The 57,671-nt window shown below is 37.8% G+C and carries 44 protein-coding genes and 1 pseudogene (2 of these 45 only partly in view); 17 read left to right on the top strand and 28 right to left on the bottom strand.

The features are described from left to right. The 3 genes from rpsL to QF042_RS05415 all read right to left on the bottom strand — a co-directional run. Positions 1-377, bottom strand: the 5' portion of a protein-coding gene (rpsL, locus tag QF042_RS05425) for a 30S ribosomal protein S12 (RefSeq protein ID WP_029278631.1). Its footprint begins 37 nt before the window's first position; only the first 377 of its 414 coding nucleotides appear in the window; the start codon lies at positions 375-377; its stop codon lies off the left edge, out of view. Positions 378-1,011: 634 nt separating this feature from the next. Continuing rightward, entirely contained in the window at positions 1,012-1,371 is a 360-nt protein-coding gene (locus tag QF042_RS05420) for a type II toxin-antitoxin system HigA family antitoxin (RefSeq protein ID WP_307526103.1), read from the bottom strand. After that, entirely contained in the window at positions 1,355-1,666 is a 312-nt protein-coding gene (locus QF042_RS05415) for a type II toxin-antitoxin system HigB family toxin (protein WP_307526102.1), read from the bottom strand. Before QF042_RS05415 ends, QF042_RS05420 begins: the two co-directional genes overlap by 17 nt. Positions 1,667-1,843: 177 nt before the next feature. On the opposite strand from QF042_RS05415, the gene QF042_RS05410 reads away from it, so the two are divergent. Next, the gene (locus tag QF042_RS05410) at positions 1,844-2,749 is read left to right on the top strand and encodes a prohibitin family protein (RefSeq protein ID WP_307526100.1); all 906 of its coding nucleotides are present in this window, start codon (positions 1,844-1,846) and stop codon (positions 2,747-2,749) included. 19 nt (positions 2,750-2,768) lie between these two features. Further along, positions 2,769-3,341 (top strand): rhodanese-like domain-containing protein, encoded by a 573-nt coding sequence (locus tag QF042_RS05405; protein ID WP_307526098.1) that lies wholly within the window; start codon positions 2,769-2,771, stop codon positions 3,339-3,341. A gap of 12 nt (positions 3,342-3,353) precedes the next feature. On the opposite strand, the gene QF042_RS05400 is transcribed toward QF042_RS05405, so the two are convergent. The 17 genes from QF042_RS05400 to QF042_RS05320 all read right to left on the bottom strand — a co-directional run bounded on the left by QF042_RS05400 (position 3,354) and on the right by QF042_RS05320 (position 24,160). Continuing rightward, the gene (locus QF042_RS05400; RefSeq protein WP_307526096.1) at positions 3,354-3,812 is read right to left on the bottom strand and encodes a hypothetical protein; all 459 of its coding nucleotides are present in this window, start codon (positions 3,810-3,812) and stop codon (positions 3,354-3,356) included. A 4-nt stretch (positions 3,813-3,816) separates the two neighbouring features. After that, positions 3,817-5,217 carry an aryl-sulfate sulfotransferase gene (locus QF042_RS05395; RefSeq protein WP_307526095.1) on the bottom strand — a complete coding sequence of 467 codons (1,401 nt, stop codon included), beginning with the start codon at positions 5,215-5,217 and terminating at the stop codon, positions 3,817-3,819. A 97-nt stretch (positions 5,218-5,314) separates the two neighbouring features. Continuing rightward, entirely contained in the window at positions 5,315-6,832 is a 1,518-nt protein-coding gene (locus tag QF042_RS05390; RefSeq protein WP_307526093.1) for a RagB/SusD family nutrient uptake outer membrane protein, read from the bottom strand. 40 nt (positions 6,833-6,872) lie between these two features. After that, positions 6,873-9,968 carry a TonB-dependent receptor gene (locus QF042_RS05385; RefSeq protein WP_307526091.1) on the bottom strand — a complete coding sequence of 1,032 codons (3,096 nt, stop codon included), beginning with the start codon at positions 9,966-9,968 and terminating at the stop codon, positions 6,873-6,875. Positions 9,969-10,168: 200 nt separating this feature from the next. Then, on the bottom strand, positions 10,169-10,744 hold the full coding sequence (gene cysC / locus QF042_RS05380; protein ID WP_307526089.1) for an adenylyl-sulfate kinase: 576 nt from the start codon (positions 10,742-10,744) through the stop codon (positions 10,169-10,171). Positions 10,745-10,766: 22 nt separating this feature from the next. Then, positions 10,767-11,528 (bottom strand): 3'(2'),5'-bisphosphate nucleotidase CysQ, encoded by a 762-nt coding sequence (gene cysQ, locus QF042_RS05375; RefSeq protein ID WP_307526087.1) that lies wholly within the window; start codon positions 11,526-11,528, stop codon positions 10,767-10,769. A 6-nt stretch (positions 11,529-11,534) separates the two neighbouring features. Further along, positions 11,535-12,563 (bottom strand): sulfotransferase, encoded by a 1,029-nt coding sequence (locus QF042_RS05370; RefSeq protein WP_307526085.1) that lies wholly within the window; start codon positions 12,561-12,563, stop codon positions 11,535-11,537. Next, a complete protein-coding gene (chrA, locus tag QF042_RS05365; RefSeq protein WP_307526082.1) occupies positions 12,563-13,792 on the bottom strand; it encodes a chromate efflux transporter in 1,230 nt (409 codons plus the stop codon). Before chrA ends, QF042_RS05370 begins: the two co-directional genes overlap by 1 nt. A gap of 429 nt (positions 13,793-14,221) precedes the next feature. Next, a complete protein-coding gene (locus QF042_RS05360; RefSeq protein ID WP_307526080.1) occupies positions 14,222-17,038 on the bottom strand; it encodes a TonB-dependent receptor in 2,817 nt (938 codons plus the stop codon). A gap of 117 nt (positions 17,039-17,155) precedes the next feature. After that, positions 17,156-17,554 carry a hypothetical protein gene (locus QF042_RS05355; RefSeq protein ID WP_307526079.1) on the bottom strand — a complete coding sequence of 133 codons (399 nt, stop codon included), beginning with the start codon at positions 17,552-17,554 and terminating at the stop codon, positions 17,156-17,158. A gap of 208 nt (positions 17,555-17,762) precedes the next feature. Next, positions 17,763-17,984, bottom strand: a complete 222-nt coding sequence (locus QF042_RS05350; RefSeq protein ID WP_230144600.1) for a VF530 family DNA-binding protein — start codon at positions 17,982-17,984, stop codon at positions 17,763-17,765. 23 nt (positions 17,985-18,007) lie between these two features. Continuing rightward, entirely contained in the window at positions 18,008-18,616 is a 609-nt protein-coding gene (locus QF042_RS05345) for a trans-aconitate 2-methyltransferase (RefSeq protein ID WP_307526076.1), read from the bottom strand. Between the two features lie 384 nt (positions 18,617-19,000). After that, positions 19,001-20,077, bottom strand: a complete 1,077-nt coding sequence (locus QF042_RS05340) for an IS110 family transposase (protein WP_307525919.1) — start codon at positions 20,075-20,077, stop codon at positions 19,001-19,003. Between the two features lie 292 nt (positions 20,078-20,369). Beyond that, positions 20,370-20,777, bottom strand: coding sequence for a RidA family protein (locus QF042_RS05335; protein ID WP_307526074.1), 408 nt, complete (start codon positions 20,775-20,777; stop codon positions 20,370-20,372). Between the two features lie 123 nt (positions 20,778-20,900). Beyond that, a complete protein-coding gene (locus QF042_RS05330) occupies positions 20,901-22,886 on the bottom strand; it encodes a M1 family metallopeptidase (RefSeq protein ID WP_307526072.1) in 1,986 nt (661 codons plus the stop codon). 117 nt (positions 22,887-23,003) lie between these two features. Beyond that, positions 23,004-23,744, bottom strand: a complete 741-nt coding sequence (locus QF042_RS05325) for a carboxypeptidase-like regulatory domain-containing protein (RefSeq protein WP_307526069.1) — start codon at positions 23,742-23,744, stop codon at positions 23,004-23,006. Between the two features lie 68 nt (positions 23,745-23,812). Further along, positions 23,813-24,160 (bottom strand): Spx/MgsR family RNA polymerase-binding regulatory protein, encoded by a 348-nt coding sequence (locus tag QF042_RS05320; RefSeq protein WP_307526067.1) that lies wholly within the window; start codon positions 24,158-24,160, stop codon positions 23,813-23,815. 356 nt (positions 24,161-24,516) lie between these two features. Between QF042_RS05320 and QF042_RS05315 the strand changes: the two genes are divergently transcribed. Both QF042_RS05315 and QF042_RS05310 read left to right on the top strand, forming a co-directional pair. Beyond that, on the top strand, positions 24,517-26,055 hold the full coding sequence (locus QF042_RS05315) for a sensor histidine kinase (RefSeq protein WP_307526066.1): 1,539 nt from the start codon (positions 24,517-24,519) through the stop codon (positions 26,053-26,055). A gap of 185 nt (positions 26,056-26,240) precedes the next feature. After that, entirely contained in the window at positions 26,241-26,954 is a 714-nt protein-coding gene (locus tag QF042_RS05310; RefSeq protein ID WP_307526064.1) for a LytTR family DNA-binding domain-containing protein, read from the top strand. A 260-nt stretch (positions 26,955-27,214) separates the two neighbouring features. Here the strand turns inward: QF042_RS05310 and QF042_RS05305 are convergent, their stop codons facing one another. Next, a complete protein-coding gene (locus QF042_RS05305; protein ID WP_307526062.1) occupies positions 27,215-30,073 on the bottom strand; it encodes an alpha-2-macroglobulin family protein in 2,859 nt (952 codons plus the stop codon). Between the two features lie 61 nt (positions 30,074-30,134). Continuing rightward, positions 30,135-33,533, bottom strand: coding sequence for an MG2 domain-containing protein (locus QF042_RS05300; RefSeq protein WP_307526061.1), 3,399 nt, complete (start codon positions 33,531-33,533; stop codon positions 30,135-30,137). A 165-nt stretch (positions 33,534-33,698) separates the two neighbouring features. On the opposite strand from QF042_RS05300, the gene ribH reads away from it, so the two are divergent. Both ribH and ytxJ read left to right on the top strand, forming a co-directional pair. Next, complete coding sequence (gene ribH, locus QF042_RS05295) at positions 33,699-34,190, top strand: 6,7-dimethyl-8-ribityllumazine synthase (protein ID WP_307526059.1); 492 nt, start codon at positions 33,699-33,701, stop codon at positions 34,188-34,190. Positions 34,191-34,518: 328 nt separating this feature from the next. Then, a complete protein-coding gene (gene ytxJ / locus QF042_RS05290) occupies positions 34,519-34,851 on the top strand; it encodes a bacillithiol system redox-active protein YtxJ (protein WP_307526056.1) in 333 nt (110 codons plus the stop codon). Positions 34,852-36,157: 1,306 nt separating this feature from the next. Here ytxJ and QF042_RS05285 read toward each other — a convergent pair. Then, on the bottom strand, positions 36,158-37,675 hold the full coding sequence (locus QF042_RS05285; RefSeq protein WP_307526054.1) for a malate:quinone oxidoreductase: 1,518 nt from the start codon (positions 37,673-37,675) through the stop codon (positions 36,158-36,160). Between the two features lie 384 nt (positions 37,676-38,059). Between QF042_RS05285 and QF042_RS05280 the strand changes: the two genes are divergently transcribed. After that, a complete protein-coding gene (locus tag QF042_RS05280) occupies positions 38,060-39,361 on the top strand; it encodes a hypothetical protein (RefSeq protein WP_307526052.1) in 1,302 nt (433 codons plus the stop codon). 131 nt (positions 39,362-39,492) lie between these two features. On the opposite strand, the gene QF042_RS05275 is transcribed toward QF042_RS05280, so the two are convergent. Both QF042_RS05275 and msrA read right to left on the bottom strand, forming a co-directional pair. Then, on the bottom strand, positions 39,493-39,849 hold the full coding sequence (locus tag QF042_RS05275; RefSeq protein ID WP_307526050.1) for a VOC family protein: 357 nt from the start codon (positions 39,847-39,849) through the stop codon (positions 39,493-39,495). A 175-nt stretch (positions 39,850-40,024) separates the two neighbouring features. After that, on the bottom strand, positions 40,025-40,624 hold the full coding sequence (gene msrA / locus QF042_RS05270) for a peptide-methionine (S)-S-oxide reductase MsrA (protein WP_307526048.1): 600 nt from the start codon (positions 40,622-40,624) through the stop codon (positions 40,025-40,027). Between the two features lie 350 nt (positions 40,625-40,974). Here msrA and QF042_RS05265 point away from each other — a divergent pair, with 350 nt between their 5' ends. The 3 genes from QF042_RS05265 to QF042_RS05255 all read left to right on the top strand — a co-directional run bounded on the left by QF042_RS05265 (position 40,975) and on the right by QF042_RS05255 (position 44,394). Next, positions 40,975-41,937, top strand: coding sequence for an isopenicillin N synthase family oxygenase (locus QF042_RS05265; protein WP_307526047.1), 963 nt, complete (start codon positions 40,975-40,977; stop codon positions 41,935-41,937). Positions 41,938-42,034: 97 nt separating this feature from the next. Further along, the gene (locus tag QF042_RS05260) at positions 42,035-42,877 is read left to right on the top strand and encodes a hypothetical protein (RefSeq protein WP_307526045.1); all 843 of its coding nucleotides are present in this window, start codon (positions 42,035-42,037) and stop codon (positions 42,875-42,877) included. 98 nt (positions 42,878-42,975) lie between these two features. After that, complete coding sequence (locus QF042_RS05255) at positions 42,976-44,394, top strand: FAD-dependent oxidoreductase (RefSeq protein WP_307526043.1); 1,419 nt, start codon at positions 42,976-42,978, stop codon at positions 44,392-44,394. 72 nt (positions 44,395-44,466) lie between these two features. On the opposite strand, the gene QF042_RS05250 is transcribed toward QF042_RS05255, so the two are convergent. From QF042_RS05250 to QF042_RS05240, 3 genes are all read right to left on the bottom strand, one after another. After that, complete coding sequence (locus tag QF042_RS05250) at positions 44,467-46,224, bottom strand: serine hydrolase (protein WP_307526040.1); 1,758 nt, start codon at positions 46,222-46,224, stop codon at positions 44,467-44,469. Positions 46,225-46,270: 46 nt separating this feature from the next. Next, positions 46,271-47,905 (bottom strand): amidohydrolase, encoded by a 1,635-nt coding sequence (locus QF042_RS05245; RefSeq protein WP_307526038.1) that lies wholly within the window; start codon positions 47,903-47,905, stop codon positions 46,271-46,273. A 176-nt stretch (positions 47,906-48,081) separates the two neighbouring features. Then, on the bottom strand, positions 48,082-48,645 hold the full coding sequence (locus QF042_RS05240) for a helix-turn-helix domain-containing protein (protein WP_307526035.1): 564 nt from the start codon (positions 48,643-48,645) through the stop codon (positions 48,082-48,084). Between the two features lie 791 nt (positions 48,646-49,436). On the opposite strand from QF042_RS05240, the gene QF042_RS05235 reads away from it, so the two are divergent. The 7 genes and pseudogenes from QF042_RS05235 to QF042_RS05205 form a co-directional block, all read left to right on the top strand. Then, positions 49,437-50,738: an IS4 family transposase gene (locus QF042_RS05235; protein WP_307526034.1), complete on the top strand. Its 1,302-nt coding sequence runs from the start codon at positions 49,437-49,439 to the stop codon at positions 50,736-50,738. Positions 50,739-51,391: 653 nt separating this feature from the next. Next, positions 51,392-53,231, top strand: a pseudogene (mutL, locus tag QF042_RS05230) (DNA mismatch repair endonuclease MutL). Positions 53,232-53,415: 184 nt separating this feature from the next. Beyond that, the gene (locus QF042_RS05225) at positions 53,416-54,147 is read left to right on the top strand and encodes a rhomboid family intramembrane serine protease (protein ID WP_307526032.1); all 732 of its coding nucleotides are present in this window, start codon (positions 53,416-53,418) and stop codon (positions 54,145-54,147) included. After that, positions 54,140-54,994 (top strand): rhomboid family intramembrane serine protease, encoded by an 855-nt coding sequence (locus QF042_RS05220; protein ID WP_307526030.1) that lies wholly within the window; start codon positions 54,140-54,142, stop codon positions 54,992-54,994. The genes QF042_RS05225 and QF042_RS05220 overlap by 8 nt, the downstream gene beginning before the upstream one ends. Then, positions 54,994-56,106 (top strand): endonuclease/exonuclease/phosphatase family protein, encoded by a 1,113-nt coding sequence (locus QF042_RS05215; protein WP_307526028.1) that lies wholly within the window; start codon positions 54,994-54,996, stop codon positions 56,104-56,106. The genes QF042_RS05220 and QF042_RS05215 overlap by 1 nt, the downstream gene beginning before the upstream one ends. A 559-nt stretch (positions 56,107-56,665) precedes the next feature. Continuing rightward, positions 56,666-57,298 carry a nitroreductase family protein gene (locus QF042_RS05210; protein WP_307526026.1) on the top strand — a complete coding sequence of 211 codons (633 nt, stop codon included), beginning with the start codon at positions 56,666-56,668 and terminating at the stop codon, positions 57,296-57,298. 346 nt (positions 57,299-57,644) lie between these two features. Next, positions 57,645-57,671, top strand: the start of a protein-coding gene (locus QF042_RS05205) for an Ig-like domain-containing protein (RefSeq protein WP_307526025.1). The gene runs 2,700 nt beyond the window's last position; the window shows 27 of its 2,727 coding nt (coding positions 1-27); the start codon lies at positions 57,645-57,647; the stop codon falls past the right edge of the window.

The following is a 57,671-nucleotide window of genomic DNA, read 5'->3' as shown; positions in this document are numbered from 1 at the left end:
TGTCCTGGTTTAGGACGTTTAGTACCATATTTAGAACGACGTTGGTTACGACCAGCTACACCTGATGTATCTAATGCACCACGGATAATGTGGTAACGTACACCTGGTAAATCTTTAACACGACCACCACGGATCAATACGATTGAGTGCTCCTGTAAGTTGTGACCTTCTCCAGGAATGTATGCATTAACCTCTTTACCGTTCGTTAAACGAACACGGGCTACTTTACGCATTGCTGAGTTTGGTTTTTTAGGGGTAGTGGTGTACACACGTGTACATACACCTCTTCGCTGTGGACAGCTGTCCAACGCTGGAGACTTACTCTTGAACTCCAGTGCTACTCTACCTTTTCTAACTAATTGTTGAATGGTTGGCATTGTGCTTTTTTATGTTTTTTATTAAAAAATTTACCGCTCCCCCGGCATCCTTGCAGATAGCCCATAAAACGGACTGCAAAAGTAGAACAATTCTTTTTAAAAATCAAGGGCTTAGCGCAAAAAGTTTTCAGTTGGCAATTATGAGTTTTCAGTTGAAGATTAAGGAGTTGCGGTTATTCCTTTCTCTCGTCGTCATTGCGAACCGAAGCGGAAGAAATGGTGGTGGCGTGAAGCAATCTATCTCGCCTTAAACATTCTAGCTATCTTAGCATCGCTCCATAATTATAAACTGTTATATGAAAAGCAGTTTCAGCCATCTTTAGGCTGGGTTCGGCCCCGCTAATGTTGCAAGCTCGTGAAGAACTCGCTTTCCACGTATATCGGGTTTAAGTGGCAAAGTCGATTTCTAATATTAACGTTTTCCCTGCAAAGTTTAAAGAAGATCAATTTACCGTCCAGTTTTCGCGACATTGCGACCTGCAAGCGAAGGAAATTGTAATAACCCGAAGCAGTCATTCTTATGTTAGTTATTATATTATCGCCTCAACATCCTCTACACATTACTATGAAATTATGTCTAAAAAGCAGTTATAGCAATCTTGGCTTAGTTTGAGCGTCGCAGATAATAAATAGCTTAATAAGCACCAATCAAACTACTGGCCGGAATATTCAAAATCTCATGTAATTTTCTAATCATACTTAAACTGAGCTTGCGCTTACCGCTCAATATTTCAGATTGGCGACTGCGGGCACCTAAAATTTTAGATAGCTCACTTGGCGCTTTACCCAACTGTTCTAACCTAAATTTGATGGCTTCAATTGGTGATGGAGGTGCGATTGGATAATGACTTTTTTCGTAATGTTCTATTAATAAGGTTAACAAATCCAATTCATCAGCTTGCTCGGTATCCAAATCAAGATCTTTTTGCATCAACAAGTAGGCCTTTTCTAAAGCCAATTCATACTCATTCTCTGTTTTAATTACTTTTAACATACTTTACCTCCTCCACATTAATTTTATCATAATTAGCATGTGTGCCAATCCAAACTATAAAAACAATTTTTAATTTAAATTCTATATCGGCAATCAACCTATAATCGTTACCCTTAATGTTAAATACGAATCGTTTACCTGTTATTACGTCTGCAGTTGCATACAACTTAATTACATCTGCAGGCATATTCCAATCTTGTTCAACAACCTCACCATACCAAGCTTCTAAACTAGCCTTGGCGGTGCTGTGCTTCTTGTAATATTCAACAAGTGTCTTTTTAGCAATAATCCGCATGTACAAATATATTACCAAAATGGTAACAAAAACAAATTTATTTCATTATCTCATAATTTCATAGGGCTACTTTGACACTACCCCACAGAAGTTACGTTTATAGTAATGGGTTAATCCATAATTGTTTTTTCAACCGGATTGTATTAAATACTTATCTTTAATAAAAATCTAAATTATATGTTCTTAAGTATCATCGGAATTATTATCATTTTTATCGGCTTTGCGGTATCAAGCCAAAATAATCTTATTGGCCGTTATAGTAGTATCACTAAAATTATTGGTGTAGTACTCGTGATCATTGGCTTATCATTTTCCATGTTTAAAGTTATCGATGCAGGTGAGGTTGGGGTTAAAACCGTTTTTGGAAAGGTAGATAACGAAGTTTTATATAGTGGCCTGAATGTAATTAATCCTATAGCGGTAATTACGCCTTTTGATGTTAAAACACAGAACTACACCATGTCTGGCGTGCATGATGAAGGCAATAAACAAACTGATGATGCGCTACGTGTTTTATCTGCCGATGGCCTGGAGGTCATTATTGATCTCTCGGTATTATTCAGGGTAAAAGGAAGTGCCGCTCCGAATATCTTAAGGGAAATAGGTACTGATTATCTGGAAAAAATTGTTCGCCCGGTTTCCCGTACCGCCATACGCGATAACGCTGTTGCTTACGATGCTGTTGCATTGTACTCGAGCAAGCGTGACGAATTTCAATCTAAAATATTCAACACCATAGAGAAGAGTTTTGCAAAAAGAGGTTTAGAATTAGAGCAGCTCCTGGTGCGTAACATCACTCTACCAGCATCAGTAAAAGCAAGTATAGAATCTAAGATAAACGCAGAACAAGATGCACAAAAGATGACGTTTGTACTTCAAAAGGAACGCCAGGAAGCTGAACGTAAAAGAGTAGAAGCACAAGGGATTGCCGATTATCAACGTATCCTTTCAACAGGATTAAGCGATCGCCAGCTCCAATACGAGTCTATACTGGCTCAAAAAGAAATTGCAAAATCGGCCAATACCAAAGTTATTATTATGGGTAATGGCAAAAGTGCACCAATTATTTTAGGTGGAAATTAATGTTCAAGTGTTCTAAAAAATGAAAACAAAAATCATTTCTATCATATTTTGTAGCATAGCATATCTATGTAATGCACAAACTTCTTCAACGATTAAAAGAAAGGCCAATGTAGATTTTGATGCTTATGAGAAACTCATCCCCGAGGTTAAAGCCCATCGCAAAGGTAGGCTCATTGATTTACCAACATTTTTAAAAATGGCGGAAGAGCAAGGCACCATTATTTTAGATACACGGTCTGATAGCCTATTTAAACGGAAACATGTTAAGGGTGCCATTCATCTAAATTTTTCTGATTTCACACAACAAAACCTATTAAGGATTATACCCAATGCGGATACCAGAATATTAATCTATTGCAATAATAATTTTATAGATGACCAGGCAAATTTCGCCAGCAAAGTAGTTGTACCTGTTTTGATAAAGAAAAAAATAGCCCCTATTTCATTGGCTTTAAATATCCCTACTTATATTAACCTATATGGCTATGGATATAGAAATGTGTATGAACTTTCTGAATTAGTAAGCACGCGAGATAAACGAATAACCTTTGAAGGGACAGAAATCAGAAATAATATTATTAAAGCACGATGATAAAGCTAAAACTTAATTGCAATCTTTAAAACTATCTTTAAGTACCTTTAACCTGGAAACCGCAGCTTCTAATTCTTTTGGAGCTTTACCGTATTCGTAAGTAATTTTATATTGTTTACCATCGGCATTAATGGCAATCCACTCGGCACCTCCATCAGCGCAATCAGGGCAGCCGATTACTTCCGGCAAGGCCGAAATCTTCTCCAGATTCAACTCGTTTTTGATTGCGTTTATTTCAGCTTCAGAAATTGTTTTGCTGCAGGTTTTAGTATCAGCTGTTTGCCCATTTTTCGATTTAGAAAAAGTAAGTTTCAGGTCGCTAATGAGTAAATTGTTGGAACAATAGCCTACACACATCCCAAATGACGATCCGTAACTAATGCTGTTCAGGGCTTTAACATTACCTTTTTTACAAGCCGAAAAAGACAAGGTTATTAAAACTGCAAAAATGAGTGCTAAAGTTTTCTTCATAGATTTAAGGTTTCAAATAAGGACTTAATTGATCCGAAGTTACGAATATCCCTCTATATGCAGGCACAGATGCCTCCATTGTCCATAACAACACCCCTTTTCTATCAGTTAATACAACAATATGCCTTTTAGAGCTGCAGCACAATATGTTTTCTTTATTGATCATGTATGCGCTTCCCATGCGATCGTTATAGATTTGCGGGGGTAACTGAATATGCATATCTAAACTTGCACTTTGCTTCTGCTCGTTTAACTTAAAAGCGTAAGCTCCCGAACGATGTTTTTCTATTCCATTATCAAAAAACATTAAATTGCCTTCGGCATTGATGTGCACAGCATGAGCTTGTGAGAAATCTGTATGAGCTGGCATTTTAATGTTACCGCCTTTACCAAATTTCCAGATTACTTTGCCTGTTTTGGCATCAATTTTCCATATTTGTCCATTGTTATAAAACGAAATAATATAATTTCCGTCTTTATCGTAGTTTAAGCTGTTTGCATGCATCCAATCTTTTTTGGTTTTTAACAAAGATTGGTCACTAAAAGGATCAAGGCTATCGAATACACTCCATTTCCAAACCTGCTTGCCTTTGCTGTCCATCACTAAAATACCATCTCCATTTATCGTATCTTGTTTGCTACCACCTATGTGACTTAAATCGGTTATTTTCTGATCAACAAAAAGCGTGACCAATTCGCCTTTCTTATTTTTTAAAATTTCATGGTGGATGGTTTGTTTGAAATCACCCTGACCCTTTTTCAAATACAAAATCGTGTCGCCCTCTAAATTGAGCTCCAGTATCTGGCTACCATAACTTGTTGGCTCATCATTACCGCCCAAAATGGAAAGTAAAGTTTTATCCTTTGTAAAATTAATTACTTTGAAACCCACATTGTCAACCATATGGTACCACCTCAATCTTCCTTTATAATCGACCAGGTAAGCCATGCCAGGCGAGTACCTTTTATTCACCAGGATTAATCCGTTCTTAAGTTCTTTGGGAATTAATTTATCATCCGCACTTTTTGCCTTAAACTGATCTTTAAGCCATTCTGGCAAATCGTTAGAAACAAAGGTGTAAGTTTTACTTGCATTCTTTGCTCCGTTTTTTACCGTAATTATTTGATAGGCATAACTTGTTTTAGGAATAATATTGCAGAGCACAAATTTATGGTTGCGCTTATTCTTCGACAATGAAGTAGCTTCTCTCTGAGCATCTGCGAGTTTGTCTGGCCAGTATTCTATGTAAGCATCGGTATTTGAATTTGCAAGTACATCAATCTGTATTTTTAATACATTGTTATTGTGCAATCCTACCTTTATTTCTTTAATGCCCTCGCCTTGGTAACATCCATAAAAAGCAAGCATAACCAGTAAAACAACGGGTTTTAAAAAGTACTTCATAAAATTGAAATCATTAAAATGTAGGATGCAATAGTTTTAAATAAAGAAGAATATGCAGTAACTACATATTCTTCTTTATCATCATAAAAATATGAAATTATTGTCTGCCTGCGTTATTTAAGTTTGGATTTATATTCACCTGATTTAAAGGGTATGGGAAAAATTGATCGCGTGGCATCACAACCGTTGGTGTTTGGCTCGTACGCTTTAAATATCCATTTACAATGGCCTCATATTTGCCAAATCTCATTAAATCAGCTCTTCTTTTCCCCTCATAAAATAATTCCCAACCACGCTCTTGCAGAATAGCATCTTTAAGCGTGGTTTGGGTATAGTTGGCAGCCACCAATAACTTAGCATGCGATCTTCCTTTTACCTGATTGATCAGATCGATACACTCAGCATTTGGGCCACTTAATTCATTTATCGCTTCTGCTCTGCTTAATAACACATCAGCATAACGAAGTATATTCACACTGTGCCCATCGTAATACGTGTTTGCACCATTGGGATCTGCGTATTTTGCAGTGGCCACATCCGGCATATAAAAGGTACCTGCAGGTGGCGATGCACCAATTGATGGAGCTTGTTTGTGAACTAATTTATCAACGCCCAGATATTCAGCAAAGAAAAGTTTCTTACGATCATCAGCATCATCAAAACTATTATAAAAATCCCAGGTTACGGCGTAATATTGCCATCTATCAGTTAATACAGGGTGATCAAGCGGGCCAAAATGGTTCAACAATTCTGTTCCGTTAACATTTGCATCACTTAATACTGAGAAAATATTCTCCGAGCACCATTTATTACTCTCGGCAAAAAGCCCAACATAACTTGGAAATAGTGAGTATGCTTTTAAATCCATTACCTGTTTAGTTACATCTACTACTTTTTGCCATTGGTGCTGGCGCAGGTATAATTTAGCCAATAAGGTAAGTGCCGCACCTTTTGTTGCACGGCCAACATCATTGCTGGAATAGAATTTATTATTAGCATAATTAACCGGCAAAGTCGCAGCTACTGCTTGTAAATCGTTTATTAAAAATGTTTCGATCTGATCAAGCGGCGTAAGTGATGCGCTGGCAGTATAATTGGGGTTTTCTAAATCCTTTTCTGTTGCTAAGATCACAGGGCCCCATGCATCGGTTAAATCCATATAAGCAACTGCTCTTAAAAATTTAATCTCCGAAAGAAATTGATCTTTTTCTTCTGCCGTAATAGCAGTCATTTTAGAGAGGTTAAAAATGGCATTATTTGCATTAGAAATGAGCTTATATATCTGCCTCCAATCTTCTGCGATTAATCCATTGGCCGAATTCCACTGTACATTAGAAAGCTGACCCGGATCGCCACCTAAACTACAATGCCCAACATCGGTTGTTAAATCAGTTAAAGCAAAATGCCTTACCGTCCAATAATCGAAATTATCACCAACGGCAGGCCCTTTTAACCGGGCATAAACAGCATTTACCGCAGCAATGGCGTCAGATTTTGTTTTAAAGGCATTGGTACTTGTTAAGCTACTGTATACTACTGGATCCAAATCTTTTTTACAAGAAAACTGCAAAAGTACAACTGCAGTAATCGCCAGAATAATCTTATATCTTTTCATCTTTTTATCTTTATTAATCCTACTAATGAGGAAAGTATTACTAATTGATGGTTACTTTTACACCTGCTGAGAATGTCCTGAACGCAGGGAATGCGTTAAAATCTATCCCTCCTCCAAAGTTACTGCCCGAGTGCGAATTCACCTCCGGATCGGTTCCGGTATAATTGGTGATGGTAAATAAGTTTTGTGCTTCAGCATATACCCTTAACCCCTTAATTACCTTAATACGATCTAACCATTTAGTAGGTACGCTGTAACCAAATGAAACTGATTTTAATCGTAAATAAGATGCGTTTTCTACAAAACGAGAATTTACATAACTTCCATAACTGCTTAGAAAATATCCTTCTCGTGGAATATCTGTGTTTTCGTTAGTGCCTGCAACAAATCGATTCAATGCATCTGCTCCGGTAGTCGATTCTAATACCAATCTGTTCATATTATATAACGAGTAACCAAAAGAGCTTTGGAAGAAGATATTTAAATCAAAACCTTTGTAATGGAAATCGTTTCCTAAGCCCATAGTAAAACGAGGGGTCGAATTACCCAAAAAGGTCATATCATCTGGGGTAATCTTACCATCACCATTGGTATCCTGGTATTTTGGATCACCTGCTTTAGAACCTGGCTGAGGAGCATAAGTTTCTCCCGTTTTAATTACGCCTGAATAAACGTAACCAAATAGCTCTCCAAGTTCTCGTCCTGCAACAACTCTCGAAAACTCACGACCTGATACTGTACCACTTGGGTTTGCTGTATTTACAGAAATCTGATTGATTGGACCTAACGACAATACTTTTTGCCTGTTAACTGCAATGTTGAAATTGGTATTCCAGGTAAAGTTCTCATTGCGGATATTAACCGTGTTTACTAAAAATTCAATTCCACGGTTTTGGATCGAACCTCCATTTACAAGCTGCGAACTAAAACCCCAGTACTGTTCAATTGGGATATTGATTAATAAATCGGAAGTTTTCTTTGCATAAAGATCGATTGTTGCATTTACACGTCCATTTAAAAAGCCCATATCCAAACCTAGGTTATATTGGGTAGTACTTTCCCACTTTAAATTAGGATTTGGCAGTGTTTTAGGCTCTGTGCCGATCTGTAACGGATCGCCCGGATTTAATACAGTGCTATAGTTTGTAAAGGTTGATAAATACAGATAATTTGGAACACGATCGTTACCGGTTACACCAACACTTGCCCGTAATTTTAAGTTAGAAAAGGTATTTAGGTTTTTGATAAATTCTTCATCAGTAAATTTGTAAGCAATAGCTCCTGAAGGAAAATATCCATAACTATAGTTGGGACCGAATTTTGAGGAACCATCTCTTCTTAAGGTAAAGGATGTTAATAATTTATCTTTATAATTATAGTTTAACCTTCCATATATCGAATTAAAAGTAGCTTGTTCTTTAAAGCTATTATATCCGTTACCAAGATTGGTGATGGTAACGTTGGTACCGTTCGGCGTTGAGCCAGCACCCAGGTTATAGAATAAAAACTCATCCGTTGGGAAGCCTTTACTACCTGCGGCGATAAAATCGTTCACATCTTTTTGACTAGATACCCCAGCCAGTACCGTAAAATCGTGGTCTCCTGTTTTAAACTTATAGGTTAAATAGTTTTCTACTAACCACCTAAATGTTGTTGAGCTTTTTTGAGCCGCGATCCCTCCGTTTACTGCACCTGCAGTTAGCGTTCTTGGAATATACTGTCCCTCATTTAAATTGGTATATTCTGCACCAGCACCTAAATGATAGGTTAATCCTTTAATAATTTGATAGTCTAAAGAAATATTTCCATTCGCTAATTTATTGGTGCTCGTATTGGTAGGCTCTAACAAGCTGGCCAATGCGTTGTTTTTACCTTGATAACGGTAATAAGTTCCATCAGCATTGTAAACAGGAATATTTGGCAATGCCGTTAATAAACTGAACAATGGTGCGGTAATATCTGCCGAGTACGATTGTTGCAATACTTTCGAGCTTGAACCATAAAAGTTAGCGCTTAACTTTAAACGCTCATTAAGGTTTTTTTCGGCACCTATTCTTGCTGTATATTTCTCAAGACCCGTGCCTTTTAAAACGCCTAACTGGTTCATGTAGTTACCAGAAACATAAATTTTCGAATTTTGATCGCCACTGCTGATGCTCAAACTTCTGTTGTGTACCGAGGCTTTCTGCGTAGCTTCATCCAACCAATTCGTATTTGCAATGGCAAAAGAAGATGGAAAAGGCGCAGGTTTACTGTCTTCAATAGCTGTAGCATTTTGAATAGCAGTATATTGTTGACCATTTAACAATGCTGGCTCATAGGTTAAATACTGGTTACCATTTGATAGATCTAAATCAATGGCTACTCTACCAGCCTTACCTTTTTTTGTTGTGATTAAAACTACGCCATTACCTCCTCTGGCACCATAGATAGCGGCTGAAGAAGCATCTTTTAAAATCTGAATATCTTCAATATCATTCGGGTTTACTGTACTTCCGTTATCCGATATAAATCCATCAATAACGTACAGCGGACTGTTGGTTGTGTTGATGGAATTACCTCCCCTAACAGTTATCGACATGCCTGCGCCTGGTGCAAAACTGGTTTGCTGTACCTGTACACCTGCTGCCTTACCTTGAATGGCCTGCCCGATATTTGATGTAGTTCCACCAAGATTCAGATCTTCACTCTTTATCGAACTGATGGAACCTGTCAGATCTGTTTTGCGTTGTGTTCCATATCCCACAACAACAACTTCGTTCAGTTTATTTAAATCTTCTTCAAGATTTACGGTTACAACATTTGAGGCTCCAATTGTAACCTTTTGTGTTTTATAACCTACCAACGCGAAATTTAAGACTCTTAGTTTTCCTTTTAGGGTAAGGGTGAACTTTCCATTGCCATCAACAGAGGTTCCATTTTTTACATCCGTTTCTGTTACCGATGTACCTACAGCCGGAAGGCCTTTTTCGTCTTTTACCGTACCGGTTACAACCGTCTGCGCACTGGCTGCAATAGGGAGCAAAAGAAATAAAGAACAATAAATAAATTTAAAAAGAGCATTAAAAAATGAACGGTTTGATATAGGAATAGTTCTCCTACAATCCTCATCTGTGGGTTTGTAAATTGTAATCATAGCGGTTTTGGTTATAGCTGACTGTGGCTAAAAGATAAATGACTTTTAATTTTTAGTTGGATAATATTAGGGATTAAACTGCCTACTTACACGCGAAAACACTGCGCAATCGATTGACTAAACGCCATAAATGCATTAAATCACGTGGATATCAATCAGACCAGAAAAAATCAGACGGGAAAGCTTTAATAGAAAAGTAGTTAAGAAAGGGTACTGATCTTTGAAATGATCTCAAGAAACAGCTTATCTCTACTCTGGGCAGGACTTTCTGTATCGGTTTTGATAATGAGATTGGCATTTAAAGCAGGTTCGAACTTAGCGCTAACCCCGGTAAAATTTGGGATCAGGTTTAGGCCTGCATCTTTATATAATCCTTTTACATCTCTTTCTTTGCAGATAGCCAGTGGACAGTCTAAAAAGACTTCAAAATACCGTTCTCCGATTATTTCGGCAGCTAGCGCACGGTGTTGCTCAAGAGGTGTAATGAAGGAACAAATGGTGATGATATCACGCTTCAGCATAAGCCTGGCTATTTCCGCTGCCCGCCGGATGTTTTCGGCCCTATCCGATTCGCTAAAGCCCAAATCCTTATTGATGCCTTCACGAAGTATATCTCCATCTAAGGTCATGGCAAAAAAGCCTGCATCTTCGAGCTTATCCTTTAATAACGTAGAAATGGTTGTTTTTCCAGAACCCGACAATCCAAACAGCCAGATTACTATTCCTTTTTGATTGGGAATGATAAAACCGTTTTTGGGTGTCGTTTCAGGAGGCATAATATTGTTGTTTATTTTAAAATTAATCTACTTTACACAAAAAGCCTTCGTTTAACAACGACTCTTTATTGTATAACATGGGTTTGCCTGATAATGTATTGATGTGGCAACCGCTAAATAAAATAATAGCGTGGCCTGCCGCGGTATCCCATTCCATTGTTGGTCCGGTTCTTAGATAAATCTGCGCCTTACCTTCTGCCAACAAACAAAATTTAAGTGAACTGCCTACGGCAATAAAATTTACGATCGGATAATCGCTAAGGATTGCTTTTTCCTCACCATCGGCATGCGACCTGCTTACCGCGGCTGTCCATTCATCATTTTTATGAATTGCCTTAATTTGGATCGGATCTTCCCCTGGGATTTGTTTATAGCTTCCAGAAGCCTCACTACCATAGTATAATAGATTTTGTACAGGAATGTAAATTACCCCCAATACGGGTACCTGGTTGTGAATTAATGCAATATTTACGGTAAACTCGCCATTTCTCTTTATAAATTCTTTAGTTCCGTCTAATGGATCTACACACCAATACGATTCCCAGTTTTTCCTTTCCCCGTAAGAGATGCTTTTTCCTTCTTCGGATATAATCGGAATTGTAGGATATAATCTTTTCAGTTCACGGCATATTAAGTCGTTTGCTATTTTATCCGCCTTGGTTAAAGGAGATAAATCGGTTTTGGTTGATACCTCAAAATCATCTTCGTTATAAACCTTTAAAATTGCTTTCCCTGCCTCAACAGCTATCTCTAGTATAGCGTTTATATCAATTGCATCAATCATCTTTCTCTAAACTTTTGCAGCTAAATGCTGAGACTTTATTTTTTTTAATATTTCCAACTGCGGCCCCCGATTATCGAGATCAGATTGACGGGCATTTAAAAGTATACGCTTCTTGAGCAAATTATTTTCAAGGTTATATTCTTCTATTTCTTCAACAGAGATCAATTTATCTTTATTTTCAGGACGGTCTAAAACATAACCTAACTCGGTTAAGGTTTGGTGGTTAATACATTCGAATATATTGATTTCTTCTATACTCAGCTCTTTGCGGAATTTCCCGGTATTATCTTTAATAATCGGCTTTGCCAGATTTTCCCACATTTCGCCTGCGTTGGCGGTTGCTTGCGATTCTTTGGAATTATGAAAATCAAGCATCTTTTCTGAATAATCTATTCCCAAAAATCGGCATAAATTCTGGATCACTTCTGCAGGCTTAGTGATCAATTCCTCGTAGTTTAAAGAGAAAAACCGATCCTTACTGATCCTTTTAGACAGTTCGATACATGCACTTTGGTCTTTAAACCACTGTTTAGCCAAGTGATAAATATGTTTTTCGCCCACAATTGCCTTTTTAAAAGACAAGGCAACATCCCTCCCATCACGGTACAAATAAATGTATTTTAAGTTAGGAGAACGTTTTTCGAGATCAGCAGCATAATGTACATTGGCCATACTTTTACAGCACCAGTATTTAGCTTTTTTTGCCCTAGCGGCAGTTTCGTATATCAATCTATTGATTTCGAAAAGGCTGTATGTTTTTGAGTTTTCGAAAATCCAGTCCTCATTTAACTCAACACCATCCCATGGTACAGGGTTTGCCCTAACATAATTAACCACGTCATTAATTAACAGCTTGTATTTTTCTTCGGTCAAAAAGCCGTATAAATCTAACAACGGCACAAAGGTTACCAAAATATGCGGCGGATGGGGTGAGGCAATCTGATCAGACTGATCCAATATCACCCTAAGTAAATTAGAACCGGATCTTTGCGTGCCGATAATCTGAATACCATCCGGATTTAAAAAACTTTCCATTATATAAAAATTGATACTGTTCCCAGAAAAATTGCACCGAGTATTAAATATACCGGGCTTAATTTATATTTATAGTTTAATACCAAAGAAACCAAACATATTACCCCTACCAAAAGCGTTCTTGGCTGCAGCAATAATATTTTAAAGGCCGAGGATATGATTAAACCAATAACCACCACTTTGATTCCTGATATCATACTTTTAATAAAAGGATGATCTTTAGTTTTATTGAAGATTTTTGAAACCACAATCATTAAAATTGCTGAGGGAATAAACATGCTACAGGTAGCCAGCAATGCACCCAAGAAACCGGCTAGCTTAAAGCCAATAAATGTTGAACTCACCAGAATCGGCCCGGGCGTAACCTGACTAAAAGCGATCACATCTACCAGTTCTTTGGAACTTAACCATTTCATATCCTTTATAAGCAAGGATTGCATAATCGGTATAACCACATAACCGCCACCGAATAGAGAAATACTGATGCCCGAAAAAACAGTTCCGATTTTAAAAAAAATGTTATGATAAGATTTAAATGCGCCGGTAATAAATAAAATTTGATTGATGAATAAAACAGCAATGGCAATAAACGAAAATGAGTTTACCCGGAACTTAAAACTCATTTTAAAACTCCTTAATACTTCAGTAAAGTTAGCTTTTTTCTGATCGAACATTAGCCCGGCAATAGCCCCAATTACAATGAGAGAAATCGTGATCAGATAATTCCCTTTCATTAGATCGAGTGTTATTGCCAATAAAAAAAGAAAGATTTTACCATAATTAAGGGCGATCTCCTTTTTAAACAACTGTAATCCCGTTGACAAAATGATGATTCCTACAATTGCGCCTACATATTGCATAACTGAACTCCAGGCGATACTCAGGCCATTTGAAAAATAAACATAGGCCAAACCTAACATTAAAATACAGGCAGGAAGCAGCACGGCGAACATACTAATTGCAGCGCCTAACTTACCTTTTAAAGAATAGCCAATATTTGCGACCACATTTACAGCCAAAGGACCAGGCATAAAAGAAGCAACTGTAACACTATTTAATACATCCTCATTGTTTATGGTTTTATCCTGCTCAACCATAATGCTTTGTATTAAAGATACCAAAGCCATATGCCCACCAAAGCTTACGCAACCAATTTTAAGAAAGGTTAAGAAAAGATATTTTAGCGTTGCTTTTTCTTTGGTTACATCGCTTGATACTGATAAGTCCATCTTTTATTTCTAAAAATTAATTTGAATACAATATAACAGGACAATAAATTGGGCAGGACTATAAATCTCTGTTGGTTATTGCTTTTTATAAATGTCTTGTTTAAAAACCTAATTTAGGTGATTTGGAAGGTATAAACTACCTAAACACCACGCAAACGTTTGATTAAACCAATAAATCATCTGATTTTATCTATTCTAGTCAACGGATGTACAAACCAAGAAGCAATAACCTGTATTAAATAGGATCCAGGTTATTCTTTTGATGAGTTAATTTAAGAAATTTGCCCCGTAATTCGGCCGTATTAACTAAGATGAAAACCTTAACAAACGTTTGCGTTAAAATTTTTGGTAAACAGGGAAAGAAAAAGTCCATAACAACTCACTTTTAAGAAGCAAATGCTAAGGACATTATAAAATTTTCAATTTTGTCTAATTAACGGTGTTGCGGGGATTGCTTCTCCCATTGTTCGCGCCTACTTTGGTTAATTTATAATTTAAGGATAAGTAAAAATAACGAGTAATGTTGTTGTACCGTACATCTTCTATCCGGCTACTGTTTACAATCCTATCGATACTGGTATTCTGGTTTAGAATATCAAAACCTTTCAAACTTAAAGTTACCCTTCGTTTCATCAGATATTTATTGATACCTGCATTAAGCAAAAAGTAATTGTTGTTAAATCCATCGGCACGGCCAGCCGACCCAACATGGTTCAAATCGGCTTCTACCCGCAAATCCTTAATAAATTCATAACTGAGGTTCAGGCTATTTTCCAGACTAAAATATTTATTGTTGATGGCCGATTCTGCCGTATTATTCACCTTAGTATAACCTACATAAGCAAAAATACCAGCATTAAATTTATCATCTATATCATAGCTCCAGTTAATATTCGGACCGATTTCGAACCTGTTGGTGATGTTTTTAGCGCCGCTAATAAAGTTTGTTCTATGTTCGGTGAAGAAATTTCCACCATAATTCATCCTTAAACCTTTAAGTTTTGATGGCATCCCAAAAAATGTTCCGGCACGCAGGTAATAATTACCATTTACGTTGATCGGCTTCACCGTTTGGATACCATTGTTATAGGTAATATCATTTCCGGTATCATCAAAAGATAAGTTGTAGAGAAAATATCCATTCCAATAGCGATTATTATCAGGACTAAAGGTATTAAAGTTCACCGATAGGCGATGGTTTTTCCGGGCTTCGAGATCGGGGTTTCCGATTCTTTGATACAATGGATTGGTATTGTTCTGTACCGGCTGCAGATCGGTAACCGAAGGCAGATTAACGCTTGCCCGGTAATTGATAGCAATGGTTTGATTCGCTTTATTTTTAAAATTGACCGTTAAACGCGGCAATAAATTGTAATACGATTTTTCGATATTGCCAATATTGGCACCTACATTATTAAATACATTGGCATTTAACAAACTTTCCTGTGCATTGAAACCGAAATTATAGGTCCAGTCCTTTCCTGTGTAGATAAAACCCAAACCAGCAACTTGTTGGCGGTTATGGTTATCGAAAGTATTGGTTAAGGATGGCACAATGGTTTCGTAGCGATCGGTAGTTGGATTATAATCAAAGGTAGTCTGCTGCGCATCAACAATGCTTCTTGTGTAACCGTAAGTAAGGTTGGCACTCCACTTTTTATTTAACTGCCTGGCATAATTTCCATTGATGGTATAGGTTTTTGAGGCATTTTTCTGATTCGCCTGCTGATTGATATTGGTTACGGTAGTATCACTATTTACATATTGATTAAGCAGCGATTGATTTAACCAGTCAGAATTAAAAGTATTCTGTGTGCCATTTAACCGCAGCGAAACCGAGCCTTTTTTATTGGCCAATCTCCTCAGCACGGTAAACTCGCCAAATAAGGATGGGGTGAAATTATGCTGATTGTAATACTGGTTTCCATCATTTGCTTTTCCTGTAGCATCGAAATTAGCATTGAATGTACGGTTGTTGATGTTGGTGGTACTGTTGAGGATCACATTTGGCCGGAATACCATATCTGTTAACGAATCGGGATGGTATTCTGCCTTAAAATTAAAGCGGTGTGCTTGATTATTGCTATTGCGGTCGGTATTATCCAACGTGCGTAAAATATCGCCGGAGCTTAAGTCCTGAATATTGGATAATTTATTGCCTAAACCAGAAGAAAAATAGGTAAAATAACTTCCGCTAATGGCTAACTTGTTATTTTTGCCCCAGGAATTACTGTAATTTACCCCGCCACTATGTGTGGTAAACAATCCGATAGCATTGTTATCAAAAACACCACTACCGCCAATAGTGGTTTTACCATTGTTGTTATTGATGGAGAAACTTCCCCCTGCTGGTGGTGCGAAAATATTGCCAATGTTGCCTCCACTAAAACTGCTGAGGTCGTCGTAACCGAAACTGGCATCATTGGTATTATTGCTCATGCCCAGAACAGCAAACTGCAGGTTTTTATTAAAGTGGTTGGCACTTAAATAACTTCCATATTTATCGGTTGATCCTCCTGCAAGATTGGCGTTACCGAACCAGCCCTTTTTCTTATCTTCTTTAATGGTGAGGTTTAATACTTTTTCGCGCTGACCGTCATCAATGCCAGTGGCTTTCGCTTCCTGTGTTTTGCTGTCAATCAACTGTACTTTGGCGATGGCATCTGCAGGGAGGTTTTTTGTTGCCGTTTTAGGGTCAGTGCCAAAGAAATCCTTACCGTCGACAGTTAAGCGTGTAACTTTTTGTCCCTGTACCAAAATACTTCCATCTTTATCAACGGTTACACCTGGAAGCTTCTTTAATAAATCTTCTACCGCGGCATTTGGCCTGGTTTTATAAGCGTCGGCATTAAATTCTATGGTATCTTTTTTTACGGTGGCTGTAGCATAACGGCCGCTTACAGCCACATCTTTTAAGGCAATGGCATCTTCTTCCAATTTTAAAGTACCAATGTTAACAGTCTTTCCGTTCAAATTGATGTTTTTGGTAATGGAATTATATCCCAACGCCGAAATCCTGATTTTATAATCGCCATTGGCAACGGTATTAAAAGAAAATTCTCCGGCTTTGTTGGTTACCACGCCTACTTTTTTGGTCGAATCAGTTTTACCCGATAAAATAATCCCCACATATTCAATGGGCTGATTTGTTTTCCTATCAATAATTTTTCCATTTATATTACCCGCTTGTTGTGCGAAGACTTTCGTAGATAATACGCACAGCAACATCCATAAATAGGTTTTCATAGTTAAAATTGTCTTTTTTATTGGTTTGTTTGATTAACCCTTTTTTAAGGTTTCAACTATAAGACACCAAAAATTGAAAAATGTGACAAGAAAAAAAGATTTTTTTTAGCTCATGAATTAAGGCAAGTCGAAAGCGAAGGTATATTTTAGTTTCTTTCCGCTCAGCTCATACTCAGAAACTACCTTTCCATCAACGAGGATTTTATATTCAGCTTTAGATTTATGCTTAGCAGTGGCGAAAGTTGTAAGCTGAACATGAGTTCCCGATTTTAAGGTAACGCTTTTTTCCCAGGCACCACTTACTTCTTTTAATTCAGTTTCCTTTCCACTTTCATTAGCGTAAGCTACATTGGCTGTTAAACCATCGCCAAAGCTGGCCTGGTAAACAACATTGTAGCTTTCTTTTTTAGGAACGTCTAGTTTACCTTTCGACATGGAATAGAACGTCGTCATGGTTGAAATTGAACAGCTGCTCAGCATCAGCATGAACAAAAAACAAAAGGAAATATTTTTCATTTGACAGGGTTTAGATCAAGATGACGAGCGTTTTAAAGAAAAGGTTGCAAGGAGCGTTAATTATTGAATGAGAGAATGACTGGATGATTGAATTATTGAATGAGAGAATGACAGGATGATTGAATGAGAAATGGATTTAGTGAAGAAATTATTGGATGACTGATTGATGGAATGTTGGAATTGATCACTAGCTCATTCACTCACTTAATCATTTATGAAACGTATCAAGATATAATTCCTCTACTTTTTTACGGGCCCAGGGCATTCTTCTTAAAAATTTCAGGCTCGATTTTATCGTCTGGTTGTTATTAAAGCAATCGATCCTGATTAGTGATCCCAGTTTTTCCCAACCATAGTGTAGCTGAAGATCGGTTACAATTTTCTCTAATGTGATACCGTGTAATGGATTGTTTTTTTGTTGTTCGGCCATGTGGCAAAGTTAAGGCAAAATTTTCAGGGTTTATATTGTGCCATCCAAACATTTGCGCCACCACAATCGGGGTCGTTTATTATATGGCTAAGCACTTCAAAATGATTGGATTCAAGCAATGATCGATATTCATCTGTATCTAAAGAATCATGAAATAAGTTTTCACCACCGTTCATGCCCCAAACCTCTCCTCTATCGGTTCCTGAGGTAAACAACAAAATGCCATTGGGTTTAAGGTGATGCCTAAAAATACTAAACATACCGGGTTGATCAACTGCCGGGAGATGAAAAAAACTATGCCAGGCAATTATCGCATCGAATTTTTCACCCAGGTCCAGTTTACGCATATCTTTCAGCATAAATGGTGTGCCGGGAAAGTTTAGCCTGGCTATTTCGAGCATCTGCTCACTGGCATCTACTCCCAGAACTTTTACATTTTGACTGATCAGATATTCCAGTATAGGTTTTCCGCTGCCGCAGCCCAAATCTAAAATATTTGCATTTGGAGGCAGCTGCTTAAGTAAGTCGTCCAGATAGTTTTTCTCCGCTAAACCAGCATAACGATTTTCGGCAAACCACTTACCCATCTTATTGTAAACCTTATATACGTTTTTGCGTTCTCCTTTTTCCATTTGTATAATTTTTTTCAATTTATTATTAATGCTTTAGCAACATCAAATTAATCATAGCCATATTTTTTGGAAACAAACGTACAATGGCTCTTGCAAATGCAGCCCTGCCATCCACTTTTATTCCTCTTGATCCCGATGTAAAATCGGGACGGGATGCCCGCTACTACCAGATTTAGGATGAAAGGTCTGTTCCTAGCATGGCGCCAAGGCATCGAATCTATGTTCCTAAACCCGATTGAAGTGGAAGCCCGCAGCGCAGCGAGGACTTGAACGGAAAGGTACTGTCTTTAAAAGCAAATAAAAGTTGATAAAAATTTAGCTTCTGAGAAGCATTAACTTAAATGCCTTCCATTTGTAAAACAGCACAATAACTTTACCTTTGTTTTAGTGAAAACTTCCATCTGGAATTTTATCATGTGTAGCTCTGGATTTTTCTGGAGCTATTATTTTTTCTAAATAATTGAATTGAGGATTGTATCTCTGCTCATTTTTCCAAAGATGGTACATCATTACCAATAGTTTCTTTTGCACGGCAACATAGCCCTTCATTTTAAATCCTGTTCGCTCAACAACTCTTTCATAAAGACTTTTAAATTGCGGCTGGTCATCCCTTACCGCACAAAATGCTGGCATAAACAGAATTCTTCTGATCCGGGAATTCCCCTTTTTTGATATTTTTGTTTTTCCTATATGTTTGCCCGATTGGTTTTCTATCACATCGTAACCTGAGTATTTTACCAAGGATGCCGAATTTTTAAACAATGTAAAGCCATTAGTTTCAGCTACGATTACGCAAAAAGATAACAGGTTAATTCCTTTTATTGCCGTAATGTTTTCATAGTGAAGATTTAAGACCTTGTCTGTTTTAACAAGCTTTCCCATTGCCTTTTCCATTTCTGCTACTTGTTGCTCAAGCAGTTTTATCGTTTTGTTCAGCTGCTTTATAACTTCCCTGCTTTGGAACTGGGCATGGGTCAGTGCCTCAAGCTGGTTACCGATAACATTGATGGTCTCTTTTAGGTTTTGATGCTGACGGGTATAGTGTCTGAGTTCATACAATTTCTCACTTCCTGGTGTCCAAGGTTCCAGGTTCTTTTCTGCACCAATCTTAGCAAGGCCGCGGGCATCTATACTGTCATTTTTAGAGTTTGCTCCGTCTGCCTGTAAGTACTTCTTAGCTTTGTTTGGCAATAAAATACTTAACACTAAGCCTTTGGAATGCAGAAACCATGCAAGTTGTTCATGGTACACGCCAGTGGCTTCCATTACGATGCGCAGGGGCAGCTCTTCTTTCTGGTGCTGTTTGATCCATGCCAAAAACTCTTTAAAACCGCCAGGGCTGTTAGATAACTTACGGCTGGATTTTACAGTTACTTTCTGGCTACTGTCTATGACCGACAAACAGCAATGAAAATCTTTTTTTGATACATCAATTCCGATGGAATACTTTAAGTTCATCATACCTTTATTATTTAGATAGAATAATCAATAATCTCTCTTAGTTTTTGCTCATGATATAGATGATCCAAATACAGCGAAATGGTCAATAGGTACTGTTCAAACTTTAAGAAATAAAAAAGGGAGGGTTATCCTTTTACATCGACATCGATGAATTCTCGTGTCTAGCGGGACTACAAGTTTTTCTCCCTCTTTTGATTATTTTTATTATAAAGGTAAAGATATGAGCGGGACTGAAAACCTCCAGGAGAACGGAACCCTTCATTTCCAAAAATACACAACATCAGTTTATAAATTAGCCAATAGCCGTAGCATCAATTTCGATCAGCATACCATTTAAAGCCAGCCTTTGTACCGGAATAAGCGTGTTTACCGGAAATTTCTGATCAGGCCATATTTTAGCAGACTCTTCTATTAAGATCTGATGTTTCTCTTCATCATAATCGACCACCAATGTAGTGAGCCTTGCAATATTGGCCATAACTAAATTCTTACTTTTTAAGGCTAAAGCGATATTTTCAAATACAATAACTACCTGTGTTCGAAAATCGGCACTAAGTACACCATCCATCCTACTGCCGCCCTGACCAGCAACAAATACCAGCAGGCTTTCGGCCGGAACTGAAGCTAAGTGAGAATATCCATGTGGACGGGGATCGTATATACCTTCTGGATTATTGATTTCTAAATTAGGTTTTTCCATTTGCTATAAAATTAACGGGTGCTAAATTATTCGATAAGAAATAGTAAACCGTCGGTTGTTTGCAATAAAAAACCTCCTGATCTTTTAAAATCAGGAGGCTATAATTATGATGTTCAGGCTGAACTAGTTACCTGTGGCTGTCCAGGTATTGTTATCCGGATTCGAATCTGGTAATACCTTATTCGGATCTAAAGTAACCGATTCGATTTCTTCAGTTGTTGGATAACGCACCAGCCAGCTGGTATTTTTCATCCAAACATCAACCGGGATTTTTACGATATCCGTTTTACCGCTTTTGGTTTTAACCTGCAGGATAATTGGCATTGGCATTTTTTCGAGGTTTACAACTTTAATCGCGTAACCCACCAATTTATCGTCTTGCTTAACGGCTTCAACACCAGCAATACCCTGATCCATTTTCCAGTTGTTTAACCACCAGCTTCTCCAGAACCAAGCTAAATCTTCACCCGCACCATTCTCCATCGAACGGAAGAAATCGAAAGGTGTTGGATGTTTAAATGCCCAGTTTTTAATGTATTGACGGAAAGCGTAGTCAAAACGGTCTTCACCTAAAATCTGATTTCTCAACAGGTCTAATCCCATCCCTGGTTTAAAATATAAATTCACACCTATATTCCGTTCTGTCATACCATCAGGCATTAACATTATATTTTCAAAAACAGGATTTCCGATCGTTGTTTTCCCAACCTTGTTCATATCAATTGGTGGAGCAGCGTATTCGCCTTTATTAAAACTACTTTTAGAAATGCCATTGATAAAAGTATTAAAGCCTTCATCCATCCAGCCATATTTACGCTCGTTAGAACCCACAATCATTGGGAACCAAGTATGACCAAATTCGTGATCAATTACGCCCCATGCAGCTGCTTTTTTAGCTTTCCATCCACAAAACACAATACCAGGATATTCCATACCACCAATATTTGTGGCCACGTTAACGGCCATTGGATATGGATATTCGAACCATTTTGTAGAATAATGTTCGATTGTAGATTTTACATATTCTACCCCACGGCCATAGGCATCTTCACCATTGCTTTCTACTGGTTGTGCAGAAACTGCCAAAGCTTTTTTACCACTTGGCAAATTAATTTTTGCTGCATCTAACACAAAAGATTTAGATGAAGCCCAGGCAGCATCACGTGCATTTAAGATTTTAAATTTCCAGGTTAGCTTATCTTTAGCCGGACGAGATTTAGGATTGGTAACCTCTGCTTCGGTACGGATATGAACGGTAGCGTCGCTGGTTTTAGCCGCATTCCATCTTTGTAATTGTTCTGGTGTAAAAACTTCTACGGGGTTTAATAATTCACCTGATCCCATTACTATGTGGCTTGCTGGCGCAGTAATGGCAAAATTAATATCGCCATACTCGCAATAAAATTCACCACCACCCCAGTAAGGCAAAGTATTCCATCCAATTACATCATCATACACACACATGCGTGGAAACCACTGTGCAATGGCAAAAATTTCACCATTTTTTGTAGTTAAATGTCCTGTTCTGTCCGATCCCTCTTTTGGTATAACAAAAGAATAATCCATTTTAACCGTTACCATATCGCCATTGGCTGCCATTGGTTGGTCTAAACGGATCTGCATACGTGTATCTTCTACCAAAGAAGTAAATTTTACTGGTGCAGCTTTTTGCGAAACACTGATATTCTGGATTTTATAACCTCCATCAAATTTTTCACCCTGAGCACCGTAACGACTGCGGGCCGGCGTAATAGCATAGCCACGTGAGGTTTCTTTAAAGGTATTCTGATCTAATTGCAGCCATAAATAAGGTAATTTATCGGGACTGTTATTTTTATACGTAATGGTAACAGTACCAGTAACCATGTCTTTTGTCTCGTCGAGACTAGCTGTAATGTTATAATCGACGCGATTTTGCCAATATTTTGGCCCTGGTGCGCCAATTGCGGAGCGGAATTCATTCCCGTTTTGTGTATAAAATAGTGGTCCAAAGGCTTCAGCAGGGTTATAATTGGTAGCTGGCGCGGACGTTGTAGTTTGTTGGGCTGATGCAGAAAAGGCAAAAACGCAACAAACCAAACAAAAAGTTATTAGTTTAGTCAATTTCATGATAATAATAAGGTTGTAATCAGGCGGTAAATATAAAAAATAACCACATATAGATTTATATGTGGTTATAATGTTACCAATAATGGTTATAATGCTACCGGTAGTAGTTATCGTGTATTAATTCGCTTTTAACTTGGGTAGATCCTGTAGTTTTCTTTCTTGCGGCGTTAATTTTTTCCATGCTACAAAGGCACGGGAGATATAATAAGCATAACGGTATGGCCTTTCTGCCTTTACGGCCTCCACCGAAGGGCGATAAATAATCATGAAGTTTTTAAGTTCTTCGCCCTCTAACTTAGTCATATCCGTAATGGCCTTTGCAGTAAAGTTTTCGTCAATCTCTTCGAGATACATCTCTTTTTCTTCTAAATCGGCTTCTTTACGTTGTTGTCTTTTATATTTACCATAACCCAGATTTAGATTTAAACCACCAACCTTATCAGTCATACGTTTACGGTTTAGGTTTCCGCCTGTACTCAATAGCGTGTATTTTTCAGCCAATGGATCTTTCGCATCTGTAACCTGACTATTCATCCGTACTGCTGTAATATTTACATCTTTTAAACTGTTCGATTTAACCGGAAGATATATTGTTCTATTTAACAGGTTGGTTAAGTAAAGTGTATCGGTATGGTAGCCTACGGCAGAAAACTCTAAAAGATCGCCAATATTGGCATTAATGGTATACTTTCCTTCTTTATTTGTACTGGTTGATTTTTTACTGTTCAGGTTTCTGATACTAACACCAGGAAGAGAAAGCGTTTTTTTCGAGTAATCGAAAACCGTACCTGTAGTTACCGTTTGTGCGAAAACGCCAATTGGCAAAGCAAGCAATAGAAAAATGATCAGTTTGTACATACTCAAAAGTAACTTAGTTCGACATTTAAAAGCTGCATTTAACAAACTTTAACATTAGAACAATTGAATTAGATTAGTGTTTTTAAATAATTTTCATCATCAAATCCAATTAATATGGCTTTACTGTTTTGCTCAATAATCGGGCGTTTTATTGCACTCGTATTTTCTTTTAAATAAGCGATTGCCAAATCCTGGTTATCAATTTTAGCCTGCTCTTCTTTAGTTAGTTTTTTCCAGGTTAAACCTTTGCGGTTTAATACCGTTTCCCAACCAAAGGTATTACACCACTCGTTTAACTTTTCTGCCGTAATGCCTTTTTTCTTGAAATCGTGAAATTCAAAATCAACCTGATGTGCTTTTAACCAATCGAGCGACTTTTTAACTGTATTGCAATTTGGAATTCCGTAAACGGTCATATAAATTATTGAATTTTGAATGAGTGAATATTTAATTATGGAGTGAGTGAATGCAAAAGCAAAGTTAATAAACTGTTTAGCTTTATGCTTAATATTTTGCAGATCGTCGTTTTTATCATGGTGTTGGATGTGGTGTCAGATATTTCTATCAGCCACTAATAGTAATTATTCATTCGAGTATCAATCCAGCGATCAGTCAGATGGTAACATCCGACTGCACAACGAACGAAAAACCCGATCTTAAAATCAAATAATCCTTAAAACCTTATTCATTCATCACATTTTTAAGCCCATCCATCACATTTTAAATATTGATGTAAATACTCTTTGTAAAATTGTGGCATAAAAAAAACAATATGGTAATTCTTTCAGGTAACCCATCCGCTATAAAAACCAAAAATATCAACCAGCTTGAGTTTTGGATCTCCACAACGCTATATATCCTGGCCTTGATCAGCATTTGCTCATCTACCGTTTATAGCAGGGGCAATTCTTATCATTTTGAAGAAAGCCAAATTGATTATAGTGTCATATCAAATTTCTTTGTCCCCGAATTATTTAAGATCAGCATTTTGTATATCAGTTTTTTATTGTTCAATTTTTGCTTCATGCCACAACTGGCAAATAAAAAAAATATTGCACTTAATCTTATTCTTACCATTTTAGTTACCTCGTTTTCCGTTGTTGCCTGGATGGTTTTCAACACTTATTCTCAAGCTTACCGATTATTAGAATATGATGATATTGATAACGCTTATGGATTTTTTTTTGGTGAGGCATTTACCTATATATTTTTCCTCTATTTACTCTTTAATGCCTACTCATATTTTAATGAGCGGGGTTTAGAACTACTCAAAAGAATTCCCTTTTTAAAGCAATACAATAACAACATCATTCCAGAAATTTTTATCTCAACTAAAATCTGGCTGATTTCGCTCATGGTATTCGCAGCGGTACTTTCTTTAAAAATTGATTACGAATTACTGATCGTTTGGTTACTTGTACCACCCGTAAATATTTTCTTTGCTTTCTGTGCTATTTACTACATCATTCCAAACCTCAGAAAGAATTTTAAAGGTTTCGGCCGATATTTTTGGGGGAATGTAGGTTTAACCATTATCATTTCGCTCTTATTGCTAGTTATCCTTATCCCCTTTATGCGCAATGGCGAAGTTATACCAGTAACCTTAATTTTAAATGCAATATGTTTAATCTGTATTACTACGCCATCTGCCTGGTATGTTTACAAGCATAAATTTGAAAAACTCAGCGAAATCCAGATGCTTAAAACGGAGTTGGGTAAATCGGACGCGAACCTGAATTTCTTAAAATCGCAGATCAATCCACACTTCTTGTTCAATGCTTTAAATACACTATTTGGAACAGCTTTGCAGGAAAATGCAGAAAGGACTGGTGAGGGTATTCAGAAACTGGGCGATATGATGCGTTTTATGCTTCATGAAAATACGCAGGACAAAATTTCGCTAACCCGCGAGGTAGAATACCTGAATAATTATATCGATTTACAAAAGCTCCGCACCTCACGTTCGGCGGATATCAGGATCGATACACACATTGAAGAACAGTTGAATAACCTGCAGATTACGCCGATGCTGTTGATTCCATTTATCGAAAATGCATTTAAACATGGTATCAGCCTGCAACAGCCTTCGTACATTAAAATTACCTTGCAAACCAAAGAAAAAACTTTGTATTTTGATGTAAGCAATAGCATTTACATTAAGGCAGATAACGATCCGGAAAAATTAAAAAGCGGCATCGGACTTGAAAATGTTAAACAACGTTTGTCATTGCTTTATTATGGAAAACACGAGTTAATTATCCGCGAAAGTGCCAATGAGTTTTTTGTTCATTTAACTTTGCAATTGGATTAGTGATACGTATCTTTCAGAAATCAAATAAACGAGTAAATAATTTATATTGATAAATTTGGGCGATTCGTCATTTCGACTGGAGCACAGCGTAATGGAGAAATCTTTGACCGAAGTTTAAAAGATTTCTCCACTACGGTCGAAATGACGATCGCCTTTAAGCTACTAGAGATGCTTCCTTCGTCAGCATGACAGAAGAGAAAAACCACAAAGAACAAAACCAAAAAATGATTGCCATTGCTATAGATGATGAACCGATTGCATTAGAGATTATAAAATCGCATGCCTCAAAAGTTCCATTTGTAGAATTGCAACAGACGTTTACTGATGCTTTTGCGGCCATCCATTACCTTCAGCACAACAAGGTTGACCTAATTTTTCTGGATATCAAAATGCCTGATATTAGTGGTATTGACTTTTTAAAAAGTTTGAGTAAGCCACCGATGGTCATTTTTACCACTGCTTACACGGAACATGCGGTACAAAGTTTTGAACTCGATGCTGTCGACTATCTGTTAAAACCCTTTTCACTTTCGCGTTTCTTAAAAGCCTGCAACAAAGCTCAAGAGCTCTTTAACTTGCGTAACCAGAAACAGGAAACAAAAACGGAATACATTTTTATAAAAGATGGTTATGAACAAATTAAGGTGGAGTTAGATGAAATTCTTTACGTTGAGGCCTCAGGCAACTATACCCAGATACAACTAAAAGATAAACTTTTAAGCTCGAGGATTACCATTAACGATTTGGCTGAACTATTGCCAAAGGCAGATTTCATCCGTTGTCATCGGGCTTTTATTGTGGCTAAAAACAAAATATCCAAATTCGACCGCAGCCAAATTTGGATTGGAGAAAAAATCATTCCTATCGGGGCAACTTATACGAGTATTAAACTTACTTAATGTAATTTAAGAGGTCGAAACACCTTAAAGCGTATTTAACAGACTCTTCGACAAGCTACCATTGACAGATTCCAATATAAGGGTCGTCATCTCGACTGAAGCAAAGCGGAATGGAGAGATCTTGAAGCAAATTATTGAAACGAATTTAAAAGATTTCTCCACTACGGTCGAAATGACGATACTTCAAGACCGTTATCTCCTTAAAATCCACTGTTATTTATATTGATTTTTATACAACAAATTAACCCTCAGGGTGACGATCATTTAACATTTACCCTTATCCCGGCTGAGTGGGTGGTAAACTCTGGCGCATACATGCTTTGCAAGCTGGTAATTCCGTTCGAAAAATTCCCGGCATGTGTAACCCGTAACGGATACTCGAATACATAAGTTCCTTTGGGCATATAACTGATGAAGAAATTGGTTGAAGCATCTTTTGTGCTTTCATAATAGCCTAACCCATCCTGATACTTATAGCGTGAGATAACATTTACAGGTTCAAAACATGATGATCGCATATCTTTCAAATGAATATACTCCATATCCCGATCACAATAAATTTCTATACGCACTTTTAATAAATCGCCAGGTGCTAAAATATTTGTAGCAGTTAATGGGGTCAAAATATCTCCTTTAGTGCTGTTTTTTTGGATAAACAATTGCTTTTTGATTTTAACACCTGTATTGGCTGGGGTTATTTTATCCAATTGCTCAAAATATTGCCAATAAAGCGCTCCCCATGCAATTGTTTTGTTGTTATTTTTAATCTGTACCTTACCCATTTCTGGTTTTACATCTTTACCTGCAATGGTTAACTTTTGATAGCCTGTTCCTGCTTCTTTTGTGGCATTTGGCTGTTGTAAATCGGCTAGTTTTTGATTTCCGATCATAATTTCAGGCTCATTACTTTCGCTTAATAAATCGGTACCTTTCATTAACAATGCATAACAAGCAGCGGCAGTCGCTTTGGTCGTTTGCCAATCGTTGGTTTGTTTGTTTTTAAGCAGCCAGATTTTCATTTCTTCAACAGCTTTGGTATCATTCGCTACTTCATCAAAAGCCTCAATCAATAAGGCTTGTGTCTCAATCGGACTTTGGTACCACCACCAACCCGCTTTATTCGTCGCCCAATACATGCCCATTTCATCATGCTGCTGAGCAGTTTGGTTTAACAATGTCATGATCTTTTTTGCTTCCACATTATTACCATTTCTATTTAAAACCAAAGCTGTTTGTGCCAGTTGGTAAGTATCGAAGGTTTTCCAGTTGGCAACCAACTTTTTAAGGTAAAAATCTTTAGCTTTTGTAAAATCTGCTGTTGTGTTTTTTTGATTGGTATAACTTCTGGCAAACAGGTAGTGTAACGGCAAGTAGGCAAAACGTTTTCCCCTCACTTCGTCCTTATAATCCTTAACAATTTCTGCATCTAAATAAATAATGGCTTTATTTAGCATTGCATTAAAATTTGGATAAGCTTTTTCGTCGATCAGTTTTAATTTTTTTAACTGGCCCATCCCCATAACAATGTGCTGGGTAATGTAGCGATCTTCCTGCATACCATTAAACCAGGGGAAAGCACCGTTATTAAATTGCATTTTCTCCAGCTTTTCGAAATTGTTTTTCAATTCGTAAGTCATTCTGTTTAAATCGAAAAGTACCGCTAAACGTTTTTTACGTTCGTTTTCGTTATCGGCATTACGTACCCACGGTGTTTCTTCTAACAAAATTGATTTTAATTCCTGGTTTTTCTCCAGGTTAGATAAAAGTGCCTGGCCGTTATTGGTATTTTGCCATTGCTCAAAAACAGTTTTAATTTTTGGAGATGAATTGATGATCCCTGTTGCAAAACTATTGGCATAAAACCGGCTAAAAGTTTGTTCAGCGCACTCATAAGGGTACTCCATTAAATATGGGAGTGCCTGTACCGCGTACCAAACCGGGTTTGAGGTAAACTCGAAAGTTAAACTTTGGTTACGTAAGGTTTTTGAGGCACTTGATTTCTCCAGTTTCTCAAAATCGAAAGTTTTACTGGTATTACCACGTACATTTATGGGCATACTTTCGGTAACCAGCATGGCATTTGCCAAAACCGGAATGGTATTTTCTTCGCCATCGCTAAATTTACCGCTTTGGGCCAAAACCTTATAGGTAATGGCACTAATGCCGGATGGAATAATTAATGTCCATTTTAAAACCGTATTACCTGCATCATCTACCTCAAAAGTTTTTTCAGTTCTTTCATTAGCACCAAAAATCTGGATTGGTTTTGCCGTTAAGGCATCTGTAAGTTCTAAAGTAGCATTGCCGACCAAGTTTTTACCGGCCAGGTTATTCAGTTTGGCACTTAATAAAATCGTATCTCCTTCCCTGAAAAAACGCGGGGCATTTATAGAAATGGCCAATTGTTTCTGGGTAACCAATTCATTGGTGATGGATGCAGTTTTTAAATCTTTGGTATGCGCAAAACCCATCATCTTATACCGGGTTAAACTTTGGGGTATCGTAAATTCGATCTTAATTTCGCCTTTGGCATCAGTTAACAACTGCGGATAGAAAAATGCAAGTTCATTAAAATTGGTTCGGGCTGTAATGTTTTGTTTTTTGTTTTTAAAAGATTCTATTTCCTGCCGTAGCGTTGCTGATTTATCTTCTCCAGCCATTGCAAAGAACGAAGTATCTGCAGATCTACTGCCATAAATCGCACTGGCCGCAACTGGGGCACTTTGTAAAGTAGCAACTCCCCTAACCCGCATAACTGCGCCTGTCATGTTTTCCTTTTTTTGCGTACCATAACCAGTCACAACTACCTCGTTTAAAGCCGTACCCTCAACTTTAAGGGTTAAATCAACACGCTTTTTTGCACCTACTTTTATAGCGTAGTGCTTAAATCCAATAAAAGAAAAATTCAATGTTTCCCCTGCTTTGACATCAATAGTATAAATACCAAAAACGTTAGTCGTTGTTACCGCTTTGCCAGATCCAACCTGTACACCCGGCAATGTTTCACCATGCTCATCGAATACCACACCGTAAGTTAAATTGCCTTTAGCCAATTCAGCTAATTTCTGAACGGCTTCAGGAAGTAAACCTCTTTTTTTTGGCCTTTTCAAATTGTTCATGTAATTGTGGTAACTATAGTTATAGCCGCCATAATAATTGTAACCGAATAAATTAAGGCCCTCATAACCATAGGTAACTTTGATTTGTAATATCGTTGGTATTAAAATTCCAGTTATAATAATAGTAGTTAAAGCTTGTTGATAACTGCGTAGCCCAGTCCATTCTTTTCAGATCGTCTAAACTTGCATCATAAAGTGTAGCCACCATTTCGGCCATCTGCTTCTCGCCATTTTTATTACTGATCTGCAGTTTCCAGCTTTCCTTTTCGCCAGGTTGCAGTTTATCTCTAAACGTTAAAAATTTAATATTCAATTCTTTCTGAGGATCAGTAATTTTAACCTGCTGCATCGAATTGTAAACTGTGCCTTGATGTATCATGGTAAACTGCACGGCAAAGCCATCTTCGTAATTTGCTTGTGGCTTAATTTTAATCATGCTTTGTTTAGGCGATAGGTCGATCCAAACTTTTTCTGCAATACTGTCCCGATAATATACTTCGTAATAAGCTTTACTGTTATCGGCCAAACCAGCCAAACGAAAAACAGCACTTTCAGTTGCTTTAATTACGCTTACTTCAGGTGCAATCCATTCAATATTTGATTGTATTACGGCGGGCTGATCGTTATAAACCACTAAATTCTTATCAACTTTAATGGTATCTTGCTGTTCGTTTATAGCAAACAGGCTTATTTTATAATAACCTGGCTTTAGGTTCTTTTGATTAAAGGTTAAGTTTCCACGACCATGATCAATAAAGAGGTTTTGTTTCAGTTCTACTGATTTTACCGGCCATTTAGCCACTTCGAGTTCATTGTTATAATCTTCGTCAGGAAAATCCATAATGAATTCCTCCTTACTCATGGTATAATGCTCAGCATAAAAAGGACTTTTATTCATCAACCTTAATGGCGACTGCAATAAGCTCCATTCTGCCTGAATATTAGCTTTTATAGGCTCGTTGTTTAAATTGGTTACCCAAAACGGGATGCTGTCTGTTTTATTGCTTACATAAATAACCTGTTCTGCGCTGATATTAAGATTAATATCTTTTTGTCCCACATTGATGCTGGTACTTTTTGTTCGGGTTTCGCCATTTAAATCTGTAACCTCTATTTCAATATCGTAGCTGTAATTTTGTTTGATATTAGTAGCTTTTGCAAAAAAGGTAATATCGAATTTACCGCCTAATTGGGTATTTGTTTTACCGATAGCAATTTGCTTCCTCTCGAAAACACCTGAACCATAAATAGCAATACGCTGTTCATAATTTAATCGATAATCGTAGATTGCCCTGCGGAAAATCTTATAATTTATTTTCGCATTGTTTACTGAATACCCAGAAAAGGCACTGGCTTTGCCTTGCACTTTAATAGTATCGTTTAACTTGTATTTTTGGTTAGGCTTATCAAAAACGACCTCAAAAGTTGGGCGTTTATATTCCTCAACCTGTATATTAATGCGCCCGTAATCAGTTTTGATCTCCATGTTGCCGTTTAGTTTCCCCATTGGTATACTAAACGAACCCTGAAACGTGCCGTAATCGTTGCTGGTAACATTATTTTTGGCTATTTCCTTGCCATTGGCATCATTAAATAAAACCTCAACTCCTTTATTTACCTCAATTTTATTCTTACCATTTACAAGTTTTAAACATAGTCCTTTGTAATAAACAGTTTGCCCCGGACGATAGATTGGCCTATCAGTAAATAGAATTACGCGCTCTTTATCTTCATCATCGTTATTCCGATAGCTGTAATATCCATTAATGTTTACCCGCAATTCATCCTTGCCCATCTTTACCAATGCACTACTCATACCGCTCTGGGTTTCAGCGGTACTGGCATAACCATTCAGGTTGGTGGTTAACAGCTCACCATCAATATATTTACGGGTATTATAATCATATCTCCGTTGCTGGATTTTTACATTTTTTAGAGGCATCCCATTCCTTAAGTCGCTTACAAAATATTCATGATTATCATTAATTCGCCTGTTAATTACCGCCATTGCCGTAACCTTAAAATTGATGTTACTATATACGCTATCTTTTTGCTTCCGGTTAATGGTTTGGGCAATCAAGGTATAAGCACCAAATGGCAAACCATCTATTTTATCAATTAAAGTATGTGTTTGGTAGTCGCCGGTTTTTGGTGTAATTACAGTCCACTGTTTTATTATTTTATTCTTAGTGAAAAAAGTCAAAAAATCTGCCTTGCTTTTAAATTGCTGGTCATCAAGCTGTAAATCAGGGGATTTAAACAACCTAAGTTGTATGGTATCGGCATTTTTGTACGATAGGTATAGCTGTATAGGTTTATCAGGCAGAACATATCCTTTAGTTTTAATGGATAACTCACTGCTTTTGATCTGCTCAATTACATTCCTGGCATTTTGGGCACCAATACTTTTGGGGTAAGCATTAACGGCTTTTTCGGCTAAGGCTATAGCTTTAATCAGGTTCTGTTTATTGGTATCAATTAGTAAAGCTCCATTTTTACGCATATTAGCCTGTTCGTATAAAATATCAGCATAAACTTCGGTTTGGCTGCTTTGCCCGGCTAACTGGCTTAGTGCACTATAATACAAGTCTTCCTTATCGCCACCATTAAAATTTTGTTGCACAAACTTGAGCCGTTTTAAATCAACATCGGCCAATGCCGAAAAATTATTGCTGTTTTGATGAAATTTGATCAGGTTTCTAAATAACAGCAAATTCTGTAGTTTAAATGAGGTACTGTCTGATGGCAATGCAATAGCAAGAAAGCGCTGCCTATCACCATACCAGGCCGTGTAGTCCATATCAAATAGCTCATCATCATGTTGAGTGAGGTTAATCTGAGAATTGCTAAAAACATCGATAGCACGGTGTGCCAACAGATCATATAATGTGGGCCTAAAGGTTCTGTTGTTTTTATCACCTGCTAAAACAGCATCCAAAATATCAACTTTGGTTTGTTGCAAAAGTTGAACTTCTTTTAACGATAACAGATAGTATTTTACGGTTTCATCGCTTAGTTTTTTAATATTCCATGTTTTAATATCATTACCAATATCGCCCTGCACTTGTGTACGCTGACTAATCTGCCATCTGTTTTGTTGCAAATAGTTCCAATAGGTTTCGGCTAAAAGTGATTGTAAAATACTTTTTTCGGGCTGTTTGGCTTTGGTAATATCATCCCGCAGATTAATTAAAATTTTATCAAAGGCATTCTCTTCCAAGTACCCTTGAAACATTATCCTATAAATAACCGATTTAATCAGTAATGGGGTATTATGATCCTGGTGTGCCTGCTGATTTATTTTTTCGATTATAGCCAAAGCATCCTTAGGCTTACCCTGGTTCGCGATAGAATCAATCCGATAAAAATCTACCTGGGTATATTTATACTGTGCAGAAGCATCGAACGAAAACCAAAAGATGAAAAGAAATAAAGCGGAAAAGCGTAACGATAGGTTCATAAAATAGCTTTGAGTTTTTAATAGAGATGGGGCAAATACTAAAATTCCATAAAAGATTAATATTTTATCTGATGATTATACGAATCTAATTATTAATACATTAAATGTTACAAGCCGCAAACATTAACGTTTTTAACATTCGAAGCATAACATTATCTTTGCCCCATGTCAACACAATTAAAAAATCTATCTGATTTCTCTCATACTACAGTTCCGAGCGGAGCAAACTATACATTCGGAATTATTGTAGCGGAGTGGAATGCCGAAATTACCGGCGCTTTATACAATGGTGCATTAAAAACGCTTTTGGCTAATGGGGTTAAGGAAGAAAATATAATTTCTTTACCGGTACCAGGAAGTTTTGAACTAACAGGTGGTGCAGAAATTTTATTGAGCAAAAGAAATGATATAGATGCAGTAATCTGTTTAGGTTGCGTAATTCAGGGCGACACAAAACATTTCGATTTTATTTGCGACGCAGTAGCGCAAGGGATAACCAATGTTGGCATTAAGTACAGTAAACCGGTTATCTTCGGGGTTTTAACCACCAATAACCTGGAGCAAGCGCAAGACCGTGCTGGCGGCAAACATGGCAATAAAGGTGATGAAGCTGCGATTACGGCCATTAAAATGGCTGATTTTTCGGCTCAAATTTAGACTTGCGTTTTAATAATTATTTGTAACTTAGAAGTTTAAAAATTAACAAATCCCGATGAAACTATCTTGACTAATTCATGATCGCTTTATTACCATTGAAATAACAAATATATACAGATGAAAAAAGTAGCCATCTTACTATTGGCGGTGTTTTGCACCATTACCATTTTAGAATCTTGTTCTTCTAAACTTTGTCCTGCTTATGGGTCTTATCCCGAAGGAAAACGCAGAAGAAATTAATCTACCTCATTTGTAATCTCATATTTAGGTCATTTGCAGAACTTTATTTAACTGCAATTGTTATCCTGTAAACTATACGTATAATATCATGACTTGGGTTAACTTAACTTCGATTGAACAGCTTGATGAAATCAAAAATGCAAGCGGTTTTAGCCTTATTTTTAAACACAGCACGCGGTGTTCAATTAGTTTAATGGCTAAAAAGAACTTCGAATTTGATTGGGATATCATTCCAGCAGATACAAAACTTTACTTTTTAGATTTAATTAGCTATCGTGATATTTCCAACCAGATTGCCGAAGTGTTTCAGATAGCGCACCAGTCGCCGCAGATTTTATTGATTAAAGATGGCGATTGCGTATTAGAAGCTTCGCATAGCGATATTTCTGCTGATGAAGTTGCAGAAATGATTGCAGCGTAACCATAAAGTATTTTTCATAAAAGAGGGTTTTCGAGCAATTGGATACCCTCTTTTGCTTGGTAAGAATATGCCATTTTTTTTGAAAAGCAATGTCCGGTTTGTTATCGGCTACTGTAGCCCTGCTGTACACTGTAGTCCCGATGAAAAAATCGGGAGCTGCCGTTCCCATCAGGTTTATAATTAAGGGGCAGTGCAAAACACACCAAACGTTCCTATGGAACGAAAAAATCCTTTTCACTATATGTTACCAATTAAACGTTCCTAACGGAACGAAAGAAAACCAATCTTACCCGATGTTATTCATGAACCCCATCCCTCTGGTAAATATGAATGATACCGTTAGCTAATATAACGTATTATGCGTCCCAGCGGGATGCATCGTCGCTAGCAAATAACAATTTTTATTTGTGTTCGTTCCGTAGGAACGTTTGATGTCGCAAATAATTAATTATCCGGTTTCGATCTGTGGGGACACAGACCGAGGATGCAGCAATTGCTTTCCAAAATCTTAAGGCTAATGGTTAAAATAATTTTCTTTTTTTTCAGGAAAAGCAAGGTCCGGTTTGTTATCGGTTACTGTAGTCCTGCTGTACACTCTAGTCCCGGTTGAAAAACCGGGAGCTGCCGTTTCCATCAGGTTTATTAAGATAAGGCCTGTGAAGAGAAAACACCAAACGTTCCTACGGAACGAAAAACCATTTTTCCTTATATATTACCCATCAACCGTCCCTTCAGGACGAATCGTGGGTAGCAAATAATAATTTTTATTTGTGTTCGTTCCATAGGAACGTTTGATGTCGCAAATAATTAATTATCCGGTTTCGATCTGTGGGCACACAGACCGAGGATGCAGCAATTGCTTTCCAAAATCTTAAGGCTAATGGTTAAAATAATCTTCTTTTTTTTCAAGAAAAGCAAGGTCCGGTTTGTTATCGGTTACTGTAGTCCTGCTGTACACTCTAGTCCCGGTTGAAAAACCGGGAGCTGCCGTTCCCATCAGGTTTATTAAGATAAGGCCTGTGAAGAGAAAACACCAAACGTTCCTATGGAACGAAAAACCATTTTTCCTTATATATTACCCATCAACCGTCCCTTCAGGACGAATCGTGGGTAGCAAATAACAATTTTTATTTGTGTTCGTTCCATAGGAACGTTTGATGTCGCAAATAATCAATTATCCGGTTTCGATCTGTGGGCACACAGACCGAGGATGCAACACGTGAGGATATAAGCCATGAAAATACCTCCAACAAAAAAGGTCCCGATTTTCATCGCGACCTTTCAAAAGATTTATTATCGTTATTACCTAAGCAACCACAGCATTCTCAATTTTTAACACTTTTGAGGTTCTGTTTCTGGTTTCTTTACAAAGATCTGCATCCTGAGCAAGCGATTTTCCATAAGTAGGAATCATCTCTTTGATTTTGGCTTGCCATTCTTCAGTAGCCAAATCGTCTGCAAAACAACGGTTTAACAGGTCGAGCATAATAGAAACTGCTGTTGAAGCCCCAGGAGATGCACCCAATAAGGCCGCAATAGAACCATCGGCAGCACTTACCACCTCGGTACCGAATTCTAAAATACCGCCTTGTTTAGCATCTTTTTTAATCACCTGAACGCGTTGCCCTGCATATTCCAATTCCCAATCTTTAAGTTCGGCAGTTGGTAAATATTCTTTTAAGGCTTCCAATCTGTCTTCCGGCGACTGCCTCACTTGCTCAATCAAATATTTTGTTAAATCGAGGTTATGCAATCCTGCCGAGAGCATCGGACGGATATTGTTGAATTTTATCGATTTTGGTAAATCCAGGAACGAGCCATTTTTAAGGAATTTAGTAGAAAAACCAGCATACGGCCCAAATAACAGTGCCTGTTTGCCATTAATCATCCTGGTATCTAGGTGTGGAACCGACATTGGTGGCGCACCAACCGCAGCTTTTCCATATACCTTAGCATGGTGTTTTTTAATAATTTCTTCGTTGGTACACTTTAACCATTGTCCGCTTACCGGAAAACCTCCAAAACCTTTTCCTTCAGGGATATCTGATTTTTCCAACAGTGGCAAAGACCCACCACCTGCACCAATAAACACAAACTTAGCCACACGTTTACGTTTGTCACCACTTTCTAAATCTTTAACTTTTACACTCCAGTTACCGTCTTTATTCTTTTTAAGGTCGCGAATTTCGTGGTTGAAATACAGATTAACATTACTTTGTTCCTTTAAGTTGTTAAACATATCGCGGGTTAAAGTACCAAAGTTAACATCAGTACCTAAATCCATCTTGGTAGCTGCAACTTTTTCGCCTTTTTTACGGCCATCCATAATCAATGGTGCCCAGTTTTTTACAAGCTCGGCATCTTCGGTATATTGCATATCGCTAAACAGATCGCATTGGGTTAATGCGTCGTAGCGTTTTTTAAGATATTCTACATTCTTTTTCCCCCAAACAAAACTCATGTGAGGAATGTTGCGGATAAAATTACAAGGATCAGAAACCAATCCCTGGGTAACTAAGTATGACCAAAATTGTTTAGAAACTTCAAAATGCTCAGCAATCTGAACAGCCTTTTTAATTTCAACCGTGCCATCCTTCTTTTCGGGCGTATAGTTTAATTCGCAAAAAGCAGAGTGTCCCGTTCCGGCATTATTCCAGGCATCAGAACTTTCTGCCGCCGCAATATCTAAACGTTCGTAAATTTCTATGCTTAAATTGGGTTCTAATTGTTTTAACAAAACACCCAGGGTTGCACTCATGATGCCAGCCCCTATTAAAATTACATCAGCGTCAGTTTTACCAACTGTCTTTTTCTTTTTTGTCATCTTAGCTTAAAGGAGTTACAAATTTAGGATGATTTTAAACATCCTACTAATTTTAGGTCATTAAATCTGAAAAAATTGCTAAAAAATTAGAAATACCCCTCTCTTTTTGATAAGTTCTAATCAAATTTTAATCCAAAAAATAGTTTGGCCAATAACAAAGCAAACGGAACATTAAACTAATAGCAGAAACCCATTGTTAATTTGCTAACCGCACCATCTATTTCTTTTAAAAATTTATCATTTTATTCTTAAACGCTTGAAAAAATTTAAATTTCGATAATTAGGAAATGTTCAAAAGGCTAAATTTAGAAGAATCTGCGTTTTCCATTTTTTTTCTTTCCTAAAATGTTAGTTTTATACATCTATTTGTTTAAAACATGCCTCATGAAGAATTTAGTTTTATTTTACGTTGTCCTATTTTTAGCTGCCTGTTCTGGCGAAAAAACCGATCAGGTTCTGCTCGAACTTGACAAAAAGAGATTGACAGAAAACATTAATTACGATAAAATCACCTTTTATAAATTCGCTAAAATAGCTGTACGCTCGACTGCAGTTCAGGATACCACTCAGCCCGAATATCAAAAATTCAGTAAACAGGCACAAAGCGTTGTTCGAACCTTAAATACTGTGAACGGACACGGCAACGAAAATATTTCAGTAATAGATGCCTTAAGGATATACAAAGAATATCGGTCGGTTAAACAATTTGTAAAAGAAACCGATGAAGATGTTTTTCCTTTGCTTACCGCTGGATTTATCGCGATGAAAACGGATGTAAAAACGCCGCAGCCGTTTTTTAAAAACTCAAACAAGGCGTACTATCAGAATATAGAACATGCCATTTTAAGTATGGCTGTACTGGCTACAAGAGATTTAGGACAACCTTTTGCATTATACGAATGTGCTAAAACGCAGCCTGAGCTGCTGGATGATTGCGAAATTAAGACGCTTTTAGAATTTGTCCGCGGTTTCTTATTTTTTAGCAATAACCTGTTTTATTTATCTGAAGATGGTCTTTCCAGAAACATTAAATGGCTGGATAAAAACGAGAAAATCCCACTGCCCTACACCAAATCATTTTTTGGCTGGGGCCGTTTAAATGATGCGCAAACCCATGTTGCTTTTCATAGCATGAATTATCTTTTTAGAGGTTTTGACCGCATGAGGATGGAGCGAAAAGTTGATGAAGAAAGATCGCTCGAAGATTTTGAAGCTTTTTTAAGCGACATGAATAAACTGGGCATTCAAAACGAACTGGTTTGGGGAATAACGGCTTATTTGAATTTAAAGAAAGAAAAGCCCGGAAAGTCGCTCCCTGCATTGGAAAAGCTGAGCAAAAGCGCGTTATTTTCTAACAGCGAACGCGAAGCACTAGAACAAACTATGGTTTACGTAAAAGACCGTAAATCAGATAAGGCATTGACCGACCTGTACGATAAAGCATTTATCGGCAAAATTGCCACAAAATATATGGTAGCTCTGCTTTCGAAAATAGATTGGGAAAAACTGATGAAACAGCAGGGTGTTCCTTATACTGAAGAAGTATTCGCTGGTATAGGCAAATTTAAAGCGCTTTCCAATTCGGTGAACGCGTATACTCAGCCCTCAACCATTGAAAAGGGCAAGAAAGAAATTGGCAAAAAAGGCAGCGAATTACTGGAAAAAGCTAAAGGGTTTTTGAACTAAAAGACGATTAGTCATCTCTACTGGAGCGCGGTAGAATGGAGAGATCTAAATAGGTTATATTTCTCGACTACGTTGCACTCCGCTCGAAATGACGAACCGAGACCATTCAGATTGATCGTTATATAATAAATTTAGCGTTCAATATGACTTAAAATATTAACCAATTTACCAAATGGGTCTCTGGTGTAAAATCGCCTAACACCCCATGGTTCATCAACCGGACCATATTCGATGGGAAATCCGGCTGCTTTGACTTTCTCTAATATGTCATCAACATTTTCAACTTCGATGGATAGATCTGGTGTCGGAGTACCCGACCCACCTTCGGAAGCAAAACTGATCTGCACATCCATTTTCTGCCCTGCCGCACCATAAGTGGAGATCCAACCATGATCCATCATTAAATCAAGCCCTAAAACATCTTTGTAGAAACTAGCAGCTTCTTCAATTTTTTGAGTATTGATATTAAGCACTATTCTTTTTATCATAGATAGAAGTTTAAATTCCTAAGATAACAAAAGAGATTGTATCATAAAGACGATTTCAGCTCAGATGCTGTCATGTTGAGCCTGTCGAAACACCTTTAAGAGTATTTAAACAAGTCCTTCCACAAGCTCAGGATGACATATATATTTATAATACAACCTTAGCTAACCACGCTTATCAGTTTTTAAGCTTCGCTTTAAATATTTTTTCTAGTTTCTCTATTTTTGGCTGGATTACTAATCTACAATACGGCTCACTTCCGTTTTTGTTAAAATAATTCTGATGGTAATTTTCTGCAATATAAAAAGGTTTGGCCGCTTCTATAGCCGTTACCACTTTTTTACCATAAGCATTGGTTTTATTCAACTCTGCTTTGTACTTTTCTGCCAAAGCTTTTTGCTCTGCTGTATGATAAAAAACTACGGAACGATATTGCGTACCACTATCGGCACCCTGACGGTTTAATGTTGTAGGATCGTGGCTTTTCCAAAAAACTTCTAACAAGTCATCGTAAGAGATTACCATTGGGTTATAAGTAATTTCCAAAACCTCGGCATGCCCGGTAGCACCTGTACACACTTCCTCGTAAGTTGGATTGGTTAAGGTACCGCCTTCGTAACCAGATTTCACTGAAATCACCCCTTTTAACCTTTGAAATATAGCTTCGGTACACCAAAAGCAGCCCATTCCGAAGGTTGCTTTTTCGGTTTTTTTTCCCTGTGCCTGAGTTTGATTCAAAGCTAAAACCGATAATAGAATTAAAATTATTTTTTTCATTTTGTGTTTATTTATTTTCATTCGTAATGAAGCTATCATGATTTTTTTATCTGATTGTTGATATGGTAAATCATGATGGTTTCATTTTGTGTTTATTTTATTAGTCGTAAATAACCAATACACTTTACAGTTCATCAAGTTATTTTCTTGTTAATTATACGAAATTAAACAAGGCCTGGTTTACGTTTAAATTATAATGGATTTAGTGTGACAATTGAATATTACCTAGCTTTTGCAATTTTGTTAATAACTTAAAAAACTGTATATTAATTTATTAAACACTTAACACACAAGCTAAACGCAGTTATTAACAATTCTTTTTAAATTAGTACAACATTAAATATAAAATTATGTCTACACCGTATATTCCTTGTTTAGATTTAGGCTCTTACATCAATGGTTCAGCAGAAGACCGCAAAAAATTTTCGGATGAACTAGGCCGGGCTTTTAACGATTCGGGTTTTGTTACCATTACCAATCATGGTTTAAGCCAGGAATTAATTGATAAACTTTACGAGAACATTAAAGCTGCCTTTGCGTTACCCGTTGAAATCAAAAGGAAATACGAAAAACCAGAATTGGCAGGCCAACGCGGTTATACCAGCGCAGGTAAAGAAACCGCTAAAGGCGCTAAAACACCAGATTTAAAAGAGTTTTGGCAAATCGGGCAGGAAGTAACTGATGGCGATCCGGTTAAAAATGAATACCCTGATAACGAGATTTTAGAGGAATTACCAGAATTTAACAAGGTAACGGGCGATATCTATAAAAAACTGGAAGAAAATGGCACACACTTATTGCGCGCCATTGCAACCTATTTAGAATTACCCATCAATTATTTTGATAAACATGTTCATAATGGAAATTCTATTTTAAGAGGTATCCACTACTTCCCAATCGAAAATCCTGAAACCATTCCTGATGACGCGGTACGCGCAGGTGCACATGAAGACATTAACCTGATCACCTTGTTAATTGGTGCCAGTGCCGATGGCCTTGAAGTGTTAACCCGAAGCAATGAATGGTTACCAATTAAAGCACATCATACGGATATTGTAGTGAATGTGGGTGATATGTTACAGCGTTTAACCAATAACAAATTAAAATCGACGACACATAGAGTGGTAAACCCACCCCGTGAGTTGATGAAAACTTCACGTTTCTCTGTTCCATTCTTTTTACACCCGCGCAGCGATATGGATTTAACCAGTTTACCATCAACCATTGATGCCGAACACCCTAAAGCTTATAGCGATATGACAGCTGGTGAATATTTGGATGAAAGGTTAAGAGAGATCGGATTGAAAAAGTAGTTCGGAGTCGTGAGTCCTCAGTCATGAGTCCCTAGCGAATCGTAAACAAAAAATTAAGCATCGGCCAAACCGGTGCTTTTTTTGTTATTTTCAAAGCATGCATTCAACAACCTTAGAAGTTTTCGCAGAAATTGATGGGATTGGCTCTGCCTCAGGCTTATTCCTTGCTGGTGATTTACTATATATCATTGGCGACAACAGCGGCTATTTAAATGAATACAACATCAAAACCAAGCAGCTTCAAAAGATCAAGATTTTATTTGATCATACCCTACAGCAACTAGAGAATATTGCCAAATCATTAAAACCCGATTTTGAAATCCTTTGTCAGCACAACGATAAATTATATATTTTAGGTTCGGGTTCAACCCAAAAAAGAAATCTGATGATCGAATTCGACCTGAAAACACAAAAAGTAGTTCAGCAAGACCTGACCGAAACCTATGCCAAACTTAAAGCGATTGCCAAAATAGATGACTATAACTTTAATCTTGAAGGTGCAATCTTTAGGAGTAATGAGTGGCTACTTTTTAACCGTGGCAACGGAATCGATGCAAAGAATGGTATATTTAAAATCGAAGGGGCTGATCTCGTTAAAACCGATTGGATAAAATTTAACAGCTTTAAGCTTCCCAATATTAATCATGTAGAATCATCATTTACCGATGCGACATTGGTAAAAAATGAAATATTTTTCATTGCTACCGCAGAAGACACCAAATCGACTTATGCCGATGGCGAAATTCTGGGCAGTTTTGTTGGCAGTATTAACCTACAAACGTTAAAGCTAAACTTCAGCAATAAAATTTCAGATCATCATAAATTCGAAGGCATTACTTTATTAAGCCAAAGTAAGCATAGTACAAGTTTTCTATTGTGTGAAGACCGTGACACGGAAGAACTTAAAACGGTGATTTATAAGCTGGTGATAAATCATTAATTTAAAGGGCTGTTAACTTCCCAACAAACAATTCATTAAAGCTGACCATCCTAAAATTCTTATATCATTGTGCATAAACCTAGAAACAACTGTTCACTATGAAACGCTCTCCTCTCAGAATTTTTCTAATCCTCATCTCTTTACTTCTTGCGTGCCAGCCTGATAAACCGATTGTACAAAAGAACGTCGTAAATGATGTCACTCAACTTAACCCTATAAAGGTTGCCAAAATAATTACGCCACAAACCTCTGCTGAAATTATTAATGCAGTTAAAATCAATAATGGACCAATATCGATAGGCGGAGGCCGATTTAGTCAAGGTGGACAAACGGCTACAGAAAATGCTTTGCAAATTGACATGAGAAAGTTTAACCGGATATTAAGTTTCTCTAAAGAACGGAAGGAAGTTACAGTGCAAGCCGGCATAAGGTGGCGCGAGCTGATCCAGTTTATTGATCGATATAACTTATCTGTTAAAATTATGCAGACTTATGCGAATTTCACAGTTGGGGGGTCGCTTAGCGTTAATGTACATGGCCGTTATGTTGGTCAAGGACCAATTATTTTATCAGTTAAAAGTTTTAGGATTGTTTTAGCTGACGGAAGGTTTATCACCGCGAGCTCAATAGTTAACAGCGAAGTTTTTTATGCAGCTATTGGTGGCTACGGCGGAATTGGCGTAATCGCCGAAGTAACCTTATCGCTAACAAACAATTATAAAATAGAGCAAAAAGATACTCTAATGGACATTGCAGCCTACAAAAAATTCTTCTTTTCCAGCATCAGAAATAAACCTCAGTTTGTATTTCATAACGCAGATATATACCCAAACAGTTACACCAAAGTTAGAGCGGTTACTTATGTCAGAACCGAAAATAAATTAACCGTAACCAAGCGTTTAAAACCGAACGACAAAAACTATTGGCTAAAAAAAATTGCTATGAAAGTAGTTGCTGGTTCTGATTTTGGAAAGTGGCTAAGGCAACACATTGCAGATCCAGTACATTATACAGGTAAAGTTGTTGAATGGAGAAATTATGAAGCTACCTATGATGTGCAAGAGCTCGAACCCAATTCGAGAAAAAAAGCGACCTATGTTTTACAAGAATATTTTATCCCTGTAGATCGTTTTGATTCCTTTTATCCAAAAATGGTTAAAGTATTAAAAAACAACAACGTAAATGTGATTAACATTTCAATCAGGCATGCCAATAAAGATGTGGGATCGTATCTAGCCTGGGCTAAGGAGGAAGTTTTTGCTTTCGTAATTTATTACAAACAGGAAGTATCTGATGCAGAAAAGGCAAAAGTAACCCAATGGACAAGAGCCCTGATAGATGCATCGGTTTCTGAAAAGGGTTCATACTACCTGCCTTATCAACTACAGGCTACTCAACAACAATTCTTGAAAGCCTACCCAAATGCAGCTGCTTTTTTTAAATTGAAAAAAAAATACGATCCCAATTATAAATTCAGGAATAAGCTTTTTGATGCTTATTATAATCCAAAAAACTAGTATTAATAGAGTTGTCAACTTTAATAGCATTTAGCTAGAAAGTTGACAACTCTGAATTATGCAAACCAAGATTTATTTCTTCGATTCATCTATAGCTTTATTTACCACATCCTGAATCCTTCCCCTGATCTTCAGATTGGATAGTTTATCCGTAACCGTAGGATTAACACGGTTTGATAAAAACACATAAACCAAACCTCGCGATGGATCTACCCAAATACAGGTTCCAGTATAACCTGTATGGCCATAAGTTTGTGGCGAAGCCAGTTCTGATGGGTAATGTTTAGTGCTATCCGGATCCCAGCGATCAAAACCCAGCCCCCTGCGGCTAACATTTGATTGTTTTGACGTAAACATATCTACCGTTGTATTCTTAAAGTATTCTACACCACCATAAGTACCGCGGTTTAAAAGCATCTGGTAAATAATCGCCAGATCGTTGGCGCTGGCAAACAAGCCCGCGTGACCAGAAACTCCACCCGCTAAAGCCGCCCCCTGATCGTGAACATAGCCCACCAGCAAAGTCTTCCTGAAAAATTTATCATCTTCTGTCGGGATAATCTGTTCGGGTTTAAAACGGTTGCGAGGTAAAAAACCTGCTGTTTGCATCCCTAGCGGTTTGTAAAAGTTTTCGTAAGTATATTGATTTAAAGGCTCTTCACTAATATGCTCCACAATATCTTTCATTACATACATGCTGATATCGCTGTACACATATTTGCCACGTGTTCTTATTGGCGAATTGAGCATTTTAGGCCACATAAAATCTTTAAAAAAGCCTTTTTTGATGTAATAGTTATCAGCCACTTTGGTTGGATAGGCCGCAGATGAATCTCTGCTGTAATCGCCTGTTTTCACATAATCATGAAAAGGAATGTAAGGGATAAAACCTGCCTGGTGCAACATCACTTCGCGCACCTGAATATTGTTCATGGGTGTGGTACGCGCTTTCGGGATATAAGCGCCAATATTAGTGTCTAGCTTTAGTTTTCCTTCTTCAAACAAACGCATTACTGCAGGAGTCGTTGCCGTTACCTTGGTTACCGAAGCCAGATCAAAAATATCGGTTACCTTATCAGGCACATTGGTATCATAGGTGTGGGTGCCATAAGCCTTATTAAAGATAACCTTACCATCTTTCGCTACCAAAACCACCAAGCCCGGTGTTGCTTTCTGCGCTATTGCTTCGGCTGCAATTGCATCAATTTCTTTTAAATTATTCGAGTTTAAGCCTGCGTCTTCAGGTACTGTGTACTTCAAACGTGTGGCCGTTGTAGTAAAACCCGAGCCCATGGTATAACGGGCAGAATATGCCGTGGTTAATTTATTAGATGCAGCAATGCCACCAAAAATATATTGTGGCACAATGGCAGCAGCATCAATATTGTTTTGGCCTGTCCATACAATTGGTGATTTTAACAGGTCGAACGATTTTAAACCAGGTCCGTTGCCAAAAAAAGAAATAATTACCTGTTTATTTTTACTGATACTATTAATAAAATTAATGTATTTGGCTTTGCTTATGTTCTGATCGTCGATATTGATTAAAATGGTATTAAAATATTTAAGGTCATCTTCTAAATCATTCAGATTCACGCTATCTTTATAAGAATCGGCAGAAAATGAAGTGATTTTATCATATTTATTGGCCAAACTATCAAAAACGGCACTATAAGCAAAACTAAGGCTAACCGAAGCAATATGCTTTTTCTCCAATGATTTTAAAGGAATTATACCATCCTGATTGTTTAACAATACGGTTGTATTCGCTATCGCATTGGCAATGGCCAGTTTTTTCTCATTCGCTGTATGCTCCTGTGCGCAAGCCATTAAACATAAAATATTGCAGCAAAATGCTACAACCAGAATACACAATCTATTTCGCTTCATATACTTTTTCTCCGTTCAGGTAGGTTTTTAAAACTTTGGTTTTTAATATGTTTTGTGGTGTTGATTTCAAAATATCGTGGTCGAGCATAACAAAATCGGCTAATTTACCTTTCTCCAAACTGCCCTTTTCATGTTCCTCAAAATTGGCTTTTGCTGCCCATATGGTCATTCCACGTAGCGCTTCTTCAGGTGTTAGGGCATTTTCTATCTGAAAGCCCCCTTTCGGAAAACCTTTTGCATCTTCTCTCACTGTTGCTGCATAAAACGTTAATAATGGATTAATGTTTTCAACCGGAAAATCGGTACCCAAAGGAATCCAGCCATTTTGCTTTAACAATTGTTTGTAAGCATAAGCACTTTTTAACCTTTCGGCACCCAAACGCTGTCCGGCCCAATACATATCGGAAGTGGCATGTGTAGGTTGCACTGACGGCACAATACTCGCTTTTCCAAAAAGATCGAAATCACTGGCATTTACTACCTGTGCATGTTCAATGCGCCAGCGCAGATCATTTTTGCCTTTCAAAATTTTATTGTAGATATTCAGGATTACCCTATTAGCCGAATCGCCAATGGCATGGGTGCACATCTGGAAATGATTGGCTGCAATTTTTGCGGCTACTTCTTCGAAGTGTTTCTGATCGCTCAATAAAAAGCCTGTTTTGTTGGGCATATCGCTGTAAGGATGCAGCAGGCAGGCCCCACGCGAGCCTAAAGCACCATCGGCATAAACTTTAAATGCCCGGACATTCAATCTATCGGTTTTAATCGGTCCGCGATTAAACAGGTATTTATAATTATCAGGTTCATCTGAAAGCATTACATATAGCCTCATTTTCAGTTTGTGTTCTTTCTGCAGTTTTTCGATAAAGTCGACAGCCAGATAACTTAAGCCACAATCATCAATAGTGGTTAAGCCAGCAGCAAAGCAGTTTTTCTGTGCATCTATAAATATTTTTTCGGCTAGTTTAGCATCCGGTGAAGGGATTTTACGTTCTACTAAAGCTACGGCGTTATCGATTAAAACACCGGTAAGCTTTCCATTTTGGGTTAGCATATCGCCACCCACCAATTTCTGCTCGCCTTTAATGCCCGCATCATCCAACGCTTTTTGATTGGCGATAGCCGCGTGACCATCGATACGATTTAAAAATACCGGACGATCAGGGAAAAGGGCCGTTAGTTTTTCATTTGTTGGAAAAGCTTTATTGTCCCAATCGTTTTGGTCCCAGCCATTACCAATTAACCAACCATCAGGGTGCGTTTTAGCAAAATCAGTTAAGCGGGCGAGCACTTCATCCCACGATTTTGTTTCTCTTAAATCAGCTGTTTGCAAACTTTGGCCGTAGCCATAAAAATGGGCATGTGCGTCTATAAAACCTGGATAAACGGTTTTACCTTCGGCATTGATTTCTTCTTTGCCTTCATATTTGGCCTTGATATCATCGCTTTTACCAAGGGCCAGGATTTTACCATTCTTTACAGCGAAGGCCTCAACCGTATCAAATTTACTGTTTACGGTATAAACTTTAGCATTATAAACAACTAAATCAACTTCTTCCTTTTTAGTGCAGGAAGTGACCAGCAGAATAAAAAACAGGCTGTATAAAATGGATTTCATATCGATAAAGATAGAAAATTGAAAGCATTTGGATTTGTAAATTCGGTTTTACAGAAAGAATTTGTTTAAGGTATTTTTGCCACGGAGGCACGGAAAACACGGAGTGTATTTCTCGAGTAGAATACATGTGAATAAGCCGTAGTCTGTGTCTCCACAGACCACTCAAGCTTTAGTCTTTAAAAAAACGGAATTGCTGGCTTATAAATTACGTCTTTTAAATTCTTGCTCCGAAAAGTATTAAATAAAATAAGCACAAAATTTAAGGCATAGAAACCATAAATAATGATTAGAAAAGTGTAAATCCTAAAGATTCCTCCAAAATGCATCACCTTAATGAACATAGAAAACGCATATACCAAAGAGATGGCCAGCGTCCACGTAGCTTGAAAATTAAGTAACTTTTTACCCGTTTCATTTAGCTTTTCATCTCCATTTCGTTTAAAATACCATAAAATTAAGGGTACAATAAAACCCAGTATGGGGTAAATAAGAAAACTTAGCGCCGAGAAATTTAGAAGTGGAATAAGGTAAGTCTGTTCTTTTTCGGCTTGAGGAGTTAAATCTATCGGTTTTAAACCAAAAACCTGTGCCAGCCTGATCAGGGTATCTCCCCTTGCCTCCGTTTCATTTTGTTCGATACGCTGAATCGTGCGCAAGCTCAACCGGGTTTGCTTTGCAAGTTCCTCCTGACTGAAACCATGCTGGTTTCTAAGTTCTTTTACCTTATCTGATAATTTCATAATTTTTAACGGTTGCGTTGAACAAATGTAAAGCATCATATTTAAATTAAAGGACGACTTATTTGCGTCATTTACATGCCACATGCATTGAATGGCTCAGTTTATTGAATAGAGGCATTTATCAGCTATTAAAGATCATACGACTCCACTATCATTGACAGATTTTAATAGAAAGTTCGTCTTTCCCATACAGGCCTATCGTGTGGACACATCTTTTTTAAGAATGGTTTGGGCATCATGCTAGCTGGCTTTAATAAACAACAGTCTTTATCGAAGAACGCCGTCAATCCCAAGTGGCGGGAGAATCAAAAAAATAGGTGCACAATGGCCCAAATAGCATTACCAAACCTGAAACGCAGTGGTTTTGTGTTCATTAGCACTGAATTCAAAGTTTAATATAAATTGAACACAAACCCCGAAGGGCTCAATCAGCCCAAAGAAAACACAAACAAAAACTGATTAAACGAAGTGCCACTGTTTTTTTGATGAGCGTGGGCGGTGAGAAGCCACATTGCCGGATTGACAAAGCGCTTGGGGTACTTTGGCGCTCCAAAATGCGCCAGCATTCTTGAGCACAGATAAAAATAACGTTAACTGCGAAAAATTACCATGCCTCCGCGGCAAAGAGCGGAATAAATCAATATTTGTGTTTAGAGTTACTTAATAGCAGAAGAGATGCTGATCCCGAAGCTTCGCATGCGCGTCAAGTTAATGATATTGACAGAGGTTGAAAAGTATGTGATTATTATTTGAAAGAGAAAAAGCAACTTGTAGTTCTAACACATTTAACAATGTCTACAAGCCGCTTTTTCAATTCAAAAATAAAGAAAAGATTTAATATTTTTTTTGGTGGATCAACCGTTGCTACTATAGCCCGAAGTAGTGGTTTTCTCCGGCGCAGTGCAAAGAAGATTTCTCCGATAGATTTTGTTATGGGCTTTGTGTTAAGCTGTTCTCAAATGCAAAACACATTCAGTCAATGGGCTTTTCATATTAGCCAGCTTAGCGGAACTCCTGTAAGCAAACAAGCAGTATTTGATCGTTTGGGGCCATCATCGGTAGCTTTTGCCAAAGCACTTCTGGAGCATGTGTTGCTGCAAGGTATCTTCTACAGATATAGACGTCCGAGCAATCTTTTCAGCCATTTTAAAAGGGTCATCCTACAAGACAGCACCACCTTACATCTCCCCCAGAAACTCTCAGAAGTGTTCAGAGGTAATTTCAGTAAGGGCAAACAAAAGGCAGTAGCCCGTATACAGGCCTTCATCGATATATGCAATATGCAGTTCCTGCATTTCTCGTTGGGTTCCTTTACCGATAATGACCAATCGGCCAGTCAGCAAATCCTTGAAAAGATATCAGCCGGCGAACTGCTTATCAGAGATTTGGGGTATTTTGTACTGGAGGTCTTCGAAAAGCTTACCGGCAAAGGTGCCTTCTTTCTGAGCAGGTTACGTTTTGGTCTGAATATGTACGATTGCAATGGAAAACAACTACACCTGAAAGACTTGCTGAAAAGCAGATCGAAAAGGGATATGTGGCTAATGATAGGCAAACAAAAGAATGTAAAAGTGAGAATGATCATGATTCCCCTGCCAAAGCAGCTTGCAGCACAAAGAATCAGAAAGGCCAAACAGGATAGGGACAGGCGACTGAACCACAGCCAGGACTATTACAGATGGCTGGAGTATACGGTACTGATAACCAATGTAGGTGAAGAAACCTGGACAGCTGCCCAGGCCGATCAGGCATACCGGGTACGTTGGCAGATAGAGATTGTATTCAAATCCTGGAAAAGTGGCTTCCACCTACAGCAGTTGCTGCATAATGGTTGTACCAATGAAAAACGGATCAGCACAAACGTATACCTCTTGTTGATGTTTATGTGCCTGTTTATGCAAAAGATATTCCTGCCAGTTATCCGATATGCCAAAGGCACAATTAGCTTGATCAAATGTGTACAGTTATTTGTATTGAACATGAAAGAGTTAATCGCTATAGGCAGTAAACAGTGCAGGGATGTGATAGATAAGTACTGTAAATATGAAAAAAGAAACCATAGGATTAATTTGAACCAACTATTTTCAGATTAACTTGACGCGCATGCGAAGCTTCGGGACAGCAGGACGATCGCCTTAGTAATATGCGCTAAAAACAAATACAGGCTGGTGTAGATGTGTCCAATCGATACGAAGAATCGGAACAAGTAGTCGAAACGCTTTACGGGGCATTTAAACAGGTCCTTCAACAGGCTCAGGACGACAATTCTATATTTATGATACAGCCTCAAGGTAAATAAACACCTAAATAACAACATTTTTATCCGTTAATAGATCCTGAAACGAGTTCAGGAGGACGACTCTTCGTAAAAATGAATGTTTATTTCTTCACTATGTTTGGCTGAACAGCCCTTTGTAAAATAAACCCGATGGGAGCGGCATCTTTTTAGCTGTCATCCTGAGCGGAGTCGAAGGGCAGCCAAAAAGATACAGCGTACAGCGGGACTGCCGGAACCGATTGATACAGGAACCTGCTTTTCAAAAAAAGAAAATAAGAAATGGAAGCAAAGGAAATTAATTTTTTCTTCTATAGATCCCTCAGTGCGTTCAGATGACAAAAAATATTAAACAAGCCCAAGAGACAATTAATTCTATTTACTTACAGTCATTTACATGTTGAGTTTTAAACAAATCGGGTTCTTTAAGCTTATTTTGCATAATTTAGCGAATTCACTTTGCCTTAATACATGACTGATATTATTCACTTATTGCCTGATGCTGTTGCCAATCAAATTGCTGCCGGAGAAGTTGTTCAACGACCTTCCTCAGCGGTAAAGGAATTGCTCGAAAATTCGATAGATGCCGGCGCAGATAAAATTCAACTGGTAGTAAAAGATGCCGGTAAGGCATTGATTCAGATTATAGATAACGGCTGTGGAATGAGCGTTACCGATGCCAGAATGTGTTTCGAACGCCACGCCACATCGAAAGTAAAAAAAGCGGAAGATTTATTCGCCATCCGCACCATGGGTTTCCGCGGCGAGGCTATGGCTTCTATTGCAGCCATTTCGCAGGTAGAAATGAAAACCCGCAGGCATGAAGATGAAATTGGCACTTGCATTTCTATCGAAGGTGCACAGGTAACCAATCAGGAACCTGTAGCTACTTCTCCGGGAACGCAGATTTCGATTAAAAATCTGTTTTTTAATACGCCCGCCAGAAGAAACTTCCTTAAAAGTAATCCGGTTGAAATGCGCCATATCCTGGACGAATTTCAACGGATAGCACTGGCACATCCCGCTGTATTTTTTAGTCTGCATCACGATGGAACCGAGATTTTTAACCTGCCAAAAGGCAATTTAAAGCAGCGTATTGTCCATCTTTTTGGCAACAACTACAACGAACGTTTGGTTCCTGTTGAAGAAGAAACGACCATTATTAACCTAAAAGGGTATATCGGTAAACCTGCTTTTGCAAAAAAAACCAGGGGGGAGCAGTTCTTTTTTGTGAATAACCGTTTCATTAAAGATCCATACTTAAACCATGCGGTAAGCTCGGCTTTCGAAGATTTATTACCTGACGACAGTTACCCGCTGTATGTACTGTTTATTGAGATCGATCCTTCAAAAATTTGATGTAAATGTTCACCCTACCAAAACAGAAATTAAGTATCTGGATGAAAAATCCATTTATGCAATCATGAAATCGGCGGTAAAACGTTCCATTGGCCGTTATAACATTTCTCCAACTTTAGATTTTGATCAGGAAACCGGTTTTAGCAATATGATTACCCATAAAGCGGTCGAAGATATCGTTCCACCAAGCATTAATTTCAATCCTGATTTTAACCCCTTTGCCAGTGATAGCAGTTCTACATCAGGTTATGCTACTTCGCCAAGAAATTATGAAGCCAAACCGAGTGCTAAAAACTGGGGTTCCCTTTACGAAATAACAGAACAGCCCATTATAGAGCAAACTTCTATTTATGCTGATGAAACTGTTTTAGAAACCAAGCAAAAGCAGTACATGCAATTGCATAACCGTTATATTGTTTCGCAGATCAAGTCGGGATTAATGGTCATTGATCAACAAATGGCACACGAGCGGATCCTTTATGAGCGTTTTCTCGTACATCTTGATGACCGCAAAGGTGCATCGCAGCAGAGTTTATTTCCGCAAACCATTACACTTAATGCCCATGATTTTGAACTGGCCAAAAGTTTACTGGATGATATAAAAAGTTTGGGTTTCGATGTACGGGAATTTGGTAAAAATACGTTGGTAGTAGAAGGCGTACCGGTTGACCTGGGCAGCAGCAACATTAATGAAATGCAATTATTTGAACAACTGATTGAGGGCTTTAAAAACTCGCAGCAGGAACTAAAACTGAGCAAGCGCGATAGCCTGGCCAGGAGTTTAGCTAAAAACAGTGCCATTAAAGCTGGAACGAGCCTTGGACAGGAAGAAATGAATACCTTGATTGATGAACTTTTCGCCTGTAAAACACCTAACTTTAGCGTGAGTGGAAAGCCGATTATCCAAACCATTACCTTGGCAGAGCTGGATAAGAAGTTTGAGAAGGGTTAGAAAGTCGGAAAGTCCGGGGTCAGAGGTCGGAAGATCAAAGGGAAAGTCGGAAAGTCCATCGTTGGACGCCTTTCCGTTCCCCTTTTGAAGAGGACTGGGGATGAAAAAACAATTAACCGATTAACCAGTTTAAACAATTAACCGTGGCTGAACAATTAACCCGTTAACCGATTTTAAAAATTAAATGAATAACATATATATTCCACCGGTAGTAAAAAACCTACTGATTATTAACATCTTATTTTTCGTGGCTAGCTACCTGCTAACAACGCTTCACCTTGATGATCGGTTAGCTGTATATTATTTTGACTCTCCGAAGTTTGAGATATGGCAGCCGATTAGCTACATGTTTATGCATGGCGGTATAGCACACATCTTTTTTAACATGTTTGCATTGTATTCTTTTGGAAGTTTGTTAGAATCAAGATGGGGAGGCAAAAAATTTATTATCTTTTATTTTATTACCGGCTTAGGTGCACTTGCATTGCAGTGGGCGGTACAGGCCTATGAAGTACACCAGATTATTGGTAGTGCCACCAATAATGGAAAGATAAACCTTACCGCATTATTTCAAGGGGAGTTCAACACAAATCAACTTTCAATGGCACAAGCGGTTACACTACGCAGCATCTATTTTGGGGGCATGGTTGGTGCTTCTGGTGCCATTTTTGGTTTATTGGTTGCTTTTGGCATGCTTTATCCAAATGCCGAATTACTGATTATGTTTATTCCGGTTCCGGTAAAAGCAAAATATATTATACCAATTTATATTTTAGTAGAGTTATCTTTGGGTGTTGCCCAGTTTGAAGGCGATTCTATTGCCCATTATGCGCACCTTGGGGGTGCCTTAATCGGTTTTATACTCGTTAAAATATGGAAAGACAAAAACGATACATTTTATACACTCTATGAATAATACTTTCAAAGATTTAAAATACAAGGTTTTTCAATCGGGCAACCCATTGTTCTTTTACATTGGGGTTAATGTGATGCTGTTTTTAATCACCGCCATTATTGGTGTAATTGTTTTTTTAGGACGTATCCCTATCGACTTCGATTTATGGATCAGAGAATATGTTGGTTTACCCGCCAGTATTTCAAAACTGCCTGAACGCTTTTATACCATATTTACCTACATGTTTATTCATGATGGGATTCTTCATATCCTATTTAATATGCTGGGCTTATTTTGGTTCGGCAACATATTCATGAATTTCTTAAAAAGCCGTCAGTTTCATTTTGTTTACCTTGCCGGTGGTTTATTTGGGGGCTTATTTGCCGTAGCCATATTGAATATATTCCCAGTTTATTCTGGTGGATTAGCCGGCGTAACCATTGTAGGGGCATCTGCGGCAGTAATGGCCATTATTTTCGCCGCCGCAACACTGGTACCGAATTACACCATCATGCTGCTTTTCTTTGGAGAGGTTAAAATTAAATGGATTGCCATTATATATTTTGTGCTTGATTTTATTGCCATCGGCTCAGTAAACGCAGGTGGAAGTTTAGCGCATATTGGTGGCGCACTTTTAGGTTTCACTTTTATTAAAAGTTTGCAAAGTGGAAGGGACTGGAGCAAGCTGTTCGAACGCAAACCAAAATTAAAGGTAGTTCGGAATGAAAAACCGGTTAAAAAACCTGAATTTAAAGGCGGTGTTTCTCAACAGGAAATAGATAGCATTTTAGATAAAATATCAACCTCAGGATACGATAAATTAACAGCCGTAGAAAAAGAAAAACTATTTAAGGCAAGTAAAGATTAATGGCCACTAAAAAGAAGAAATATAGTTTTTTAGATAAACTCCTTTTGCCCATTGCTGTTGCATTGGCAATTGCGATGGTATTGGGCGTTATTGCCGGAAATATGGATCCCAGAAAACATGCTATTATTGCCTTTTTCGGGCTGGCCTACCCCTTTGTCCTATTTATCAATATTATCTTCCTGGTTTGGTGGTTTTTAAGCAAAAAATGGATTTTTGCAATCGCTACCGTTCTGGTTATCGCACTTGGCGCTAAAACTTTAAAAGCAACATTCGCCATTGGAGGCGATGAAGGTGGCGTGGAAAAGGCAGAAAACAGCATCAGAATGATGACCTATAACGTGCATAGCTTTAAATTATATGGCGAAGACAATACTGAATCGGTAAAAGAAAAAATGCTTCAGGTGGTAAAAGATCAAAATCCCGATATCATCTGTTTCCAGGAATTTTTTACCCGTTATAAAGGTGCTTTCGATACTGTTGATAGCCTAAAAGTGCTGTTAAACACAAAATATTATTACTTCGTTCCCACCAATAAAAATGATTACGAAGCTACGGGCTTAGCTATATTTTCTAAATTCCCCATTAAAGATTCTGGCAAAATTCCTTTTGTTGAAGGTTTCCCGGGTAACATGAGTATTTATACCGACCTTAATATCAAAGGAAAAATCTTAAGGGTCTACAATGTGCATTTTCAATCCATTTCTTTTGAAAAACAGGATTACGAATACCTGGATAAGGTGAAGGAAATGAATACCGAACTCCAGCCATCAAAACGTATTTTAAGGATGTTGAAAAGTGCCTTTTTAAAACGTAGCGGCCAGGTAGATATTATGAAAAAGGAAATGGCAACCTGTAAAACACCCTACCTTATTGCAGGCGACTTTAACGATACGCCTGCGTCTTATGTAGTTACCCAGATTACCGCCGGATTAAACAATAGTTTTATAAAAAAAGGGAACGGTTTCGGTAAAACCTATAATGGCAAATTTCCTAATTTCCAGATTGATTATATTGCCACTTCTAAAGAACTTGAGGTATTAAATTATAAAATTACCCAGGCCAAATTATCCGATCACTTTCCGGTACGCAGCGACCTTAGGTTTGTGCCTTAATTTCTTTTAAGATTTAATATTCCGTTGACTGAAGTCAACGGCCAAAACTAAGGTTCTTCTTTGGCGTTGACTTGGATATAAACAAGAATCATGGCGATTGCTTACAACTGATCATTCCTTATTGGAGCGCAATGCCTGTACTAATCAATTAGTTTCTTCCCGTTTTCCGCTTTTACGCTTTCCCGAAATTCGGGATACCTCGTTGCTGCAGGGTAACACTTCAACCGGGGCTAGGTGGCCAGAACAGTTTTTCATTTTGGGGTTGCAGGGTGCAGAACCCCTATTCATAAACCCGATAGAGCGGAATAGCCCGGAGCGCAGCGAGGACTATAAGCGAAAGCGGGGCTGTAAACTGCCAAGAACCACAGACCACTCATTTTCTAAGTCTATTTCGAATCTTATTCCGTTGACTGAAGTCAACGACTAAGGAAAATCCCTCTTTACCGTTGGCTTCAGCCAACCGAGACCAAGTAAAAAATTTTCTTACCATACATCAACATTAGGTTTATTCCTTATCTCCATATTTGCTTCATAAAATTTAAAAAAAATCTTCAAAAATATGAGCTTAATAGATGCCCTAAACTGGCGTTATGCCGTTAAGAAAATGAACGGTCAACCTGTTGAACAAGAAAAGGTTGATAAAATTATTGCTGCAGCACATTTGGCACCAACATCATCAGGTTTACAGCCATTTAAAGTGATTGTAGTGACCAACCAGGAATTAAAAGAGAAAATTGCACCGATTGCCTTTAATCAATCACAAATTATCGATTCTTCGCATTTATTAATTTTTGCAGCCAATGAAAATTATACAGAAGAGGGTATTGATGCCGTTTTTAGCAGAATGAATGCGGAACGCGGTTTGCCTGAAAATACAACTGATGCCTACAAAGCACAATTAAAAGGCATGATCTTATCAAAAACGGCAGAAGAAAACTTCAACCATGCTGCCCGTCAGGCTTATATTGGTTTCGGTATTGCTATTGCAGAAGCAGCTTTGTTAAAAGTTGATGCTACACCAATGGAAGGCTTTAATGGCCCTGCTTTAGATGAACTTTTAGGTTTAGATAAAAAAGGTTTAAAAAGTGTTACCCTGTTGCCATTAGGAAACAGAGATGAAACCGGCGATTGGTTGGTGAATCTTAAAAAAGTGCGTGCACCAAAAGAAGAATTCTTAATCGAATTAAAATAACAGGCAAACACCATTATATTTTAAAACGGGCCGCTATTCTAGTGGCCCGTTTGGTTTAATTCTAATTCGCCATTGCGAACTGAAGCGCCCATACTGGGCTGGGGTGAAGCAATCTAATCAGAAAGATTGCTTCGGCTCGCTCAAGCCCTGCCTTATAATGACGATTTTGCTTATCAGATCCTGAAACAAGTTCAGGAGGACGGTATGCAACGGATGAAGCAATGACCAGTGAACCAATGACCAATGAACTTAAATCTTTTGTAAAAAAATGTTAAACCTCATCACATTTTATGTGCTCTATTTATAATTGGATATATTTACGGGCTTAGCATTTAATATCCAATCCATGAAGATTTTTAGATTATCGTTTATC

It is taken from the genome of Pedobacter sp. W3I1, from assembly GCF_030816015.1.
In the GTDB taxonomy this organism is placed as follows: domain Bacteria; phylum Bacteroidota; class Bacteroidia; order Sphingobacteriales; family Sphingobacteriaceae; genus Pedobacter.
The sequence above is the reverse complement of the archived record's forward strand: the minus strand, read 5'-3'. Positions and strand labels throughout refer to the sequence as shown.

Bases quoted from the DNA above. Each gene is read 5' to 3' on its own strand.
- QF042_RS05240 (WP_307526035.1), bottom strand. From the start codon at position 48,645: ATGAAATTATCAGATAAGGTAAAAGAACTTAGAAACCAGCATGGTTTC.
- QF042_RS05220 (WP_307526030.1), top strand. From the start codon at position 54,140: ATGAATAATACTTTCAAAGATTTAAAATACAAGGTTTTTCAATCGGGC.
- QF042_RS05415 (WP_307526102.1), bottom strand. From the start codon at position 1,666: ATGCGGATTATTGCTAAAAAGACACTTGTTGAATATTACAAGAAGCAC.
- QF042_RS05360 (WP_307526080.1), bottom strand. From the start codon at position 17,038: ATGAAAACCTATTTATGGATGTTGCTGTGCGTATTATCTACGAAAGTC.
- QF042_RS05210 (WP_307526026.1), top strand. From the start codon at position 56,666: ATGAGCTTAATAGATGCCCTAAACTGGCGTTATGCCGTTAAGAAAATG.
- QF042_RS05340 (WP_307525919.1), bottom strand. From the start codon at position 20,077: ATGATGAACTTAAAGTATTCCATCGGAATTGATGTATCAAAAAAAGAT.
- QF042_RS05215 (WP_307526028.1), top strand. From the start codon at position 54,994: ATGGCCACTAAAAAGAAGAAATATAGTTTTTTAGATAAACTCCTTTTG.
- cysQ (WP_307526087.1), bottom strand. From the start codon at position 11,528: ATGATTGATGCAATTGATATAAACGCTATACTAGAGATAGCTGTTGAG.
- QF042_RS05350 (WP_230144600.1), bottom strand. From the start codon at position 17,984: ATGGCCGAACAACAAAAAAACAATCCATTACACGGTATCACATTAGAG.
- QF042_RS05355 (WP_307526079.1), bottom strand. From the start codon at position 17,554: ATGAAAAATATTTCCTTTTGTTTTTTGTTCATGCTGATGCTGAGCAGC.
- msrA (WP_307526048.1), bottom strand. From the start codon at position 40,624: ATGAAAAAAATAATTTTAATTCTATTATCGGTTTTAGCTTTGAATCAA.
- QF042_RS05310 (WP_307526064.1), top strand. From the start codon at position 26,241: ATGACAGAAGAGAAAAACCACAAAGAACAAAACCAAAAAATGATTGCC.
- QF042_RS05265 (WP_307526047.1), top strand. From the start codon at position 40,975: ATGTCTACACCGTATATTCCTTGTTTAGATTTAGGCTCTTACATCAAT.
- QF042_RS05385 (WP_307526091.1), bottom strand. From the start codon at position 9,968: ATGATTACAATTTACAAACCCACAGATGAGGATTGTAGGAGAACTATT.
- QF042_RS05405 (WP_307526098.1), top strand. From the start codon at position 2,769: ATGAAAACAAAAATCATTTCTATCATATTTTGTAGCATAGCATATCTA.
- QF042_RS05325 (WP_307526069.1), bottom strand. From the start codon at position 23,744: ATGTACAAACTGATCATTTTTCTATTGCTTGCTTTGCCAATTGGCGTT.
- QF042_RS05305 (WP_307526062.1), bottom strand. From the start codon at position 30,073: ATGAACAATTTGAAAAGGCCAAAAAAAAGAGGTTTACTTCCTGAAGCC.
- QF042_RS05255 (WP_307526043.1), top strand. From the start codon at position 42,976: ATGAAACGCTCTCCTCTCAGAATTTTTCTAATCCTCATCTCTTTACTT.
- QF042_RS05285 (WP_307526054.1), bottom strand. From the start codon at position 37,675: ATGACAAAAAAGAAAAAGACAGTTGGTAAAACTGACGCTGATGTAATT.
- QF042_RS05395 (WP_307526095.1), bottom strand. From the start codon at position 5,217: ATGAAGTACTTTTTAAAACCCGTTGTTTTACTGGTTATGCTTGCTTTT.
- QF042_RS05370 (WP_307526085.1), bottom strand. From the start codon at position 12,563: ATGGAAAGTTTTTTAAATCCGGATGGTATTCAGATTATCGGCACGCAA.
- QF042_RS05280 (WP_307526052.1), top strand. From the start codon at position 38,060: ATGAAGAATTTAGTTTTATTTTACGTTGTCCTATTTTTAGCTGCCTGT.
- ribH (WP_307526059.1), top strand. From the start codon at position 33,699: ATGTCAACACAATTAAAAAATCTATCTGATTTCTCTCATACTACAGTT.
- chrA (WP_307526082.1), bottom strand. From the start codon at position 13,792: ATGGACTTATCAGTATCAAGCGATGTAACCAAAGAAAAAGCAACGCTA.
- QF042_RS05315 (WP_307526066.1), top strand. From the start codon at position 24,517: ATGGTAATTCTTTCAGGTAACCCATCCGCTATAAAAACCAAAAATATC.
- QF042_RS05245 (WP_307526038.1), bottom strand. From the start codon at position 47,905: ATGAAATCCATTTTATACAGCCTGTTTTTTATTCTGCTGGTCACTTCC.
- QF042_RS05235 (WP_307526034.1), top strand. From the start codon at position 49,437: ATGTCTACAAGCCGCTTTTTCAATTCAAAAATAAAGAAAAGATTTAAT.
- QF042_RS05335 (WP_307526074.1), bottom strand. From the start codon at position 20,777: ATGGAAAAACCTAATTTAGAAATCAATAATCCAGAAGGTATATACGAT.
- QF042_RS05400 (WP_307526096.1), bottom strand. From the start codon at position 3,812: ATGAAGAAAACTTTAGCACTCATTTTTGCAGTTTTAATAACCTTGTCT.
- QF042_RS05250 (WP_307526040.1), bottom strand. From the start codon at position 46,224: ATGGCTTGCGCACAGGAGCATACAGCGAATGAGAAAAAACTGGCCATT.
- QF042_RS05345 (WP_307526076.1), bottom strand. From the start codon at position 18,616: ATGGAAAAAGGAGAACGCAAAAACGTATATAAGGTTTACAATAAGATG.
- QF042_RS05330 (WP_307526072.1), bottom strand. From the start codon at position 22,886: ATGAAATTGACTAAACTAATAACTTTTTGTTTGGTTTGTTGCGTTTTT.
- QF042_RS05420 (WP_307526103.1), bottom strand. From the start codon at position 1,371: ATGTTAAAAGTAATTAAAACAGAGAATGAGTATGAATTGGCTTTAGAA.
- QF042_RS05275 (WP_307526050.1), bottom strand. From the start codon at position 39,849: ATGATAAAAAGAATAGTGCTTAATATCAATACTCAAAAAATTGAAGAA.
- ytxJ (WP_307526056.1), top strand. From the start codon at position 34,519: ATGACTTGGGTTAACTTAACTTCGATTGAACAGCTTGATGAAATCAAA.
- QF042_RS05390 (WP_307526093.1), bottom strand. From the start codon at position 6,832: ATGAAAAGATATAAGATTATTCTGGCGATTACTGCAGTTGTACTTTTG.
- QF042_RS05260 (WP_307526045.1), top strand. From the start codon at position 42,035: ATGCATTCAACAACCTTAGAAGTTTTCGCAGAAATTGATGGGATTGGC.
- cysC (WP_307526089.1), bottom strand. From the start codon at position 10,744: ATGCCTCCTGAAACGACACCCAAAAACGGTTTTATCATTCCCAATCAA.
- QF042_RS05300 (WP_307526061.1), bottom strand. From the start codon at position 33,533: ATGAACCTATCGTTACGCTTTTCCGCTTTATTTCTTTTCATCTTTTGG.
- QF042_RS05410 (WP_307526100.1), top strand. From the start codon at position 1,844: ATGTTCTTAAGTATCATCGGAATTATTATCATTTTTATCGGCTTTGCG.
- QF042_RS05225 (WP_307526032.1), top strand. From the start codon at position 53,416: ATGAATAACATATATATTCCACCGGTAGTAAAAAACCTACTGATTATT.
- QF042_RS05320 (WP_307526067.1), bottom strand. From the start codon at position 24,160: ATGACCGTTTACGGAATTCCAAATTGCAATACAGTTAAAAAGTCGCTC.